We start from the raw sequence: 56,448 nt of genomic DNA on the forward strand, positions 1-56,448 counted from the left end.
ATACGGTGGAGGGTCCCTTTCGGGGCCCTTTTTCGTCTGGCCGGACCGTGGCCGTCGGCTGTCGCGAAGATGAACGACGGGCTCCGGGGGCGTTCAGGGGCCGGCCCTTAGGGTGTCTCCAACGTTTTGAAGGAGACGAGCCATGACCAAGACTTTCGCCAAGGCCGCCCCGAAGGCCCTCCTGGCCCTGACCGTGGCGGGCGCCATGGCGCTGCCGGCGGGTCAGGCCGCGGCCGCGTCCAAGACCGAAAGCGCCCTGCTCGGCGCCCTGATCGGCGGCGTCGCCGGCGCCGCCATCGGTAACGGCAAGGGTGAGGCGGTGGCGATCGGCGCCGTCGCCGGCGCGGCCCTCGGGGCCGCCGCGGGCAGCGACAACGACCGCCGCGACTACGGCCGGACCGGCTATTCGTACCGGACGAGCCAGCCCTACTATGGCCGCGACACCCGCTACCGGACCAACGACCGCGGCTACTACGGCGGCCACCAGCCGTACGGCTACAGCGCTGGCCGCTACAACGGCCACAGCAGCGGCTACTACTACGGCCGCTAGAGGCGGGAGAGGGCCCCTCGGGGCCCTCTTTCGAATCCTACGATTGTCATCCCGGTTTCGCCGCAGGCGAAGACCGGGACCCAACCCTCCGGTGCTCTGAGATGGTGCTCTGGCCTCGACTGTCGGGGCCGGTCTCCCACCGTCGATACGCCCGAAGGTTGGGTCCCGGTCTTCGCTTCGCGAAACCGGGATGACACGCGGGGATGACACCCGGTGTGGAACGGTGATGCCCGGAGCCGCAGGAGGGCTACGCTCACGGGGGCTCTACTCCGGCGGCTCGCGGCGGTGTTCGCGGTACCAGCAGAGCTGTTCGCTGGTGGCGAGCAGCTTGCCGTCGCGCCGCCAGTAGCTGGAGCGCTCGTCCGAGGCGCCCCCGGCGCCGACCCGGCCTTCGCACTCGACCAGGATGAAGTCGTGCCCGACCTCGGCGATCTCGGCGACGGTGGCGTGCAGGTAGACGGTGAGCGAGAGCGTGGTCGTCATCACCGTCGGGCCCAGCGCATAGAAGGCCCGCGGCGCCGAGTTGTCGGTGATCATGCCCAGCAGCGCCTTGTCGAGCGGCCCGCGGCGCGAGCGGACCCACGCCAGGGTGCGGGAATCACCGGTGGGCTCGGGCGGGAAGCTGTCGAGCGTGCGCCGCTCCAGCGCCTGGGCGCCGAAGTGCTGCGTGGCGCCGGCCATGACCGGGCAGGGCAGGCTGTCGGGATCGGGCGCGTCGGGCATGGCGGCGAAGGCGAAGGCCGGCGTCGGCGGCCGCCGGGCCATGGTGACCATCGCATGCACGCCGACCTCCTCGGATCCGGCCGGCCGCAACTCCACCTCCCAGACGCCGATCGAGCCGCCCTGGCGCAGCCGGCGCGTGCGGATGTCGAGCTCGCCGGCCGGCAGGGCGGCGGCGTAGGTGAGCGTGAGCGACAGCGCCTCGCCGACCGCCTCGGGCTCGGACTCGACCACCTTGATGCAGAGGCCGATGGCGTAGCCGCCCCAGAGGCCGCCGCCGGGGTTGCGCCACTCCGGCCCCGCCAGCGTCGTCCACCGGCCAGGGCCGAGGGCCGTGAGGGGCATCTGCAGGGTCTGGGTCGTCTCGGTCATGGACGGCTGTCTACAGGACGGCCGCTGCGTCACGGAAGAGAGCCGCGTGTTCCTCCACTTTGCGACGGACGAGGTCCCGGCGGGACCCTTTTTCGTTTCGCCCCCACGCTTCCGCCGCGCTCCGCGGGCGGCGAGCCCCGGCGGAGGTCTGCATCCAAGGCCAAGCTGGCCTCGTACTTGCAGGGAGAGTGCGAGTTCCGCAGGACGTTTCCCGAAACGCGAACCTATTTCGCCTGCGAATTGTTCGGCGTTGTGACGTACCCCCCGGCGTCCCAAGGTCAAGGTTGAAACCATGCGCCGCGGTCCCCCGCGCGGCCGGACAGGAGCAGTCTCATGCGGGGCTCTGGCCACGCGAGCACGAGTGGAAGCGACCGGCGCGCAGACTGCGCGGGCGGTCTTTTTGGTGTTTCCGGTTTGAAACATTCGCTCCGGGCCCAGCCGCGGCAAGGCGTCGCGCGGGGGTCGATCTTAACGACAGTTAGACAGCTTTGTGGCATCTCTGCCCTAGGCGACGGGTCCCGGGGGGCGGCGGCGTCCGGTTTTGGGCAACAGTCGGCAAGTGCGGTTCCGTGGCTGATTTCGATGCATCCGGTCGCCCCTGGGGGGACGAAATCGTGACGGCCGTGATGGAAACCGGACGCGGCCGCAAGCGCGCGGGCCTCGCGACCAGCCTTCTGGCGTGGCTGTGGCCCGACGCCAGGGAACAGCGCGACGAACGCGCTGGCCTGCTGGCCTGGAGCTCGCTGCTCGGCTGGCTGTGGCCCAGCGCGGTCCACGATGAGACCTACGGCCGTCCTCACGGGCTGATGGCCATCCTGTTCGGCTGGATGTGGCCGAACGTCGCCGACCGCGGCGTGCGTCGCTGGTGGCATTTCTCCTGGCTGTGGAGCTGGATGTGGCCCGGCAAGGTGCTGGGCCCCGACGGCGAGATCTGCCCGCTGGCCCCGTGGCACCCGGCGCTTCGGCCCGAAGTGTGTCCGGGCGAGACGTGGCACCACAAGCTACGCCGGCACGGTCCCGTCATGTTCATGATGTTCGGCGCGACCGCCCTGGCCTCGCCGACCCTGATGGAAGGCAACGGCATCCTCGACGGCGGCCGCCTGAACCTGTTCCGCGCCGACGGCCCGACGACTCCGGACCAGCCCACGGGCGGCGCCGATTCGAACGGCGACGGTTCCGGCGCCGAGCCGGCAGACGACGGCGGCGCCGGCGGCGCGACGTCGGGCGGCGGCGGTGCGGGCGGTGGCGCGGGTGGCGGCGATGGCGACGCCACGGGTGTCGACGGCAGCTCCGATGGCGGTGGCGATCCCGCCACGACGAACGACGATTCCGCGCCCACGGCTGGCGATCCGGCCCCGACGACCGGCGACGGCGGCACGACCCTGGTCGGCCCCGGCTTCGATCCCGGCGGCGATCTCGATCCGGGCGTGGACCTGGGCGGCAGCGGTGGTGGCGGTGGCGGTGGTGGCGGCGCCGGCGGTACGGGCGGCGGCAGCGGTGGTGGCGGCGGCGGCGGTGCGACCGGCGGCGGCACGGCTGGCGGCGGTACGGGCGACGGCGACACGACCGGCCCGACCCCGGGCGGCGGCGACCCCTTCAATCCGACGAACCCGGTTCCGCCCAGCGTGGATCCGCCCGGTCCGCTTCCGCCCACGGGCGGTCCGCCGGCCGAGCCCACCGTCCCCGGCGCGCCCGGCGGCGGCGGTGGCGGTACGAACAATCCGTTCGACCTGACGCCGCCCGGCAACAACGGCGGGAATACGGGCGGTGGCAACGGCGGCGGCGGCGAGGAAGGTCCTCCCCGCGGCGGCGATGACGGCAACCCGCCCGGCCAGACGACGCCGGTCAACCCCGGCCTCTCTGCAGCCGTTCCCGAGCCCGCGACCTGGGCGATGATGATCCTGGGCTTCGGCGCGGTGGGCTACGCCATCCGCCGGCGCCGGTTCGCCGCCTCGGTCCGCTAATAGCGTTCGTAGCCGTAGCGCGGCGGCGGATAGTAAGGCTGCGGCTGCACCGGATAGGCGGGCGCGGGAATCCAGCGGCGATCGTCCTCCTCGCGCCGCGCGGCTTCGTACGCGCGGCGGCGATCCTCCTCGTAGGCGCGCTGGCGCTCCTCGGCGTAGGCGCGTTCGCGGGCTTCGGCCTCGGCGCGGCGCTGACGCGCTGCGGTCTCCTCCACCTGGCGGCGCTGGGCCTCGGCGGCGGCGGTCTGGGCCTGGATCGCGGCCAGTTGGGCGTCGTTGAGCCGCTTCGCGCGTGCCTCGGCCTCGGCGCGGTCGCGGGCGGCCTGCTCGGCGGCGAGGCGCTCCCGCTGCCGCGTGGCGGTCTGCGCCCCGCAGACCTTCAGGTCGACCAGCCCTTGTTCCGAACCGGACAGCGACGCGGTCAGCGGCTCCTCGGTCAGCCAGGCGATGCCCAGCGCGCCGCCGCGGCGCATGGCGACCTCGGTCTCCTCCGAGAGCACCAGCTCACCCGCGCTGCCTTCGCCGCGCAGCATCAGGTTCGAGAACCGCTGCTTGTCGATGCGGATCGGCAGGAAGGCGCGGGTCGGCAGGGCGTCCTTGAAGAACCGCAGGCTCGTCACCTGGCCGTCCGAGACCAGGGCGACGGGCGTGCTGGCGCCTGAGCGCGCGATCAGGTCGAGGTCGACCCGACAGCCCGCGTCCGTGGGCGTGATCACCCAGGCCAGGGCCGGCGTGCGCAAGGGGGCCGCCTTGGCCGGCGCGGAGGAAGCTTGAGTGGGAAGGAGCGCAGCAACCACCGCGCCCCCGATGATCATCCTGATCACGCGAAGGCTCCAGATCGACTGACACGCGTGGGCCAGGATAGGGCCGTTGATCGCGCGCCGCCAGAGGCCGAACCGTCGCGGCTGAAAGGGCTGGCGGCCTAGTGTCCTGGTTCAGAAGTTTGCGCAGTTAAGGTTGATTGGCGTGAGTGGTGTTTCGGACACAGAATCGTTCGATGGAGGCGAGGATGTCGTCGGCGGACTTGGTCCATCGGAAGGGCTTGGGATCGGCATTGTGCTGATCGATGAAGGCGGCGATGTCGGCTTGCAGGTCGGCGACGTTTCGGTGGACGCCGCGGCGTATCTTCTTGTCGGTGAGCAGGGCGAAGAAGCGCTCGACCTGATTGAGCCAGGATGAACTGGTCGGGGTCAGATGGACATGCCAGCGGGGCCGCTTGGCCAGCCAGTCGCGGATCAGCTGGGTCTTGTGGGTGGCGTAGTTGTCCATGACCAGGTGGACATCGAGGTCCTCAGGCACGTTGGCCTCGATCTGGTCGAGGAAGCGGCGGAACTCGGTCGCTCGGTGGCGCGGGAAGCACTTGCCGATCACCTGGCCGGTGGCGACGTCGAGGGCGGCGAAGAGCGAGGTCGTGCCGTGGCGCTTGTAGTCGTGGGTGCGGCGCGCGGCCTGGCCGGGCCGCATGGGCAGCATCGGCTGGCTGCGGTCCAGCGCCTGGATCTGCGACTTCTCGTCGACGCAGAGCACGATGGCGTGCTCGGGCGGCGAGACGTAGAGGCCGACCACGTCGCGCACCTTGGCGACGAAGTCCGGATCGGTGGACAGCTTGAAGGTCTCCAGCCGGTGCGGCTGCAGGCCGAAGGCGCGCCAGATGCGCTGCACGCTGGAGATCGACACGCCGCTGGCCCTGGCCATGCTGCGCGAACTCCAGTGGGTGGCGTCCGGCGGCAGGCTCTCCAGCGTGCGCACGATCACCGCCTCGATCTGCGCATCCTCAAGCGTACGCGGCGTCCCGGAGCGCGGCTCGTCGCGCAAGCCCTCCAGCCGATGCTCGGCGAAACGCCGGCGCCACTTGCCGACCGTGTTCTCGCTAACCCCCAGGCGGGCGGCCACATCCTTGTTCTGCGCGCCTTCGGCGCAGCCCAGAACGATCCGCGCCCGCAGCGCCAGGGCCTGCGCCGTGGTCCGACGCGACGCCAGCGACGTCAGCTCTGCACGCTCCGCCTCGCTGACCTGAAGCGGCGACAAGTACCGACCACCCATCCCAGACACTCCAAAACCAGGAGAGTCTGACACGATTGAGTCCCCTTAGAGTCCAGTGAACTTCTGAGTCGGGACACTAGTTCCCCTTCAGCTTGCGGTCGAAGAAGTCCACCGCCTGCATCGCCCGGTGCATGCGGTTCTTCGGCGTCCAGCCGCCGCGGTGGCGCAGGCCCGGATAGACCATGGTCTCGAAGGGCGTGCCCGCGGCCTGCAGCGCGAACAGGATCCGCGTCGTGTGGTCGAAGGTGACGTTGTCGTCGGCCATGCCGTGCATCACCAGCAGCGAGCCCGGCTTGATCCGCGGCATGCGGGCCACGAGTTCGGTCGCCGCATAGCCCTTCGGGTTGTCCGCCGGCGCGCCCATGTAGCGCTCGGTGTAGTGGGTATCGTAGAGCGCCCAGTCGGTGACCGGCGCCCCGGCGACGCCGGCCTTGAAGGGGCTGTCCTTCGCCGTGAGCATGAGCAGCGTCATGTAGCCGCCGTAGGACCAGCCGGTGACCCCGATGTTCGCCGCGTCCACATAGGGCAGGGACTGCAGGTATTTCGCGCCGGCGATCTGGTCGTCCACCTCGAGCTGGCCCATGCGCCGGTCGATGGCGGTCTTGAAGGCGACGGAGCGGTTGGGCGTGCCGCGGTTGTCGAGCCGGAAGAGGATGTAGCCGGCGTCGAGCAGGATCTGGTCCTCGGGCGTGTGCCAGTTCTTCGCCACGCGCGCGCTGCCCGGCCCGCCGTAGACCTGCACGACGACGGGGTATTTCTTCGACGGGTCGAAGCCGGGCGGGGTGCGCAGCTCCCACCAGAGGTCCTGGCCGTCGGCCGCCTTGATGGTCCCGAACTCGGGGACGCGCAGGCGCTCGGCGTAGGGCCAGAACGGGTGCCCGGCCTTCAGCGCGTTCTCCTCGATCCAGCGCACGCGGCTGCCGTCCGCCTTGTAGAGCGCGGTCTGCGGCGGGGTCTTGGGGTCCTCGTAGGTCCCGGCGAAGGCGCCGCCCTTGTCGGCCACGGTGACGGTCCACGAGCCGCCGCCGGGCGTGAGCGCCCGGGGCTCGCCGGGCGCCTTGTACGAGACCGCATAGAGCCGGCTTTCCACCGGGTTGTCCTTGTGCGCAAGGAAGAGGACGCGGCCCGCGGCCTCGTCGACGCCGGCGACCTTCTCGACGGGCCAGTCGCCCTTCGTCACCTGCCGGATGAGTTTCCCGTCGGCGGCGTACAGGTAGAGGTGCAGGAAGCCCGAGCGCTCGGACGACCAGAGGAAGGTCCCGTCCTTCAGCGGCCTGAAGTCGTCGGAGAGGTCGACCCAGTGCGGGCTCTCCTCGGTGAGGATCGCCTTCGCGGCGCCGGTGGCCGGATCGACCGCCAGCAGGTCCAGGCGGCGCTGGTCGCGGCTCTGGCGCTGGACGTAGAGCGTCCTGCCGTCCTTCGCCCACGCCACGCGGGCCAGGTAGATGTCGGGGTCCGCGCCCAGGTCCACCTTGATGCGGCCGCTGCCGCCGAGCGGCTGGACGTAGAGCTCGACCCTGGCGTTCGGGCGGCCGGGGCGCGGGTAGCGCTGCGGGACGACGAGGGCGCCGGTGGCGTTCACCTCGGGGCGCGGGACGATGTCGACGCCGGTCTGGTCGACGAAGGCCACGGCGATCTTGCTGTCGTCGGGGCTCCACCAGTAGCCGGTGGAGCGGTCCATCTCCTCCTGGGCGATGAACTCGGCCGTGCCCCAGCTCTTCAGCTCCGTGCCGCCCTCGGTGAGCGCGCGCTCGGCCCCGCCGGCGGCCGGCACGACGTAGAGGTTGTCCTCGCGCACGAAGGAGACGAAACCGCCCTTCGGCGAGATCTTGGCGTCGATCTCGTCGGCCGCCGACCTGGTGAGTTGCCGCGCCTGCTTCGTCGCGACGTCGTAGACCCAGAGGTCGCCCTCGACCGGAGCCAGGATCAGCTTGCCCTGGCTGTCCCACGCATAGTCGACCACGCCGCGGGTGGCGACGCCGGCGCGCTCGCGCCGCGCCTTCTCGGCCTCGGAGAGCTCGCGGGCCTCGGGGGCCAGCGTCTTGCCGTCGAGCAGCATGCGCGGCTCGCCGCCGGCCACGTCGGCGATCCAGAGGTCGGTGACCAGCAGGTCGTCGGCGCGGGTCTTGATGTAGGTCACCGCCTTGCCGTCCGGCGACAGCTTCACGCCCCGGGCCCGGGGGCCGGAGAGGTCGGGGCTGTCGAAGACCCGTTGCGGAGGGAGGCGTTCGGCCATGGCAGGTGTCGCGGCGATCAGGGCCGCGAGCGCGGCGGCGAGGAGCTTCATGGCCGCGTTGAACAGGGAACGGGGGCGCTTGGCAATGCGGGGCCCCGGATGGCGCGCCTTGAATTGCCCGCCGGGCCATGCGACGTGCCCGCCATGAGCGAAGACACGCCTCCGACCCTGCCCGACCGCCTCAGCGTCGACCCGAACAGCCCCTATTACGACGAGGCCGTGCTCGCCCGGAACGTGGGCGTCCGCTTCAAGGGCCAGGACAAGACCAACGTCGAGGAATACTGCGTCAGCGAGGGCTGGGTCCGCCTGTCGGTGGGCAATTCCAAGGACCGCCACGGCAACCCGCTGACCATGAAGCTGCAGGGACCGGTCGAGCCCTATTTCCGCGAAGGCTAGGGCGCCAAGAGCGCCAAGGGCGACGCCAGCCTCTTCGTGACCTTGGTGGGCTTGGTGTCGAATTCGCGGCGCTGACGCCTATGCGTCCTCGTCGTCCTCGGGCGGGAGGGGCTCGACGCGGAGCGAGGTGAGGCGCGCGCCCTTGCGCGCGACCACGCTGAATCGGTGCCGGTGGAAGGTGTAGGTCTGGCCGACCTCCGGGATCGCCTGGGCCTCGTGGATCAGCAGGCCGGCGACCGTCACCGCCTCGTCGTCGGGCAGGTCCCAGTTCATGGCGCGGTTGAGGTCGCGGATGGTCACCGAGCCTTCGACCGTGACCGAGCCGTCGGGCATCGCCTTCACGCCGACGGCGGTGACGTCGTGCTCGTCCTCGATCTCGCCCACGATCTCCTCGAGGATGTCCTCGAGCGTGACGAGGCCCTGCAGCGCGCCGTACTCGTCGACGACGAGCGCGAAGTGGTTCTGCCGCTTCAGGAAGGCGGCGAGCTGGTCCTTCAGCGACGTGGTCTCGGGGATGAACCAGGGCTCGCGCAGGATGTCGGGGATGTCGATCTTCTCGATGTCGCCGTCGGACTCGACGAGGGCGTTCAGCAGGTCCTTCAGGTGCAGGACGCCCACGATGTCGTCGGGCTCGCCGCGATAGACGGGGACGCGCGTGTGGTTCGAATCCAGCGCCGCGCGCAGCATCTCGCGGGGCGGCAGGCCGCCGTCGATCGTCGCCATCGAGCGGCGGTGGATCATCACCTCCGAGACGTCCATCTCGCTGAGGTCGAGGACGCCGCCCAGCATGTAGCGGTCGCGGGTCTCCACCAGGCCTTCGGAGTGGTGGTATTCGACCGCGCCCCGGATCTCCTCGTGCGCCGCCAGGACGTCGGTCCCGGCGTCGAGGCGGATGCCGAACGGCCGGAGCGTCTGGCGCACGATCCACTGCGCGCCGTCGGCCAGCGGGCCGAAGAGGCGCACGGTCCAGTAGGTCGGGATCGAGAGCGTGCGGGCCACGTCGTCGGCGCGGGCGATGGCCAGCGTCTTGGGCAGGATCTCGGAGAAGACCACCACCAGCACGGTCATCACCGCCGTGGCGATCAGGGCGCCCCACGCGCCGGGGAACACGGCCGACAGCACGCTGGTGGTCAGGGCCGAGGCGCCGATGTTGATGACGTTGTTCCCGAGCAGGATGGCGCCGATCATCGTCTCCTGGTTGTTCAGGAGGCGGTTGATCCGGCGCGCGGCGCGGTCGCCCTCGCGTTCGAGCTGGTGCAGACGGCCGCGGCTGGCGGCGGTCATCGAGGTTTCCGAAGCCGACAGCAGCGCCGACAGGGTCAGCAGCACGATCAGCGAAGGCGCAAGGGTCGCGAGCAGCGCGACGAGCATCAGGGTCTGGTCCTCAAGCGGCCGCACCTTCCGCGACCAGGAATTGGCGCACCGCGCCGGAGTCCACGTCCCGGGCGACGAAGGCGTCGCCGAGGGCGCGGGCAAGGATGAACGTCAGGCGGCCGGCCTCGGCCTTCTTGTCCTGCGCCATGTGGGCGACGAGGCGGCCGGCGTCGAACGGGTGGCCCGCGACGTCGGCCAGCGCGGTCGGCAGGCCCGAGGCGGCGATGGCGCGGCCGGCGCGGCCGGCGTCCTGGCCGCTCGCCAGGCCCTGGCCGGCGGAGAAGCGGAAGGCCAGCGCCATGCCCACGCCGACCGCCTCGCCGTGCAGCAGGGCGTCGCCGTAGCCGGTCTCGGCCTCCAGGGCGTGGGCGAAGGTGTGGCCGAGGTTCAGCAGGGCGCGGCGGCCCTGTTCCTTCTCGTCCTCGGCGACGATCTCGGCCTTCATCTCGATGGACCGCGCCACGGCGTGGCCCAGCGCCGAGGGCTCGCGCGCCAGGACGGCCGCGCCGTTCGCCTCCAGCCACTCGAAGAAGGCGCGGTCGCCCAGCAGGCCGTACTTGATCACCTCGGCGTAGCCGGCGCGCATCTCACGCGCGTTCAGGGTGGCGAGCACCGAGAGGTCGGCCAGCACCAGGCGCGGCTGGTGGAAGGCGCCGACCAGGTTCTTGCCGCGGGGCGTGTCGATCGCCGTCTTGCCGCCGACCGAGGAGTCCACCTGGGCCAGGAGCGTCGTCGGGATCTGCACGAAGTCGATGCCGCGCTTGTAGACGGCGGCCGCGAAGCCGGCGAGGTCGCCCACGACGCCGCCGCCGAAGGCCGTGACGATGTCCCCGCGGTCGAGCTCCAGCGCCAGCAGCCGGTCGGTGACGTCGGCCAGGCCCGCGAAGCTCTTGGTCTGCTCGCCCGGGGCGACGATCACCGGCAGCGCCTCGATGCCGGCGGCGGCGAGGGCGGCGGTCAGGCGCGCCCCGTGCAGGCCCCAGACCGTCTCGTCGGAGACCACGGCGGTGCGGCCGCGCTTCTGGAACGGGGCGATCAGGCGGCCGGCCTGTTCGAGCAGGCCTTCGCCCACGAGCACGTCGTAGGCGCGGTCCCCCAGACCCACGGAGATGGTCCGGCTCATTCGGCAGGCTCGCCCAGGTGTGCGGAGAGCGCCTCGATCACCTGGCCCACGGTGATGTGATGGGCCGCGTCGCCGGTCTCGACCGTGACGTCGGCCTCGGAATAGGCGGGATAGCGGGCCTCGGCCTGGGCCTTCAGCACCTCCATCGGGTCCTTGCCGGTCAGGAGCGGGCGGGTGTCCTTGCGGCCGACCCGGCGCGCCAGGACCTCCAGGTCGGCCTTCAGCCAGACCGACACGGCGCGCGCCTTGATGAGCGCGCGGGTCTCTTCGTTCATGAAGGCGCCGCCGCCGGTGGCCATCACGTGGGGCGGGCCGTCGAGCAGGCGGGCGATCACGCGCCGCTCGCCGTCGCGGAAGGTGGGCTCGCCCAGGTCGGCGAAGATCTCGGAGATGGACCGCCCCGCGGCGGCCTCGACCTCCGAGTCGGCGTCACGGAAGGGCAGGCCCAGCGTGCTGGCGAGGCGGCGGCCCACGCTCGACTTGCCGACGCCCATGAGGCCCACAAGTGCGATGGTGCGATGTCGAAGCGGTTCGTAGCGGTCCATGGACGGCTGAGGCTTTACACGAGCCTGTGTGCTCGCGCCAATCGGGGGCCATGGGTATGCTGCTCCGCATGTTGCGTTTCGCCCTCTTCGCGAGCGTGCTCGCGCTCGCCGCGACGCCCGCCGCCGCTCAGGTGCAGGTCGTGCAACTGGCCGCGCCGGACGCCTTTTCGACGCCCGGACGTGACACCGGCCTGCCGGCGGAGCTCTGGGCCGGGACCCCGATCGAGACCGCGCGGATCGTCCTGCCGATGCTGGCCGCCAGGCCGCTGTCGCCCGCGGCGGCGAACCTCGCGCGGCGCATCCTGGCCACAGGCGCCAAGGGCCCGGACGGCTCGGCGAGCGACGAGGCGCTGGCCGGACAGCGGGCGAGCGCGCTGATCGCCCTGGGCGACGTGGCCGCCGCGACGCGCCTGATGGAGCGGGCGCCGGGCCTGGAGCGCAACGCCGAGCTGGCGCGGGCGGCCGCCGAGACCGCGCTGCTGGCGGGCGACAGCGCGAGGGCCTGCGGCATCGCCGACGGCCTCGGGACCAACCGCGGCGATATCTACTGGCTGCGCCTGCGCGCCTTCTGCCAGGCCGAGGCGGGGCAGGGGGCCCAGGCCCAGCTCACCTTCGATCTGGCGCAGGCCCAGGCCCGCGACGCGATCTACGGGCGGCTGATGATGGCGAAGCTGTCGGGCGCGGCGCCCGGGGTGGCCTCCGCGCGCAACGGCCTGGACCTGGCGCTGTCGCGCTCGCTCGATCTGGACCTGGCGGCGGCGAAGCCGGCGCCGGTGGTGGCCGCGGCGCTCTCGGGCGCCGAGCCCGCGACGCCGGCCTTCGACACCAGCCTCATCGACGCGGAGATCGGCGGCCTGGGCGCGGCGGTGCGCGACGGCATGCCGCCCGAGGCGGGCGTTTCGGCGCTGATCTCGGCGGCCGCCGAGGCGGCCGAGCCGAAGCCGCGGGCGCGGCTGCAGGCGGCGGCGCTCCTCCTGGCGGCGCTGGCCAACGATCTGCCGGGCCCGGACCGGGCGAAGATCGCGGGCTTCGCCGTGGCCGAGGGCAAGGCGCCGTCCGGCCGCAACGCGGCGCTGGACGCCGCGTCCGACACCCGCCGCATGGGCGAGGCGGCGCTGCTGGCGCTCTGGACCTGCGCCGACGCCGGCGCGGCGGGCCCGGCGCTGGGCGACCGGGTGCGGATCGTCCGCTCGCTGGGCCGCGCGGGCCTGCTCGACGACGCGCGCCTCTTCGTGCTGGAAGGGCTGGCGGGCCTGAAATGACCGCCAGGGGCGCCGCCCGCCTTCGAGGGGACGACTGGGTCGACGCCTTCCTCGAGATGATGGCCGTGGAGCGCGCGGCCGCCCGCAACACGCTCACCGCCTATGCCCGCGACCTCGCCGACGCGAGCGGCTTCCTGGCGGCGCGGGGCCGCGGCCCGGGTGACGCGTCCGCCGAGGACGTCGAGGCCTATTTCGCCGCGCTCGGCGCTCGGGGGCTGTCGCCCGCCACGGCGGCGCGGCGGCGCGCGGCGGTGCGGCAGTTCTACCGCTTCGTCCTGGGCGAGGGCTGGCGCGACGACGACCCCAGCCGTCGCGTCGAGGCGCCGAAGAAGGGGCGGCCGCTGCCGAAGGTGCTCTCGCGCGACGAGATGGACCGCCTGATCGCCGCCGCGGGGGCGCGCGACGGGGCGCAGGGCCTCCGCTTCGGCTGCATGGTGGAACTGGCCTACGCCTCCGGCCTGCGGATCTCGGAGCTGACCGCCTTGCCGCTGGCCGCGCTGGCTCGCGACCCGGCGTACCTGATCGTCAAGGGCAAGGGCGGCAAGGAACGGCTCGCGCCGCTGAACGAGAAGGCCCGCGCGGCCGTGAAGGCCTACATCGACGCCCGGCCGGGCTTCCTTCCGAAAGGCGGGAAGACGAACCCCTGGCTCTTCCCGTCACGGGGCAGGGCGGGACGGCTGACGCCCCGGCGGTTCGCCCAGGTGCTGGACGAGGCGGCCGCCGACGCCGGCATCGATCCCGACCGCGTCAGCCCGCACGTGCTGCGCCACGCCTTCGCCACCCACCTGCTGGAAGGCGGCGCGGACCTGCGGGTGGTGCAGAAGCTGCTGGGCCACGCCGACATCGCCACCACGCAGATCTACACCCACGTGGCGTCCGACCGCCTGCGCGAGGTGGTCCAGACCCGCCACCCCCTGGCGAAGAAGCGGTGAACGAAATCCCTCCCCTTCAGGGGAGGGACAGCTCGCCGGAGGCGAGCAGGGTGGGGAACCCCGGTCCAAGCTGAGCCTGAATGCGGCTTCCCCACCCGTCTGTCGCTTCGCTCCAGCCACCCTCCCCATGAAGGGGAGGGATGACCGGCGGGCCTCAACCCGTGATGCGGTAGCGGCCTTGGTCGTCCGGGCAGACGCGGACGTAGCGCAGGTCGCGGCCGTAGGCGTCGACGGGCGCGGCGGCCAGGCGGCAGCGCTGGCGGCTGTAGTAGTTGTAGTCGTAGGCGCTGGCGTAGCGGTTGCGGCCCTCGCGGTACGGCATGGTGTCGTCGTAGCTGAAGTACGGGCCGCGGCTGTCGCACTTGTAGTTGCGGTCGCTGGCGTTGCCGACCGCGCCGCCGATCACCGCGCCGGCCACGCCGCCCAGGACCGCGCCCTCGGTGCGGGCGCCGCGCGAGGCGACCTGGCTGCCCAGCACCGCGCCGGCCAGGGCGCCGATCAGGCCGCCGGCCACCGTATTGCCGCTCGACGTCGAGCAGGGGACGGCCGAGGCCGAGGCGTTGCGGCCGTAGTAGCCCGCGTAGGGCGGCGCCTCGTAGCGGGTCCAGGTCGCGGTGTCCCAGACGGGGCGCGGATAGAGCCGCCCGTAGGCGCCGGAGCCGTAGCGGCGGTCGTAGATCACCCGGGCGCGCTCCCACTCGGCCAGGCGGCGGTCGTAGTCGCGGCGTGCGGCGGCATAGTCCCGACGGGACTCGCGATAGGCGTCGCGGCTGGCCTCGTACTGGTTGCGCTGGTCCTGGTAGCGGTCGCGCTGGGCGTCATACTCGCGCTGCTGGCGCTGATATTCGTCGGTCGGCCGGTACTGCTGGGCCAGGACGGGCGTGGCGGCGGTGGCGAGCGCCAGCGACGACGCCATCGCGATCTTCACGGACTTGAGCATCATGACTCTCCAGGTCTCCCTCGACGGGGCGAAACGGCCGGCAGGCTTGAGCGTTCCGAGCCGCGGGAACGCGCCTTCGGGTTCGCCGCTTGTGAGCGGGACCGTTCACGCCTAATTTCCGCCGCTTCCGGAGGCCGTGGCCTTCCCAGTACGGACGCCCTGATGGCCGCGCACTACCTCGAGTTCGAGCGACCGATCGCCGATCTCGAAGCCAAGATCGAAGAGCTCTCCAAGGTGTCCGAGACCGCCGGCGGCGGCGTGGACGACGAGATCGAGGCCCTGCGCGCCCGCGCCCAGGAACTGCGGGTCGAGGCCTACTCCAACCTGGACGCCTGGCAGAAGACCCAGGTGGCGCGCCATCCTGACCGGCCGCACTTCGTGGACTATGCCGCGGCCCTGATCGACGAGTTCCAGGAGCTGCGCGGCGACCGCAAGTTCGCCGACGACCAGGCGATCCTGGGCGGCATCGGCCGTTTCCGAGGCCGTGCGGTGGTGGTGATGGGCCACGAGAAGGGCCGCGACACGGCCGGCCGCGTGAAGCACAACTTCGGCTACGCGCGCCCCGAGGGCTATCGCAAGGCGGTGCGCCTGTTCGAGCTGGCCGAGCGGTTCAACCTGCCGGTGATCAGCTTCGTGGACACGCCGGCCGCCTACCCGGGCATGGCGTCCGAGGAGCGCGGCGTCGCCGAGGCCATCGCGCGCTCGACCGAGAAGGCGCTGATGCTGGAGGCGCCGATGGTGGCGGTGGTCACCGGCGAGGGCGGCTCGGGCGGCGCGCTGGGCATCGCCTGCGGCTCCCGCGTCCTGATCCTGGAGCACGCGATCTATTCGGTGATCCCGCCCGAGGGCGCGAACTCCATCCTGTGGCGCGGCGCGCGCACGCCGGGCGAGGCGGCCAAGGCGATGAAGATCACCGCCCAGGACCTCATCAAGCTGAAGATCGTCGACCGCATCATCCCCGAGCCGCCCGGCGGGGCGCATGCCGATCCGGAAGCCGCGATGGCCGCCGTGGGCGCGGCGGTCGAGGAAGAGCTGAAGGCCCTGGAAGGCCTGTCGGCGGACGAACTCAAGACCGCCCGCGCCGAACGCTTCTACGCCATCGGCCGCAGCGGGCTTCAGTAGGCGCCCGAAGGGGAGCCGCGAAAGCCACGGAAGGGCGCCGCGCCCTTCGCACGGGCCTCCGCGCCAGCGGCGGCTCCGTCATTTTGAACCGCGGAATACGCGGAAGGACGCGGAAAGCGCAGGCCCCCTCTTCTTCCGCGCCATTCCGCGTATTCCGCGGTTTCTTGACTTGGTGAAGGCGCCGCTTCGCGGCCTCTCGGGGACCCTTCCGGTGCCGTAAAAGCAAAGAGCCGCCGGGTCGCCCCGGCGGCTCCTCGCTCTGCGGTCGTGCGCGCCCTAGAAGTTCAGGTTCGCGCCGATGAAGAAGTAACGGCCGCGGTTGTCGTACTGCGACGAACCCGTGCCCGTACCCGTGAAGGTTTCCGGCAGCGCCGGCGGGTAGCGGTCGAACAGGTTGATGACACCGGCCCGGAAGGTGATGTCGTCGTTGTACGCGTAGGTCGCGCGGATGTCGTGGCGGAAGTAGTCACCCGTCTTGTAGGGGGTGATCACGCCGGCCTGCTGCGCCTGGCTCGCGATCATGGAGCCGTAGTAGATCGTGCTCCAGGTGAACGAGAACTTGTCGTAGCTCCAGCGCGCCGTACCGTTGGCCTTCCACTCGGGCGTCGCGTTCGTGATGGTGTTCGCGAACTGCGTGTACGCCTGCAGCGGCAGACCCTGCAGCACGAACTTGTACATCCAGGTGGCGTCCAGGCGCAGGCCGATGTCGCCGAAGTCCTGGCCGAAGACGTCCTCGGTGTGGAAGCCGTACGAGATCGAGTAGTCGTAGCCTTCGACCTTGGTCGAGGCGACGTTCTGGTTGACCAGGATGGCCTGGATCACGCCGCCGACCACGGCGCCGCCGTTCGTGCCCGTCGGGTCGCGCTGGATCTGCGCGCAGAACGGGTTCGAAGCGAAGGGCTGGGTCAGGTCGTCGTAGCACAGCGTCGAGAACAGCGTGTTGATCGGGATCGTGCCCACGCCGTCGCGGATGTTGTACTTGAAGAAGTCCAGCGACATCTGCAGGCCCGGCACCCAGCGCGGGTTGAAGACCACGCCGTACTGGTAGGTGTGGGCGGTCTCGGCGCCGAGGTTCGGGTTGCCGCCTTGCAGCAGCGCGAGCGACGGGCGGCCCGTGCCGATGTTCGAGGTGAACGTGGCGGGGTTGTAGCCCGGGATCGCGGCGGCGCAGTTGACGCGGCGGGCGGCCTGCTGGGCCGCCGTCGCCGTGCGGAACGACGCGGCGTCGCAGGGGTCGATCGCGGCGGTGGTGAAGTTCCGGCCTTGCGGGGCGAACAGCTCGACGATGTTCGGCGCACGGACGGCGGTGCTTTCGGTCGCCCGGAAGCGCAGGTCCTTCACCGGCGCCCACTCGAGGTGCAGGCGGTACTGGTCGGTGCCGTGGATCGTCGAGTAGTCCGACGCACGGGCGGCCACTTCCACGCTCAGCTCTTCGGCGAACGGCAGATCCTTCAGGATCGGGATCCGGACCTCGCCGTAGATTTCCTTCACGTTGTAGGAGCCGCCGCGGGTGCCGATGGCGTTGAAGAACAGCGCGCCGGAGGCCGACAGCGGATCCTGCTCGAACAGGCTGGTTTCCTTGCGGTACTCCGCGCCGAACGCCACGCCGACCGGGCCGGCCGGCAGGTCGAACAGGTCGGTGGCGAAGTTCAGGGCCGCCGTCGTCTGCTTGACGGTCTGGTCCGAGGTCGCCACGCCGTTGGCCCACAGGATGGCTTCGCGGCTGGCGCCGTTCACCAGGTCCCAGGGGGCGCAGCCGGCGGCGCGGGCCGCGGCGTCGCGGCAGACGACCTGGCCGTTCAGCAGCACCGCATCCGTGGCCTGCTGGACGCGCAGGATGTTCGGCACGCCGTAGGAGATCGTGGTGCCGTCGAGGCGGGCGTACTGGGCGTAGCCGTCGACGAACACGTCGCGGCCGAAGGTCTGGAACTTGCCTTCGAAGCCGCCCGTGAGCCTCCACTGCTCGCGCTCGGTCTTCACGTCGCGGCCGCCGAACTCCTCCCAGAACTTGCCGACCTGGGCGGTCTGGGCCTGAGTGAGGGTCTTGCCGGCGGCGAGCCACTCGGCGCGCAGCGCAGCGGCGGTGGAGCCCGCGCCGTTCAGGTAGGCGTTGTCGCCGCGCAGGACGACGGGCATGGTGCCGCCGCCCGCCGCGCTCGAGAACGCCGGCTGGAAGATGCCGTAGCCGCCGGCGTTGACGTAGTTGCCTTCCAGGAACGCGTGCCAGGTGTCGGTGATCTTGTAGTCGACCACCGAGCGCAGGACGGCCCTGTTGCTCTTCGCCTGCAGCGTGTTGTAGGCGACGCCCGAGTAGAACAGCGCGTCGTCCTGGCAGCTCGGCTGCACGGTCGCGGTCGAGCAGGCGGCCGAGAGGCGAACGACGCTCGACGGGTTGCGGTAGTCGAGGGTCACGGCGCGGGCCGTGCCGAGCGCGCCGCCCAGAAGCTGGAACGTGGCGGTCGGGGCGGTGTTGGCCTTGCTCTGCAGGATGACCGACTGCGGCGCGACCGTGGTGTCGCGACGGATGCCGGGGTTCATCTCGTCCCGGTCACGCTGCATGATCTTGTCTTCGTTGGCGTATTCGCCACCGACCAGGATCGACAGCTTGTCGTCCATGAACTTCTTGCCGTAGATGAAGCCCAGGCGGCCGGTCTCGCCGTCCCCGTGCTCGGAGATGCCGCCCTGGATGTCGATCTCCAGGCCGTCCTGCTCCTTCTTCATGATGAAGTTCACGACGCCCGCGATGGCTTCCGAGCCGTACACGGCCGACTGGCCGCCCGGGATCGTGTCGATCCGGTCGATCATCAGCGACGGGATGGTGTTCAGGTCGACGGCCGGCGACGAGGCGTCGGAGAACGGCAGGCGGCGGCCGTCCATCAGCACCAGGGTGCGCGTCGGGCCGAGGCCGCGGATGTCGGCGCGGACCTGGCCGGCGAGGAACAGCGTGCTCGACGAGTTCTGGCCGTTGGTCGCCGGGTTGATCACCGGCTGCTCCAGCAGCAGGTCGCCGACCGAGATCTGGCCGGATTGCTTGATCACGTCCGAGGTGACGACCGACAGCGGCGACGGCGCCGAGAAGGTGTCGCGGCGGATACGCGAACCGGTGACGACGATCTCGCCCACGTCCACGCCTTCGTCGGCGGTCTGGGCTTGGGCGAAGGTCGGCGCAGCGAGCAGGCTGGCCGAGGCGGCTGACGCGAGCAGCGCGCTTCGAAGCATGGTGTTCATTTCGACTTTCATTCTGCGGTCCCCGGCCTGGGGTAGGTGTTCAGGGCGCGCCGGCCGGGGCCGGCGCCATGGCATCCTCCAGGCGCAAAGCCTCCGGACCGTCGGCGCGGAGCGACGACGAAGCAGAAAGCTCACACCTGCGAGGTGAGGGCGGAAGCTGTCATGCAGCCGATACGGGAGCAACGAAAAGCCGCCATAATCGCGACGAACGGTCCAGGAAGATTACGGTTTTCGCCGGATGTGCGCCATTGGCGCCACACATTGGCGACGTGAGGGCAAAGCTTTCCCCACGCTTAACGCAACAGCCGTAACACTTTTCGGTCACACGACCGCGGCAAGGGCCTCGGCGATCTCGTCCACGGCCGCCTCGGTCGTGGCCCAGGAGCACATGAAGCGCACCGAGCCGTCGAGGAAGCGGTAGACGAACCAGCCCTTCGCGTGGAGGGCGGCGAGGCGCGCGTCGTCCATCTCGACGAACACGCCGTTCGCCTCGACGGGATGCAGCACCTTGAAGGGCATCCGCGCGGCCAGGCGTTGCGCCATGGCGTTGGCGCGCCGCGCGTGGCGGACCAGCGCGCCGTCTTCGAGCATGCCGATGAAGGGCGCGGCGTAGAACCGTCCCTTGGAGGGCAACTGGCCGGCCTGCTTCAGCCGCGCATCGAACCGGCGGGCGAGGCCGCGGTCGAAGATGACCACCGCTTCGGTGGGCGGCATGCCGGCCTTCGTGCCGCCGACGACCAGGATGTCGACGCCCAGGCCCTGGATGGCCTTGAGGTCGAAGCCCGCCGCTGCCGCGTTCGCGAGCCGGGCGCCGTCGAGGTGGACGCCGTAGCCCCTGGCCTTGACCGGGCCCGTCAGCGCCGCGAGCTCGGCGGCCGTGTAGACCGTGCCGTACTCGGTGGCGTTGGTGAGCGAGAGCGCGGCGGCCGGCTGACGGTAGGAGACGTCGGGCGCGGCCAGGGGCGCCTCCAGGCTCTGGGGATCGATCTTGCCCGACGCGCCGGGGAGCGCAGCGAGGCCCAGGCCGTGGCCGAAGAAGCCCGGCGCGCCGGTCTCGTCGGTGCAGACGTGGGCGTGGCGGTGCGCCAGCACCGACTCGAACGGGCGGCACAGGGCGGCGAGGGCTATGGCGTTGGCCGCGGTGCCCGAGGCCACGAACCGCACCTCGGCGTCGGCGTCCAGCAGGGCGCGCACGAGGTCGGCGGCCCTGGCGCTGACGGCGTCGCCGCCATAGCCGGACGTGAAGCCGGTGTTGGCGGCGACGATCGCGTCCATCGCTTCCGGCGTGGCGGGGGCGGTGTTGTCGGACGCGAAATCGTAGCGGGCCATGGCCGGCTTTTGGCCCGCCGCTTGTGCTGCCGCAAGGGCGGGTGGTCTGATGGCGACGAGTCGGGTTGGGGGACGTGATGCTGAAGACGATTCTGGCGGCCTGTGCGGCCCTGGCCATGGCGGCGGGCGCGGCGGAGGCGAAGCCGCTGCCGGCCGGCGGGCTGACGGCCAAGGAGATCGCCGCCTGGATGAGCAGCAACGGCTACAAGGCCAAGGTCGAGACGCAGGACGGCGAGGCGTATGTCGACGCCGAGACCAACGGGCTCAACTTCAGCGTCGATCTCTACGACTGCGACAAGGGGCGCTGCCGCGCGGTCCAGTTCACCGTCAGCTTCGAGAAGAACAAGGACACGCCCTCGCTCCAGCAGATGAACGACTGGAACGCCACGAAGCGCTACCTGAAGGGCTACGTGAGCAGCAAGGGCGACGCGGTCTTCCAGTTCGACGTCAACGTCGACCCGGGCGGCACCTGGGAGGCGCTGGAGGACGATCTCGACGTCTTCGTGGGCTTCATGGGCGACGTCACCGCCTTCGTGAAGTGGTGACGGCTCAGCCGTGGTCCCGCGCCCAGGCGCGGACCTCGTCGACGAACAGGTCGGGCTCCTCCATCGCCGCGAAGTGGCCGCCGCGGGGCATGTCGGTCCAGCGCACGACGTTGTAGGCGCGCTCGGCGAAGCTGCGCGGCGGCGCGGCGTAGAGCGGCTCGCCCGGGAAGTTGGCGAAGGCGGTGGGCGTCTCCAGCCGTTCGCCGGGGCCGAAGGCCAGGCCGCCTTCCTCGATCAGGCCGCGATAGTACCAGGCGCCGGTCGTGAAGCTGCCGGTCATCACGTAGATCATGATGTTGGTGAGCAGCTTGTCCTTGCCGTAGGCCTCGTCGATCGTCTTCTTCGACAGGTCGGACCAGTCGTGGAACCGCTCGCAGATCCAGGCGGCCTGGCCCACGGGGTTGCCCGCGCCCAGCCAGGCGACCGACTGCGGCTTCGACATCTGCAGGCGCAGGTACGCGCCCATCATGCCGCCGGCGGCCTCCTGCTGCGCGGCCCAGGCGCGCTCCTCGTCGGTCCGCACGCCGTCGTGCGGGCGGAAGCCCAGCATGTTGAGGTGGATGGCGCGGGCCGACGCGCCGTGGTCGCGGCCGAGCCAGGACGTGACCATCGCCCCCCAGTCGCCGCCCTGGGCGAGGTAGGACTTGTAGCCCAGCACCTCGGTCATCAGCGTGTTGAAGAGCCGCGCGGTGGTGCGCTGGCCGATCGGCCGCGTGGGCTTCGACGAGAAGCCGAAGCCGGGCAGGGACGGGACCACCAGGTCGAAGGCGTCGGCCGCGCTTCCGCCGAAGCGCGAGGGGAAGGCCAGCTTCTCGATGGAGTCCCAGAACTCGTAGTGCGAGCCGGGCCAGCCGTGGGTGACGATCAGCGGCCGCCTGCCGCCCGCCTCGCCGACCACGTGCAGGAAGTGGAGGTCGAAGTCCTCGACGCGGGCGGTGTGCTGCGGGAAGCGGTTGAGGTCGGCCACGGCGGCGCGCCAGTCGTAGGCGCCGGTCCAATGTTCGCAGAGGCCCCTGAGCCACGCCCCGTCGCAGCCGTAGTTCCAGCCGTCGGGCGCGGCCGGTTCCGGCGGCCAGGGATAGGCGCGGACCCGGTCCAGCACCTCGCCGACCGCGGCCTCCGTCCAGACGACTTCGAAGGGTTTGATCTCGGCCATGCAGGAGTCCCCGTTGACGGCTCCCCTCCCCCTTGCGGGGAGAGGGCCTGGACGTGCTTCCGCCTGCGACCTGCCGCGCTTGCCGCTACGACCGTCAAGCGCCGGGGCGCAGACCCTTGCCGAGGGCCGTGCCGATGCGGTCGTGCAGGTTGCGCGCGGCGCCGGGCGGCAGCTTGCCGGCCATCTCCAGCACGATGACGCCGTGGGTGGCGGCCCAGAACATGGTCCCGATCTCCTCGGGGTCGCCCGCCATCTCGCCGGCGGCGACGAGGTCCTTCACCCAGGCGCTCATGGTGTCGTGGGCGCGGCGGCCGGCCTCGATGAGCTCGGGATGGTTCCCGTCCAGCGGCTGGTTCAGGTCGAACATCAGCTTGTAGGTGTGCGGGTTCTCGAAGGCGAAGTCGACGTAGGCGTCGCCGACGGCGGCGCCCTTGCCGCGCACGCTGGCGGCGCCCTCGCGGGCCTTCTCCAGCGCCTCGGCGAAGCGGTTGAAGCCGCTGGTGCGCACGGCGGCCAGGATGTCGTCCTTGTCCTGGAAGTAGCGGTAGGGCGTCATCGGCGAGACGCCCAGCTCGGCGGCGAGCTGGCGCATGGTCACCGCGTCGGGCCCCTGCTCGGCGAAAAGGCGCTCGGCGGCGGCGCACAGGCGCTCGCGGAAGTCGGCGACGTCGGTCTCGGTCAGTACGCGGGGCATGCGACTCGTCTTTCGCAAGAAAGCGCTTGCCAACCGCTAGCGCCTGGATCAAGAATTTACAACGTAAGAAATTCGGCCCAGCAGGGAGGTCGACCATGGATGGGAACGCTCGCATCAATCCGTATCTGGCTGGCAATTTCGCGCCGGTCCGCTCCGAGGACGACTTCGACCTCGCGGTGAAGGGCGAAATCCCCCGCGAACTGCGCGGCGCGCTCTTCCGCACCGGCCCCAACCCGCAGTTCGAGCCGCGCAATCCCGAGGGCTACCACTGGTTCACCGGCGACGGGATGATCCACGGCTTCTACGTCGAGGACGGCAAGGTCCGCTACCGCAACCGCTATGTCCGCACGCCCAAGTGGCGCCTGGAGAACGAGGCCGGCAAGGCGCTGTTCGGCGGCTTCAACCCGATGGCGGGCGACCCCTCGGTGTTCGGCAAGGACGGCGGCGTCGCCAACACCAACATCCTCTGGCACGCCGGCAGGCTGCTGGCGCTGGAGGAGGGCCACAAGCCCACGCAGATGGACGCCCGGACGCTGGAGACCCTCGGCTACGACGACGCCTACGTCGGCCGCACCACGGCGCACCCCAAGATCGACCCGGCGACCGGCGAGATGGTGTGGTTCGGCTACGGCGTGGGCGAGGCGCCGCTCTCGGCCGGCATGAGCTACGGCGTCACCGACGCGGCCGGCAAGGTCGTCCGCCGCGACGACTTCCAGGCCCCGTTCGCCTCGATGGTCCACGACTTCATGGTCACGGCGAACCACGCGCTGTTCCCGATCCTGCCGCTGACCGGCAGCCTGGAGCGGGCGATGAAGGGCCTGCCGGGCTTCGCCTGGGAGCCGGAGAAGGGCGCCTACGTGGGCGTGATGCGCCGCGACGCCGACGTTTCGACCATCCGCTGGTTCAACACCGAGGCCTGCTACGTCTTCCACCCGCTGAACAGTTGGGAGGAGGGCGACAGGATCTGTTGCGACGTCATGCGCTACGACGTGGCGCCGCTGTTCCCGAAGGCCGACGGCTCGCCGGGCGACCGGGCGGCGGCGCGGCTGGTCCGCTGGACGTTCGACCTGGCCGGAAGCTCCGACGCCATCAAGGAAGAGCCGCTGGACGACCTGGACGGCGAGTTCCCGCGCGTCGATCCGCGGGTCGAGACGCTGAAGCACCGCCATGGCTGGTACGCCGCCGACTCGAAGGGCGCCGCCAGCATCCGCATGGACGCGCTCGCCCACATCGACCTCACGACGGGCAAGCGGCAGGTCTACGAGCTGGGCGGCGGCGACATGCCGTCGGAGCCGGTGTTCGTGCCGCGCTCGGCCGATGCGCCGGAAGGCGACGGCTGGCTGACCGCGGTGGTCTACCGCGCGGGCGAGGACCGCTCGGACATGCTGGTCTTCGAGGCCCTCGACATCGCCAAGGGGCCGATCGCGGTCGCCGAGATGCCGCGCCGCGTGCCGTTCGGCTTCCACGGCAACTGGGCCAGCTTCTAGCGTCGTAGCCGCCGGTTCCCCCGGGATGGGGCGGCCGGCGGTTGCCAAGCGCCGCCGCGGCGTCCAATGCCTCCGCCGGAACGTGGGGAGGCGTCATGCGCAGGCTGATCATCGGGACCGCGGTCGCGGCGGCGCTGGCGGCGCAGGCCGGGGCGGCGCCCGACTTCAACGACCGGCAGGACTACGCCTTCGCCGAGCGCGGGTTCGTCGGCACGCGGGCGGACCCGAAGATCACGGCCGCCGACGGGCGGGTGGTCTGGGACCTGACGGCCTACGACTTCCTGAAAGGTCCGGCGCCGGCCGGCGTGAACCCGAGCCTGTGGCGCCAGTCCGGGCTGCTGGCGAAGCACGGCCTGTTCAAGGTGGCCGAGGGCGTGTGGCAGGTGCGCGGCTTCGACGCCGCCAACGCCACCTTCATCGCCGGCCGGACCGGCTGGATCGTCATCGACCCGCTGACCGCGACCGAGACCGCCAGGGCCGCCCTGGACCTCGCCAACGAGAAGCTGGGCGCGCGGCCCGTGGTGGCGCTGATCTACACCCACAGCCACGCCGACCACTTCGGCGGCGCGCGCGGCATGGTCGCCCAGGCCGACGTCGACGCCGGCAAGGTGCAGGTGATCGCGCCGGCCGGCTTCCTGGAGCACGCGGTCAGCGAGAACGTGATCGCCGGCCCCGCCATGGGCCGCCGCGCCAACTTCCAGTTCGGCATCACCCTGCCGAAGGGGCCGGACGGGCAGGTGAGCATCGGCATCGGCGCGGCGGTGGCGCCCGGGACCCAGAGCCTGGTCCCGCCGACGGTGGACATCGCCAGGAGCGGCCAGGCGCTCACGGTCGACGGCGTGAGGATCGAGTTCCAGTTGACGCCGGCCACCGAGGCGCCGGCCGAGATGAACCTCTACTTCCCGGACCTGAAGCTGCTGGACCTGGCCGAGAACGCCAACGCCACCCAGCACAACGTGCTGACGCCGCGCGGCGCGCTGGTGCGGGATGCGAAAGCCTGGGCCGACTACCTGTCGGAGTCGATCGCGCTCTACGCCGAGCGCACCGACACCCTGATGACCAGCCATGCCTGGCCGCGGTTCGGCCGCGCCGAGATCGGCGACTACCTGGAGAAGCACCGCGACGCCTACAAGTACCTGCACGACCAGTCGGTGCGGCTGATGAACGACGGCCTGCTGCCCGCCGAGATCGCCAACCGGCTCAAGCTGCCGCCGGCGCTGGACGACGAGTGGTACAACCGCGGCTACTACGGGACGCTCAGCTTCAATTCGCGGGCGGTCTATCAGCGCTACATGGGCTGGTACGACGCCAACCCCGTGCATCTGGCGCCGCTGGAGCCCGCGGACGAGTCGGCCCGCTACGTGGCGATGATGGGCGGGGCGGCCAGGGTGCTCGCCGCCGCGCAGGCGGCCTACGACAAGGGCGACGACCGCTGGGCCGGCGAGCTCCTGAACCGGATCGTGATGGCGGACGGTGCGAACACGGCGGCCCGCGAGTTGCTGGCGAAGGCCTACGAGCGGCAGGGGGCCGCCGCTGAGAGCGCGATCTGGCGCAACATGTACCTGACCGGCGCGTCGGAGCTTCGGAACGGCCCGCCGAAGGTCGCGGGCGGGGCCGGCGGCGGCGCGCTGGAGGTGGTGCGCAACACGCCGACGCCGATGCTGCTGGACCTCTTCTCGGTGCGCCTCGACCCGGCGAAGTCGAACGGCGCGGCGGTTTCAGTGGACCTCGTGTTCCCCGACCGCAAGGAGCGGTTCCGGATGGCGGTGAAGCACGACGTGCTGACCTACGAGGCCGATCCGAAGGGCGGCAAGGCGGATGCGACCTACGTCCTGCCGCGGCCGCAGTTCCTGACCGGCGCGCTGGCCGGCGCCGACCTCTCCGCGACGGCGACCGAGGGCGACAGTGCCGCGTTAGGCCGGCTCCTGGGCTGGCTCAGCCCGCCTCGCGCCGGCTTCCCCATCGTGACACGCTGAACGGGATGGACGGCGAGTACGACTACATCGTGGTGGGGGCCGGCTCGGCGGGCTGCGTCGTCGCCAACCGGCTGTCGGCGGACCCGGCCAACCGCGTGCTGCTGCTGGAGGCGGGCGGCAAGGACGACTGGATCTGGTTCCACATCCCCGTGGGCTACCTGTTCGCCATCGGCAACCCGCGCTCGGACTGGCTCTACGAGACCGAGCCCGAGCCGGGGCTGAACGGCCGGGCGCTGAAGTATCCGCGCGGCAAGGTGGTCGGCGGCTCGTCGGCCATCAACGCCATGATCTCGATGCGCGGGCAGGCGGCCGACTACGACCACTGGCGGCAACTGGGCCTGACCGGCTGGGGCTGGGACGACGTCAGGGCCGCGTTCCGGCGGCTCGACGACCACTTCCTGGGCGAGACCGAGCACCATGGCGCGGGCGGCGAGTGGCGGGTGGAGCGGCCCCGGGTGCGCTGGGCGGTGCTGGACGCCGTCGCCCGCGCCGCCGTCGAGATGGGCGTGCCGGCGAGCGCGGACTTCAACACCGGCGACAACGAGGGCGTCGGCCTCTTCCACGTGAACCAGCGCCGCGGCCTGCGCTGGTCGGCGGCGACGGGGTTCCTGAAGCCCGCGCTGTCGCGGCCGAACCTGCGCCTGGAGACCGGCGTCACGGTCGAGCGGGTGCTGTTCGAGGCGCGGCGCGCGACGGGCGTCGCGTTCCGGCGCGGCGGCCAGCGGGTGGAGGCGAAGGCGCGGGGCGAGGTGATCCTCTGCGCGGGCTCGATCGGCTCGACGCAGATCCTGCAGCTTTCGGGCGTGGGCCCGGGCGAATGGCTGGGCGAACTGGGCGTGCCGGTGGTGGCCGACCGGGCGGGCGTGGGGCGCAACCTGCAGGACCACCTGCAGCAGCGGGCGATCTACAGGGTCAGCGGCGTGCCGACCCTGAACGCGCGCTACCACAACCTCCTGACCCGCGGCCTGATGGGGCTGGAGTACGCGCTGCTGCGCACCGGGCCGCTGACCATGGCGCCGTCGCAGCTCGGCATCTTCACGCGCTCGTCGCCCGAGCATGAGCGGGCCAACATCCAGTTCCACGTGCAGCCGCTGTCGCTGGACCGCTTCGGCGAGCCGCTGCACCGCTTCCCGGCGGTGACGGTGGCGGCCTGCAACCTGCGCCCGACCTCGCGCGGGACCGTGCGCCTGCGCTCGGCCGACCCGGCCGACGCGCCGCGGATCGCGCCCAACTACCTCGCCACGCCCGAAGACCGCCGCGTGGCGGCCGACGCCATCCGGGTGACGCGCCGCCTGATGGCCCAGCCGGCCCTGGCGGCCTTCCGTCCCGACGAATACCTGCCCGGCCCCGCGGTCGGCGACGACGAGGCCTCGCTGGCGCAGGCGGCCGGCGACATCGGCACCACCATCTTCCACCCGGTCGGGACGGCGAAGATGGGCCTCGAGTCCGACCCTCAGGCGGTGGTGGACGCGCGCCTGCGGGTGATGGGCGTCGACGCCCTGCGCGTCATCGACGCCTCGGTGATGCCGACCATCACCTCCGGCAACACCAACACCCCCACCATCATGATCGCCGACCGCGGCGCCCGCTTCGCGCTGGAGGATCGGCAAGGCTAGGCGCGATCCTCCGCTCCCCCCTGAACGTCATGGCCGGCCTTGTGCCGGCTACCCATACACGCCGGCCTACGGAAACGATCCGCCGCGGCGCCGTCGCAAGCTTGTCCGAGCGCAGAGTTCATGGATGGCCGGCACAAGGCCGGCCATGACGTTCAGGGGGAGTCGCTCAGCCGCCCGCCAGCGCCTGCCGCACCAGGGGGAGCTGGTCGTTGCCGAAGTAGATGCGCGTCCCGTCCACGAACATGGTGGGCGAGCCGAAGCCGCCGCGGTCGATGACGGCCTGGGTGTTGTCGCGCAGGCGCTGCTTGACGTCGTCGTCGCCTGCGCGGGCGGCCAGCGCCGCGCCGTCGAGGCCGCAGGCGTCGGCGACGTCGACCAGGACGGCGGGGTCGTCGAGGTTCCGCTGCTCGGCGAAGTAGGCGTGGAAGGCGGCCTCGGCGAAGCGGGCGAGCGTGGCCTGGTCGTCCTCCAGCGCGCAGCAGACGCGCATGGCGTGGACCGAGCGGACGGGATGGTGGGCCGAGGGGAAGTTCATCGGCACGCCGGCCAGGCGCGCCCAGTCCCTGAGCCAGGTCCAGGTGTGGCGCATGCGCGGCGAGTCGGGGGTCTCGCGCCCGGCGTAGACGGCCGGGTTCACCGCGTTGAAGACGCCGCCCACCAGGAACGGCCTCCACCTCACCGTCGCGCCGGTCTCGGCCAGGATCGGCCGCACGTTGTGGAACGCCAGCCGCGTCCACGGCGACGAGAGGTCGAAGAAGAATTCAAGGTGCGCCATCCGGCCATCTTACCTCCCCCGCGCAGCGGCGGGAGGGGGACCGTTCGCCGAAGAGCGAATGGTGGAGGGGGCGAGCCTCAGGCGCGGCGGGCGGATGGCGGGTTTGGACTCAGGGGAGGCCGCTCGCCCCCTCCACCACCCGCTCTACGGCCTGCGGCCTCGGCGGGCGGTCCCCCTCCCGCCATCGCTGCCGCGACGGGGGAGGTGAAGCGCCGTCAGACCAGCGCGCCGTGGCAGTGCTTGAACTTCTTGCCCGAGCCGCAGGGGCAGGGCGAGTTGCGGCCCGTGTCTTCCCAGCCGTCGGGCAGGGCCGAGACGGGCAGCGCCTGGCGCTGTTCGGCCGAGACGCCGTCGGGCACGTAGCCGCGCTCGGCCTCGTTCTCGCCGGTCAGCGGGTCGAGATGCACCTCGAACGTCGGCTGCGCGCTCGGCGGGGGCGGCGGCTCCTCGAACTGGAACTCCACCGTCATCAGCCAGCGGGTCACGTTCTGGCGCAGGTCCACCAAGAGCTTCTCGAACAGCGAGAAGGCCTCGGTCTTGAACTCGTTCAGCGGGTCGCGCTGGCCGTAGCCGCGCAGGCCGATCACCGTGCGCAGGTGGTCGATGTGCATCAGGTGCTCGCGCCACTGCAGGTCGATGGTCTGCAGCAGGAAGCTCTTCTCGATGTTGCGCATGTGGTCGCCGACCATGGTGTTGCGCTCGGCGGCGCGGGCGTCGGCGGCCTTCTGGATACGGGCCTCGATCTCCTCGTTGGCGATGCCTTCCTCGGCGGCCCATTCGGTGATCGGGAGTTGCAGGCCCAGGAACGACTGCACATGGGCGTCGAGGCCTTCGACATCCCACTGCTCGGCATAGGCCTTGGGCGGCAGGTGGCGGGTGACGAGGTCGTTGATCGTGTCGGCCCGGAACTCGCCGATGATCTCCTGGAGGTCGGCGGCTTCCATGAACTCCTGGCGCTGCTCGAAGACGGCCTTGCGCTGGTCGTTGATGACGTCGTCGTACTTCAGCAGGTTCTTGCGGATCTCGTAGTTGCGCTGCTCGACGCGCTTCTGGGCGGTGGCGATGGCGCTGTTCAGCCACTTGTGGGTGATGGCCTCGCCTTCCTGCACGCCGAAGGTCCGCATGATGGTGTCGAGGCGCTCGCCGGCGAAGATGCGCAGCAGGTCGTCCTCGCACGACAGGAAGAACTTCGAGTGGCCCGGGTCGCCCTGGCGGCCCGTCCGGCCGCGGAGCTGGTTGTCGATCCGGCGGCTCTCGTGGCGCTCGGTGCCCAGGACGAAGAGGCCGCCGGCGTCGAGCGCCTGCTGCTTCAGGTCCTTGATGTCGGCCTCGATCTCGGCCTTGTGCGCCAGCGACTGCTCTGGCGTCACCTCCACGCCTGCGTCGCGCTGGTCCTCGCGCCACTTGGCGAGCCGCATATCGACGTTGCCGCCGAGCTGGATGTCGGTGCCGCGGCCGGCCATGTTGGTGGCGATGGTCACCGCGCCGGGGACGCCCGCGTCGGCCACGATGCCGGCTTCCTGCTCGTGGAAGCGGGCGTTCAGCACGTTGTGCGGGATGCCGCGGACGGTCTTGCCGTCCTTCTCGAAGCTGTGCGCCTTCAGGAGCTCGCTGAGCTGCTCGGACTTCTCGATGGTGACGGTGCCCACCAGGATCGGCTGGCCGCGGGTGTGGCACTCGACGATCTGCTGGATGATCGCCTGGTTCTTCTCGGCGGCGGTGCGGTAGACCTCGTCGTCGTCGTCGATCCGGGCCACGGGCCGGTTCGTCGGGATCTCGGCGACGTCCATCTTGTAGATGTCGATGAACTCCTGGGCCTCGGTGGCGGCCGTGCCGGTCATGCCCGAGAGCTTGGCGTAGAGGCGGAAGTAGTTCTGGATCGTCACCGAGGCCAGGGTCTGGTTCTCGGGCTGGACGACGGCGCCTTCCTTGGCCTCGATGGCCTGGTGCAGGCCTTCCGAGAGGCGGCGGCCGTGCATCATGCGGCCGGTGAACTCGTCGATCAGGATCACCTCGCCGGCGCGGACGATGTAGTCCTTGTCGCGCACGTAGATGACGTTGGCGCGCAGCGCCTGGTTGATGTGGTGGACGACCGAGATGTTCGCCGGGTCGTAGAGGCCGGCCGAATCCTCGGCCAGGTGGCCGGCCGCGGCCACCATCTCCTCGACCTTTTCCGAGCCGTGCTCGGTCAGCATCACCTGACGCTGCTTCTCGTCGTACTCGTAGGTCTCCTTGTCGACGATCAGGTCCTTCACCAGCAGGTCGATGGTCCGGTAGAATTCGGACTTGTCGTCGGTCGGGCCCGAGATGATCAGCGGCGTGCGCGCCTCGTCGATCAGGATCGAGTCCACTTCGTCGACGATCGCGAAGTTGTGGCCGCGCTGGACCATCTCGCCGGCGTCGTAGACCAGGTTGTCGCGCAGGTAGTCGAAGCCGAACTCGTTGTTCGTGCCGTAGGTGATGTCGCTGCGGTAGGCCTCCTGCCGCTGGCCCTGGCTGAGGCCGTGGACGATCACGCCGACGGTGAGCCCCAGGAAGCGGTAGACCTGCCCCATCCACTCCGAGTCGCGCTGGGCGAGGTAGTCGTTGACGGTGATGACGTGGACGCCCTTGCCGGCGAGCGCGTTCAGGTACACGGGGCCGGTGGCGACCAGGGTCTTGCCTTCGCCCGTCCGCATCTCGGCGATGCCGCCCTGGTGCAGGATCATGCCGCCCACGAGCTGGACGTCGTAGTGCCGCTGGCCCAGGACGCGCTTGGCGGCCTCGCGCACGACGGCGAAGGCCTCTTCCAGCAACTGGTCCAGGGTCTCGCCCTTGGCGAGGCGGTCGCGGAACTCGGCGGTCTTGGCGCGCAGTTGCTCGTCCGAGAGCGCCTGCATCTGCGGCTCGAGCGCGCCGATCTTCACCGCGCGCGCCTGGAAGTTCTTGACCTTGCGGTCGTTGGAGGAGCCGAAGAACCGTTGGAAGATGCTCAAAGGGAGTGTCCGTGAGGCGGCGATGGGCCCTTCGCCCGCCTTCAAAAAGTGCGCACTTTCGGGGCGTGGCTGACTTAAGGACTGCCCCTCGCCAAGTCAACGCAGCGCCCCTGCGGCGCGAGGTCCGGGCGGCTCAGGTCCGCGAGGGGCGAACCAGGACCTTGCCGCCGGTGCTCTTCCGGCTGAAGGCGCGGATGACGTCGGGGTCCAGCATCTCGCGCAGCGGGACCTCGGCGGCGTAGGCGCTCCTGAACGTGGTCGTCAGTTCGGCGGCGATGCGGTCGCGCAGCGCCTGCACGCGCTGCGGCCCGGCCTTGCCGATGAAGCCGGTGAGGATCCAGCCGCCGACGCCCCAGGCCATGCCGTAGCTGCGGGCGAGCGCCGTGGGGCCGGTGTCGAGGCCGCCGTAGATGTAGACCTGCTTGTGCGTCGAGGAGCCGTAGCGGCTGTAGGCGCCGCCCTTGGCGGCCTGGGCCTGCTCCATCGCCGAGAGGATCTGGCTGGTCAGCGGCCCGCCGCCCACGGCGTCGAAGGCGAGGGTGGCGTCGGTGGCGGCGACGGCGGCCACCAGGTCGGCCATGAACGCCGGGCCGCTGAAGTCGACCACGTGCTCGGCGCCGAGGTCGCGCAGCGTGCGGGCCTGCTGGGGGCTGCGGACGACGTTGACCAGGCCCACGCCGTCGTCGCGGCAGATCCGGACCAGCATCTGCCCCAGGTTGGAGGCGGCGGCGGTGTGGACCAGCGCGGTGTGGCCCTCCATCCGCAGGGTCTCGACCATGCCGAGCGCGGTCATCGGGTTCGCGAACGCCGCGGCGCCGTCGGCGGGGTCGGTCCCGTCCGGCAGCGGCAGGGCCATGGCGGCCGGCAGCGTGCGGTGCTGGACGTACATGCCGCCGCCGAACACCGAGACGGTGCGGCCGATCAGGGCCTGGGCCGCGGGGTCGGACCCGGCGGCCACGACGACGCCCGCGCCCTCCACGCCGGTCGGCATCGACTGGCCGACGCGGCCCCTCACGCCGGGCAGGAGCGCCGGCGGGATCGCGGCGGTGGTGACGCCGTCCTTGGCGCTGAGCGTCGAGAGGTCGGCGGGGCCCAGCAGGACGCCGAGGTCGCCGGGGTTCACCGGCGCGGCCTCCATCCGGACCACGACCTCGCCGTCGCCGGGCGCCCGGACGGGGGCCTCGATCAGGGATAGCTCCAGCACGCCGTCGGCGCGGACCAGCGAGCGCAGCTCGAGGCCGGTGGCGGGGACGGGCGCGCTCACGGGTCGGTCGGGTGCGGCGCGCGGGTGTAGGGGTCGTTCGGGCCGCCGATCCGCTCCAGGATCAGGTGGCCGTAGTCGGGCCGGGTCCAGTGCATATGGCCCTTGTCGTCCAGCCAGCGGCGGACCTCGCGGTCGGTCCCCTTGGGCCGCAGGAAGAAGACCTGGTTCTCGTAGGACGCGACCGCGAAGATCGGGCTTTTGAAGTCGCGGACCGAGACGTCGTGGACGGCGTTCTCGTCGGAGCCGTCGGCGCGGGCGTCCGCGACCGTGCCGCCGCCCATGTCGACGATGCGGTCGCCGCACTGTTCGATGCGCTCGGCGTAGGTGGAGAAGCGCGACGAGGCGTCGGGCTTCGCGCCGTTGTGCTCCAGCACCTTCCAGATGCCGCGCAGATCGGGGGCGCCGGGCGCCAGGGGCTCGGTGCAGTCCTTGAGCACCGGCGGCGGGAAGGTGCGGCCGTAGCCGCGCGGGCCGGGCGGCGTGTGCGACACCGGGATGTCGGACGCCATGACCGCCTTCTTCGCCTGGGCGGCCGCCGGCTGGGCCGCCGCCAGCGCCAGGAGGCTCGTCGCAAGGACCCACCCCGACCGCATTCGAGCCTCCCGAAGCTTTTCAGAACGGAAGCATAATTCCGGTTCCTGTACAACGGCGTTTCGGCGGCTTGACGGAAGGACCCGGCCTACCGGGCGCTCGCGGACGCGTCCGTTACCTCCCCCGCGTAGCGGCGGGAGGGGGACCGCGCGCCGAGCGTAGCGAAGAGCGCGTGGTGGAGGGGGCGAGCCGCGCGCACAAAGCAAAAAGGGGCGTCCGCAGGCTCGGCGCCTGTGGCTCGCCCCCTCCACCATCGGCTCTTCGGCCGATGGTCCCCCTCCCGCCGTCGCTGCCGCGACGGGGGAGGTAAGGACACTCGGCTCAGAACACCTCGAACAGGCCCGCGCCGCCCATGCCGCCGCCGATGCACATGGAGACGACGACGTTCTTGGCGCCGCGGCGCTTGCCTTCCTGCAGCACGTGGCCCGCGAGGCGCGCGCCGGTCATGCCGAAGGGGTGGCCGATGGCGATGGAGCCGCCGTTGACGTTGTACTTCTCGGGGTCGATGCCGAGCTTGTCGCGGCTGTAGAGGCACTGGCTGGCGAAGGCCTCGTTCAGCTCCCACAGGTCGATGTCGTCGACCTTCAGGCCGTGGCGCTCCAGCAGGCGCGGGATCGCGAAGACCGGGCCGATGCCCATCTCGTCGGGCTCGCAGCCGGCGACGGCCCAGCCCTTGAAGACGCCCAGCGGGGTCAGGCCGCGGCGCTCGGCCTCCTTGGCTTCCATGATCACCACGGCGGCGGCGCCGTCGCTGAGCTGCGACGCGTTACCGGCGGTGATGAAGTTGCCCGGGCCCTTCACCGGCTCCAGCTTGGCGAGGCCCTCGGCCGAGGTGTCGGGGCGGTTGCACTCGTCGCGGTCGACCACGTAGTCGACGATCGATTCCGCCTTGGTGGCCTTGTCGATGACCTTCATCTTCGTCTTCATCGGGACGATCTCGTCGGCGAACTTGTTCGCCTGCTGGGCGGCGGCCATGCGGCGCTGGCTCTCCAGCGAGTAGGCGTCCTGATATTCGCGGCTCAGGTTGTAGCGCTTGGCCACGATGTCGGCCGTGTCGATCATCGCCATGAAGATGTCGGGCGCGACCTTCAGCAACTCGGGGTCCATGTTGTCCTTGCCGACGCCCATGTTCGGCATCGAGATCGACTCGACGCCGCCGGCGACCACGGCGTTGGCGCCGTCGTTGCGGACGTAGTTCGCCGCGATGGCGATGGTCTGCAGGCCCGACGAGCAGAAGCGGTTCACGGTCACGCCCGAGGTGGTGATCGGCAGGCCGCCGAGCAGGCCCGCCTGGCGGGCGACGTTGCCGCCGCCGTGGGCGACGTTGCCCATGACCACGTCCTCGATGGCGGCCGGGTCGATCCCCGACTTCGCCACCGCGTGCTTCACGGCGTGGGCGGCCATGGAGACGGTGGGGGTCATGTTGAACCCGCCCCGGCCGGATTTGGCCAGGCCTGTGCGGGCATAGGAAACGACGACAGCTTCACGCATGGATTTGGGTCCTCCCAACGATCGGATTTTTGAGACCCCGGTCGGCCCTCCGGAGCGGTCGGGCGCAACCTTTGCATCCTCGGCGGGAAATGGCTAGGGAGCGGCGGCCGCACGTGGGTTTTCCACAGGCATGGACCGGAGGCCGGATGGCGCGTGCAAGGGCTTGTCGCAGCATCGGTATCGCCGTGGCGCTGGCCCTGGCGACGGCGGCGTGCAGCCGAGACGGCGGCGACAGCGCCCCGCCCGAGCGCGGCGACCGCGCGGTGGCCAAGGTCGACGGCCGGACCATCTGGACCTCGGACGTGAAGCGCGAGGCGGTCGCGCAGGGGCTGATCGGCGAGGGTGAGCCGCTGGACCCCTCGTCGGACCTGTTCCGCCAGATGATGGACGAGGTGGTCGACCAGAAGCTGCTGGCCGCCGAGGCGACCCGGCGCAAGCTGGACAAGGACCCGCTGGCCCAGCGCCGGCTCGACGCGGCCCGCGACCGCGTGCTGGGCGACATGCTGGTGGAGCGGACGGTGTCGGACGCCGTCACCGAATCGAACATCCGCGGGCTCTATGAGGAGCAGCAGAAGCTCGCGCGCCGCTCGGAGGAGATCCGGGCGCGGCAGATCGTGGTGGCGACGGTGGCCGACGCCGAACAGGTCCGGAAGCTGCTCGGGACGGGCGCCTCGTTCGAGGCGCTGGCGATGGAGCGCTCGCGCGACGCGGCCACCCGCTTCAACGGCGGCGACCTCGGCTACTTCACCACCGACATCATGCCCGAGGCCTACGAGGCGGCGCTGAAGGGCGCGAAGAAGGGCCAGCTCGTGGGGCCGATCCCGGTCGAGGCCGGCTTCGCCCTGGTGCGGATCGAGGACGTGCGCGAGGAGCAGCCGATCCCGCTGGAGGCGGCGCGGCCGCAGATCGTGCGCTTCCTCACCTACGACCGGATCCGCGACCTGCTGGAGAAGCTGCGCGCCAAGGCCAAGGTCGAGGCCTTGATCAAGCCCGAAGCCGGGGCCAAGAAGCCGGTCCCGCCCGCCGACGCCCCGAAGGCGCCGCCCGCCGCACAACCCCAGACGCCCGACGCCAAGGGAGCCCGCTCATGAGCCGTAAGCCCAAGCCCGCGGCGGCCCCCAGGCGCGCCGCCAAGGCCGCCCCCAAGCCCGTGGAAGTGGTGGGCCAGACGCTGGAGCGCGCCTTCGACCCGCTGGCGAGCGCGATCAAGCGCGCGGCGCTGCGCCGGGCCGACAAGCTGGCCCACGCGTTCGACACGCCGAAGGCCGCCGACGCGCCGAAGGCCGCCAAGGCCGCCATGCCGGTCTCGCCGCTGGCCGTGCCGTTCCCGAAGGTGAAGCCGATCCGCGGCGTGGTCATGGCGACCGGCCGGGCCGGCTTCTACAAGCACGAGCGCGAGGACCTGCTGGTGATGAGCTTCCCCGAAGGGGCGAGCTGCGCCGGGGTGTTCACGCGCCACGGCGTGGGCTCGGCGCCGGTCGACTGGTGCAAGCGCCACCTGGAGGCGACGAAGGGCGAGGGCGTGAAGGCGCTGGTGGTCAACGCCGGCTGCGCCAACTCCTTCACCGGCCGCCCCGGCGCGGACGCGGTCCGCCGCGTCGCCGCGGGCGTGGCCAAGCGCTTCGACTGCCGCCAGCGCGACGTGATGGCCGCCTCGACGGGCGTGATCGGCGTGCTGCTGGATGACGCCAGGATCGTGGCCCGCCTGCCCGACCTGGAAGGCCGGCTCGCCGACGACGGCTGGGGCGGCGCGGCGCGCGCCATCATGACCACCGACACCTTCCCGAAGGGCGCCTACGCCGAGGCGAAGATCGACGGCGTCACGGTCCGCATCGCCGGCATCTGCAAGGGCTCGGGCATGATCGCGCCCGACATGGCGACCATGCTGGCCTTCGTGGTCACCGACGCGGCGATCTCGCCGCGGGCGCTGCAGGCGCTGGTCAGCCTCTATACGCGCAACACCTTCAACGCGGTCACGGTGGACGGCGACCGCTCGACCAACGACACGCTGCTGCTGTTCGCCACCGGGGCCTCGGGCGCGCCGAAGATCGGCCGCGCCGGCGAGCATCGCCTGGCCGACTTCCGCGACAAGCTGGAGGCCGTGCTGCTGGACCTGGCGCACCAGCTCGTCCGCGACGGCGAGGGCGCCACCAAGTTCATCAAGATCACCGTGACCGGCGCGCAGAGCGCGGCCTCGGCCCGCAGGATCGCCCGCTCGGTCGCCGACAGCCCGCTGGTGAAGACCGCCTTCGCCGGCGAGGACGCCAACTGGGGCCGCATCGTCATGGCGGTGGGCAAGGCCGACGAGCCGGTCGACCGCGACAGGATGAGCGTGAGGTTCGGCCCGCACTGGGCGGCCCAGGACGGCCTCATCGCCAAGAGCTACGACGAGGCGAAGATGAGCGCCTACATGAAGAACCAGGAGCTCGAGGTGTCGGTCGACGTCGGCGTCGGCCGCGCCAGCTCCACCGTCTGGACCTGCGATCTCACCAAGCGGTACGTCGAGATCAACGGCGACTACCGGAGCTGAAGCGCCGCCCCGCGAAGCGTCCTGACGTATCCCATCCGGGAGGTGACGGCGGGCCCGGCCGGGGGCTTCCCTGGGGGCGAAATCGGTCACTGGGGTTCAGGGGGTTCATATGTCGAAAGTTGCATCGGCCGCCGGGGCGCCGCCCCGGCGAACGGCCTTCGTGCGCGCGCTGGCGTCCGCGGCCTGCGCCGCCGCGGCGCTCGCCGCCTCCCCGGCGCTGGCGGCGCAATACATCCTCACCGACCTCGGCGACCTGCCGGGCGGCAGCGACTACAGCCTCGCCACCGGGATCAACGCCGCCGGCCAGGTGGTGGGCACCAGCGTCGCCGCCACGGGCAACCGCGCCTTCCTGTGGTCCGAGGGCGTGATGACCGACCTGGGCGACCTGCCGGGCGGGAGCGACCTCAGCTATGCCTACGGGATCAACAACGCCGGCCAGGTGGTGGGCCAGAGCGGCGCCGCCACGGGATACCGCGCCTTTCTGTGGTCCGGTGGCGCGATGACCGATCTCGGCGACCTGCCGGGCGGGGGCGACTACAGCATCGCCAACGGGATCAACAATGCCGGCCAGGTGGTGGGCTACAGTGAGGCCGCCACGGGTACGCGCGCCTTTCTGTGGTCCGGCGGCGTGATGACCGACCTCGGCGACCTGCCGGGCGGGAGCGACTTCAGCTATGCCTACGGGATCAACGACGCTGGCCAGGTGGTGGGCTACAGCGCGGCCGCCACGGGCCTCCACGCCTTTCTGTGGTCCGGTGGCGCGATGACCGATCTCGGCGACCTGCCGGGCGGGAACGACGTCAGCTTCGCCTACGGGATCAACGAGGCCGGCCAGGTGGTGGGCGGCAGCGGCGCCGCCACGGGATACCGCGCCGTCCTGTGGTCCGGAGGCGTGATGACCGACCTCGGCGACCTGCCGGGCGGGAGCAACTTCAGCTACGCCTACGGGATCAACAACGCCGGCCAGGTGGTGGGCCAGAGCGGCGCCGCCACGGGCAACAGCGCCTTCCTGTGGACGGCGGATGGTGGGATGCAGGACCTGAACGACCTGATCGACCCCCTCGTCGGCTGGGTCCTCCGGGAGGCGCGCGCCATCAACGCCTCGGGCCAGATCGTCGGCTACGGCGTCAATGCCGCCGGCGCGACGCACGCCTTCCTGCTGACGCGGTTCACCGACAGCGCTACCGTCCCCGAACCCGCTACATGGGCCATGCTGATCGCGGGCTTCGGCGCCGTGGGGACGGCCCTGCGCCGCCGCCGAAGGGCGCCCGCCGCCTGAGGCCGTCCTTCACCGCGCCAGTTGCTGCATACGACGGAGAGGCGGCGGACCTGCGATCCTCTCCACGTATCTCCGCGATTCCATAGGACGCCCGCGGCGCGCAAGGCGCATGCGGAGACACAAGGCTCAGGTCCTGCCCCTAATCCTGCCAGCGGCTGCCGAGCGTGCGCAGGATATGGATCGCGAGCTGGGCCTGGGAGGCGACGGCGCACTTGGCGAAGATGGACTTGAGCTGGCCGCGCAGCGTGCCGACGCTCACGTCCCGGAGGTCGGCCAGGTCGCGGACGGCCATGCCCGAGGCGATGTGGAGGGCGATCTCGGCTTCGGCCTGGGAGAGGCCGTGCAGGCGTTGCAGCAGGAGGCCCGCCGTGCGGCGGCTGCCGACCCGGGGCTTCAGCGCCATCAGGGCCACGGCCGTGCGGTGCGTCGGGCGGCGGCGATGGGGCAGCGGCGTCACCTCGGCGAGGAGGGCGCCCTCCGCCGCTTCGAGGACGACGGTCTCTCCGGCGCTGCGGGGCGGATCGGCGAGCACGGCCTCCAGCGCCGTACGCAGGCCGGCCTCGCTGCGCGGGTCGGCGGCGGCCAGGACGCCGTGGCGCAGGCACAGGTGACGGCCCGAGGACAGGGCGCGATGCGCCTGGGCCGAGACCGCGACGGGCCGGCCCGAGCGATCGATGAGGAGGGCGGGGAAGTCGGCGACGTCGAGGGCGCCCACGGCCAGGGCCGCGCCATGGTCCTCGAGGCGGAACCGGGTCCGGAGCGCCGACGACCAGCCCCTTGCAAGTCTCCCCAGGGCCGCGACGTCGTCGTCCGAAAGGCGTCCGGCGCGCCGGTCGTGTAGCACGGCCAGGAGAAACCGCGCCTCGTCGGGCACGGGCGCGAAATTCACGAGCCCCGCATGAGAAGCCTCCACGCGATCGAGGAACTCCAGGCAATCCGCGTAGCGGCGGCGTCCCTCGTCGCTGATGATATCCTCGTCCTGGGTGATGGCCATCGACGGCCGGAGCAGGGCTCGAGCCCTGGGATTCCAATCGGGCGCCCCGGTCATCCGGGCCTCGAACTCGGCGATCACGTCGGGGGAGATGTTGTGCCACCACTCCCACAGGATCTCGGTCCTGGGCGAGAAGGCGATGAGCTGCGCCCCCCAGGCCCCGGTCGCCTCCGCCGTCAGGCCGAGGGCGTCGCTCCAGCCCTCGGGCTCGGCGAAGGGGGCGTCGAGCAGCGACCTCGTCGCGCGTTCGAGCAAGCTGGTCATGTGAGGCGACCGTTCCTCCCGGCCCCGGTCCCGCCGGCCCGGAACCTCACCGCACTCCATATGGAAGATGCGCGTTTCGGCGCGTCGAGCAACCGTATTCGCCCGGTACCTGAACCTGGGGGTCCATGTTCATGCGCAGGTTGACGATTCGCGCGGCGACCGTCTCCGTGGTAGCGCTGGGGCAGCGGCGTTCTGGAGCAGCGCCGCCCTGCGCCGGCGGCCGGCGATCGCCTGAGCGCCCGGAGCCGGAGGGACCGCCGGGCTTGAGGGGGCGGCGGGTAGCGACTAAATTCGTTCCCTGGCAGGAACGAATTTCATGCGAACCCAGTTCACCCCCCGCGAGATCGCCGAGCTCTCCGGCGCGCCGAAGAGCGCGGTGGAGAAGGCCATCGAGGAGAAGGTCTTCACGGCCAAGCGGGTCCGGCGGGGACGCCGCGAGCGCCGCGTGCTGCCCGCGCATGCGGTGGCCTACGTGCGGATCGTGCGGAGCGTGAAGTACCGCATGGACCCGGCGATGAAGCGCCGGCTGGCGGCGGCGCTGTCGCGCCTGGGCCGCCACGAGCTCAGGACGTGGCGCTTCGAGCTGGAGCCGGCGGTCGAGATGGACGTGGGTCGGCTGGTCGGCGACGCCATGGACCGGGCCGCCGCCTACGGTGCGGCGCGCGAGCGGCTGATCGTCGAGGACGAGGACGTCCTCGGCGGCACGCCCGTGATCCGGGGCACGCGGATCAGCGTGTATTCGATCCTGGGCCGGATCGCGGACGGCGACACGGTGGCCGACATACTGTCCGACTATCCGGAACTGACCGCCGAGGCCGTGGAGGCCGCGGCGATCTTCGCGCGCAGCCATCCTCTGGTCGGACGGCCCGCCGGGCGGCCCTGGTCGACGGCGGCGTGAGGCTGTTCATCGACGAATGCCTGTCGCCCGTCCTGGCGAAGCGCCTGAACGACTCCGGCCGCCACGACGCGCTGCATCCCCGCGACTATGGGCGTTTGGGAGAGCCGGACCACGTGGTGCTGCAACGCTGCCTGGATGAAAGCCGCACGATCGTCACCCAGAACGCCCGCGACTTCCGCAGGCTGGTCGGCGCGACGGACCTCCATCCGGGCCTCGTCATCCTGCCCGCGGTCGGGCGGGAAGCGTCGTGGGGCCTCCTGTGCAAGGCGATCGCCGCCGTCGAGGTCGAAGGGACTGCGGATCAGGTGATGATCAATCGCGTGGTGGAGGTGACCGTCGCGGGCGAGGTCGGCTTCCATGACCTCCCGAATGTGTAGGGACACACACTCTTTTCCCGGCCGCGCCGTGCTCTGGATGGCTCCGGGACGGGAAAGGGTGTGTGTCCCTACTTCAGCCACGGCGCCGCGCGGTCGGGCGGGGCGCCGAGGCGGTGGTTGGTGAAGCGCCTGTCGAAGACGGGGCCGTAGAAGGGGTCGGCGTCGAGGACGGGGCCCCAGCGGTCGCGCATCACGGCCACCTCGCGGGCGAAGCGGGCGGCGGCCTCGGGGGCGAGGTCGGAGCCGCGGCTGGCGCTCTCGTGGTGGTCGAGCGCGGCGTAGGGCGTCCAGACGATGTCGTAGCCCTTTGCGCGGACCTTGAGGCAGAGGTCGACGTCGTTGAAGGCGACGGCCAGGCCGGCCTCGTCCATGCCGCCGACCTCGTCCCACACGGCCTTGCGGATCATGAGGCACGCGGCGGTGACGGCCGAGACGTTGCGCGGCAGCACGAGATGGCCCTGGGCGCCCAGGTGGTCGCCCGCGGCCCCGGCGTAGAGGTGGCCCGCGACGCGGTCAGGCCCGCCGCCCGTGCCGAGCACCACGCCCGCGTGCTGCAGCGCGCCGTCCGGATAGTAGAGCTTGGCGCCCACAGCGCCGACGTTCGGCCGGACGGCCTGGGCGACCAGTTCGCCCAGCCAGCCGGGCTCGCGGACGCCGATGTCGTTGTTGAGCAGCAGCAGCACCTCGCCCTTCGCCTCGCGGGCGGCGAGGTTGTTGAGCGCCGCGAAGTTGAAGGGGCCCGGCGCGGCCAGGATGCGGACGCGCGGGTCGGCCGCCACGCGCTCGAAGAGGGCGAGCGTCGCCGGCTCTTCGCTGCCGTTGTCGACGATCAGGAGTTCGAGCGGCGCGTAGTCCGTCGCGGCCAGCACGCCGTCGGCGCAGCGGGTGAGGAGTTCGGCGCGGTCGCGGGTGGGGACGATGACGCTGACCAGGGGGCGCGGCTCGGGCAGGGCGCGGCGGACGCGCAGCCACCCTTGCCGGCCGGGGACGCGCGCGACGGTCGCCGCCTGGGCGGTGCGGTCGAGGTGCTCCTGCACCGCGCGGCGGGAGGCCTCGGCGCACTGGTCGGCGCGGGCGCGGGAGTACGAGCCCTGCCGGCCCTGCCAGCGCCAGTGGTAGAGCACCCAGGGGATGTGGCGGATGCGGCCGGTGCGCTCGGATGCGCGCAGCAGCAGGTCGTGGTCCTGGGCGCCGTCGAAGGCCTCGCGCACGCCGCCGAGGGCCTCGACCAGCGACCGGCGCATGACGGTCAGGTGGTTCACGGCGTTGACGCTCAGCATCAGCTCGCCGTTCCAGTCGGTCTTGTGGGCGGGTTGCGAGCGGACGCCGCGCGCGTCGATCTTGTCCTCGTCGGAGAAGACGATGTCGGCGTCGGGATGAGCGTCGAGTTCGGCCGCGACCTCGTAGAGCGCGCGTTCGCTGAGCAGGTCGTCGTGGTCGAGGAAGGCCACGAACGCGCCGGTGGCCAGCGCCAGGGCGGAGTTGGTCGCCGCCGCGATGCCGCCGTTGGCCTCGCGGCGCACGATCCTGATGCGCGGCTCGGCGGCGGCGTGGGCCTGCAGCGCGGCCCAGACGGCTTCGCCGGGCGTGCCGTCGTCGGCGATGCAGAGCTCCCAGTAGGGGTAGAGCTGGGCGCGGACCGAGGCGATGGCCTCGTCCAGGAGCCGCAGGTCCGAGCGCCAGCACGTCATCACGACGGAGATCAGCGGTCGCTGCGCCAGCCGGTCGATGTGCGCGCGGATCGCGGCGCGGTCGTCATCGGTGAGCGTGTCGTACCTGTCGATCCAGGCGCGGTACTGGGCGTCCGTCTGCGCCTCGGGGCCGACGACGCTGCGCACGAAGCGCTCGCCCCAGCGCGTCCTGGTCATCGCGACCGCGAGCGCATGCACCGCCGCGTGGACCGGCGGCCAGCGGCGGACGACGCGGAGCGCGGCGGCGGTCGTGCTGCGGAGGCTGGGCATCGTCTCGCGAGTTACCGGCCTTCGCGCTCATCCGCCAGATGCATGAACTCGCGGCCCTCTCTCCTTGCGGGAGAAGAGCCTGCCCCGGACCTGATCCGGGGCATCAGCCGCAGGCTGACGGACAAGGGGTCGCGCCGGGCGGGCGAGCACCCTGCGCGCCGAAGGCGCCTTCATTTGGAACCACGGACCACACGAACCACACGGACGGATTCCGGGGCGCAGCAGCCGCGTCGGTGTGGTCCGTGTGGTCCGTGGTTGAATCCAAGCGGCGCTGACGCGCCAACGCGGCTGGAAGGGGACTAGCGGTTCGACCAGACGCCGGTCGAGCCGCCGGAGGAGCGGCCGCCGCCGCCGTGGCCGCCGCTGCGGCCTGCGCCGCCGCCCCGGCCGCGGTTGCCGCCGCGGTTCGGGCCCTTGAAGGCGGGCTTGTCGCCAGCCGCGCGGACCGGCGCGCCTTCATGACGGTGGCCGCCGCCGCCGCCGTTCCCGTGGTTGCGGTTGCGCTTCGGCTTCCCGCCGCGGTTCGCGTTGGCGCTGCGGGTGTCGGCGCGTTCCGGCCGGCCGCCCGGATCGGGCATGGCCGCGGTGGCGGCGCCCAGGTGGCGGTCGTTGCGGCGGTCGAAGCTGGGGATGCGCTGGCGGGTCACCTTCTCGATGTCCTTCAGCAGGCTCCGCTCGTCGTCGGCGCAGAAGGCCACGGCCGAGCCGTCGGCGCCGGCGCGGGCCGTGCGGCCGATCCGGTGGACGTAGGCTTCCGGCACGTTCGGCAGCTCGAACTGCACGACGTGGCTGACCGCGTCGATGTCGATGCCGCGCGCCGCGATGTCGGTGGCGACCAGGGCGCGGACCTCGCCGGCCTTGAACGCCGCCAGCGCCCGCTCGCGCTGGCCCTGGCTCTTGTCGCCGTGGATCGAGACGGCTTCCACGCCGGCCTGCTCCAGCCCGCGCGCCACGCGGTCGGCGCCGCGCTTGGTGCGGGTGAAGACGATCACGCGCTTGAAGCCGCCGTCGTCGAACAGTTCGGCCAGCAGGGCGCGCTTGCGCTGCTGCTCGACGAAGAGGACGCGCTGGTTGATCCGCTCGACGGTGGTGGCCTGCGGGGTCACCGCGACCTTCACCGGGTTCGGGTTCAGGATCTCGCCCGAGAGCTTCTCGATCTCGCCGGGCATGGTGGCCGAGAAGAACAGGTTCTGACGCTGGCGCGGCAGGAACTTCACGATCTTCCGGATCGGCACGATGAAGCCCATGTCGAGCATCTGGTCGGCCTCGTCCAGCACGAAGGTCTCGACGCCCTCCAGCGTCATGGTCTTCTCGCCGAGATGGTCGAGCAGGCGGCCGGGGGTGGCCACCAGCACGTCGACGCCGCCGGCCAGCGCGCGCATCTGGCCGCCGTACTTCACGCCGCCGAAGACGACGGCGACGGTGACGCCCATGTGCTTGCCGTAGGCCTTGAAGCTCTCGCCGATCTGGGTGGCGAGCTCGCGGGTCGGGGCCAGCACCAGGACGCGGGCGCTGCGGCGCGGGGCCGGCTTCCGGTTTTCGGCGAGGCGGTGGAGGATCGGCAGGGCGAAGGCCGCGGTCTTGCCGGTGCCGGTCTGGGCGATGCCCAGGATGTCCTTGCCCGCCAGCACGCCCGGGATCGCCTGGGCCTGGATCGGGGTCGGGTTGACGTAGCCTTCGTCGGCCAGCGCCTTGAGCAGCGGCTTGGCCAGGCCAAGGTCGGTGAATTGAGTCAAAGTCGTTCTTTCGCGTAGGCGGAAACGCGGCCGCCGGGTCCTTCCCGGGGTCGCGTCAGCGCCGGTCTTTGGGGAAGCGCCCCGCGTGATGGGCGCGTCGGGTGAGAAAGCCTCACGGCGCTCGACAGGCTGAGCCTCGATTCCGAGGCCCCACGCGGCTGGAGCGCAGATAGCGTCCGGGAGGGACGCGAGCTGCAAATCGGGGTTTTGGGTGGCAAAGTCAACTGACGGCCGGGGTTTATGGCCCGGCCGTGGCCTTTTGGCCGCAGGGCTGACGGGATGTGCGCTCGGGGAAGGGATGCGTCCGATGAGGGGTCTGGCGGGAGTGATCGCGGCGCTGGCGCTGGGTGCGGCCGCAGTCGCGCAGGCGGCCCCGTCTGCGGCCGACAAGACGGCGATCGCCGCCTACGAAGCCAGGCTGGGCCCGAATGACAGCCCGCTCGCCGCGCGGATGGCCGAGCTGCACGTGCCGGGCGTCAGCATCGCCTTCATCGAAGGCGGCCGCGTGAAATGGGCCAGGGCCTATGGCGTCGCGACGGCCGGCGGGCCGAAGGCCACGCCCGCGACGCTGTTCCAGGCGGCCTCCATGAGCAAGGCGGTGGCGGCGGCCACGGCGCTGCGCCTCGCCGACCGGGGCAGGCTGGACCTCGACCAGGACGTGAACGCCCGATTGCGGGCGTGGAAGGTCCCCGAAAGTCCGTTCACGGCGGAGGCGAAGGTCACCATGCGCGGCCTGCTCAGCCATACGGCGGGGCTCACCGTCGGCGGCTTTCCCGGCTATGCCGCCGGCAAGCCGGTCCCGAGCACCGTGCAGGTCCTGGACGGAGCGCCGCCGGCCAATACGCCGGCCGTGCGCTCGTGGGAGGCGCCGGGCCGCTATGCCTATTCCGGCGGCGGCTACACCGTGGCGCAGTTGTTGATCGCGGAGGTGGGCGGCGAGCCCTATCCGGACCTCGCCGAGCGGCTGGTGCTGCGGCCGGCGGGGATGACGGCTTCGACGATGGCGCAGCCGCTGCCCGAGCGGCTGATCCCGAAGGCCGCCAGCGGCCACGACGCCAGGGGCCAGGTGATCCCGGGCGCGCGCAACACCTATCCGGAATATGCCGCCGCCGGGCTCTGGACGACGCCGTCCGACTACGGCCGGTTCCTGATCACGGTGCAGGAGTCCTGGGCCGGGCGCCGCGGCGCCCTGCTGAGCGCTGCGAGCGCGAAGGCCATGGTGACGCCGGTGGACGCCTCGGCCGGCTACGGGCTCGGACTGCTGACCGGCCGCCGCGGCGGCCATCCCTACGTCACGCACGGCGGCAGCAACGAGGGCTTCCGCTGCGATTCCCTGGCGTTCCTCGACGGGTCGCGGCAGGGCGTGGTGGTGATGACCAACGGCGACAACGGCTCGCGCCTGGCGGGCGAGATCCTCGCCGCGCTGGGCCGGGCCTACGGCTGGGGGCCGCCCGATCCCGACAACAAGGCCTCGACCCGCCGCGCGCCGTTCATCGCGCCGCGGTGAGCGGTCCGGGCCTGCGGGACCGCAGGGCGGCGGGGATCCGCCTCCACGGCTTTCCTCCGCAGCAGGGTGAAGCTAGGACATCGGCATGACGAAGCCGATGGTCCTGGTCGCCGCCGCGGCCCTGGTCGACGTGGACGGCCGGGTGCTCCTGTGCCAGCGGCCCGAGGGCAAGCAACTGGCCGGCCTGTGGGAGTTTCCCGGCGGCAAGGTCGAGCCCGGCGAGACGCCCGAGGCCTGCCTGATCCGCGAACTGGACGAGGAGCTCGGGATCACCGTGACCAGGGCGTGCCTCGCGCCGTTCGTGTTCGCGAGCCACGAGTACGAGGGCTTCCACCTCTTGATGCCGCTCTACCTGGTGCGGCGCTGGGAGGGGACGGTGCGGGCGGTCGAGCACAAGGCGCTGGCCTGGGTGCGCCCCAACGACATGGACGCCTATCCGATGCCTCCGGCCGACCCGCCGCTGGTGGCGTGGCTCCGGGACCTGATCTGATGCGGGCGCTTCTGGTCGCCCGGTCCGCCTGGATAATCCCCTGAACGTCATGGCCGGGACAAGCCCGGCCATGACGTTCAGAAGGGGGAGTGGGCTAAAGCCCCGCCCGCCGCGTCTGACGCGTCGCCTCCACCACGCACCGGCCGGGGTCGGCCATGGCGTGGACGCCCAGGCAGTAGATGTCCTCGTAGTGCGTGCCGGCGGCGGCGAGGCACTGGTGGTAGTTGAGCTTGGCGAGGCGCAGGCACTGGCCGCTCTTCGGCTCCTGCATCAGCGCGCGCGCCGCGCCGTCCTGGCCCAGCACGGTGAGCGCCGCCACCGCGACGCCGCGGGCCACCACCGGGCTCGCGCCGCCGCGCCGGCCGCCCTCGGCGATGGCGGCGGAGAGGCGGGCGCGGTCGGCGGGCTCGGCGCGGTAGCCGGCGGCCTGCTTCACGGCCGCCAGCCGCTGGGCGGCGTTGGGCACGCGGGCGCGCGACCAGGCCTGGTGCTGGACGCTGTAGGAGGCCTTGCGCACCCGCTGGCCGGCGTCGGCCAGCGCTTCGCCGCGGCGGGCCAGCGCGGCGTTGGCGCGGGCGGCGGCGGCGTTCGCGCCGGGCAGGCCGAGTGCGGCGTTCGGGTCGGCGGCGATGCGCCGCGCGGCGCCGCGGTCGGCGCGGACGGCGGCCACGAAGCCGGGCTCCTGCATCGCCGCCAGCGCGGCGTAGGCGATCATGCCGGCCTCGAGCTGCCGGGGCTCGTAGCCCGCGCCGGTGAGCAACCGCTGGCCGATCTCGGTCGGGTTGGCGAACGCCGGATCGATGGCGGCGGCGCGCCGCGTGTAGGCCTCGAAGGCGCTGGCCTGGCCCGCGAGGCCGACGGCCACGTCGCCGGACGACGGCCGCTGCGCCTGGCGCTGCGGTGGGGCCGAACGCGTGGCGCAGCCGGCGAGCGTGAGGGCGATGAGCGCAGCCGAGAGGCCGTGGAACAAGCTTGGGCGCACGTCGAATACTCCCCCGACGAACCGCCCCCCGATGACGCGGGCCTGGCCGCGAACGGCCCGGCCTGCGCCGTGGCCGACTGTCGCGGCGGGAGGGTTAGCGGAGTGTTACCGGGGCGGCGCCCAGCCGGTGATCGTGAGGATCTCGAAGGTCGCCGGGATGCGGCCGTCGGGGGTCCCGAAGCGCTCGGCGTAGAGGTCGAAGGCGCGGGCCAGCAGGCGGCGGGTCAGCGGCCTGGGGTGGCGTTCGGCGAGCACGCCGGTCTCGCCCATCTGGCGCAGGTCCGCGAGCAGCTTCAGCGGGTGCTCGTAGGTCGCCGTCACCGTGTCGATGTCGGCCACCGGCTGCTGGAAGCCGGCGCGCTGGAGCAGGCCGGCGGCGTCGCGGGCGTCGGCGAAGGGCGAGACGCGGCTGCCCGCGCCGCCCAGGATCTCGGCCTCGGCGGCGACCAGCGATTGGCGCAGCTCCGTCAGCGTCACGCCGCCCAGGAACGCGCCGATGAAGAGGCCGTCCGGCTTCAGCGCGCGCCGGGCCTGGATGAGCGCGCCCACCACGTCGTTGGTCCAGTGCAGGCCCAGCGTCGAGACGATCAGGTCGAGGCTCTCGTCGGCGAACGGCAGGCGCTCGTCGTCGGCGACGAGGCGCAGGCCGGGGCGGCCCGCCAGCATGCGGTGCGAGAGGTCGGCCTCGATCAGCGCCCCGACCTTGCCGGGCGCCTCGTCCGCCAGCGCCTCGGCGAAGGCGCCGGCGCGCGCCGAGAGGTCGACGGCCAGCGGGAAGGTGCGCATGATGGGCGCCAGGCGCCCGGCCACGTCGACGGCGGCCCGCCGCTGGAGGAAATCGGCGTTCGCGAAGCCCGGGGCCGCGCGGTCCAGGCGCTTGCGGTGCAGGTTTCGGTCGAACAGTTTGGGCGGGGTGGCCATTTGGAGCCGGAAAGAGACGATTTCGTCGAGACTTGGAAGCCCCGCGTGCAGGCGGCGTGGCGCGGCGCGCTCGACATGCTGTTCCCGCCGCAGGCGCTGGACGGCGGCCCGCGGCCGCTGGCGGGCGGCTTCACCGCCGACCGCTGGAGCCGCATCCGCTTCCTCGACGGCCCCGTCTGCGACGGTTGCGGCGCGCCTTTCGACTTCGACCCCGGCGCCCGGTGCGCGGCGTGCGTGGCGAAGCCGCGGGCGTTCGATGCGGCGCGGGCGGCCTGCCTCTACGACGAGAGCTCGCGCGACCCGATCCTGCAACTGAAGCACGCCGACCGGCTGGACCTCGCGCCCATGTTCGCCCGCTGGCTCAGCCGCACGGCGCGCGACCTGATCGAGGAGGCGGATGCGATCGCGCCGGTGCCGCTGCACCCGATGCGGCTGATCGCGCGGCGGCACAACCAGGCGGCCGAGATCGCCCGGCCGCTCGCCAGGCTGACGGGGACGCCCTACCTGCCCGACGCGCTGGTGCGTCGCCGCCGCACCGACACCCAGGCCGGCAAGTCGGGCTCGGGGCGGCGTCGCAACGTGGCCGCGGCGTTCGAGGTGCCCGCGTCGCGGCGCAAGCTGGTGGACGGCCTGCGCATCCTTCTGGTCGACGACGTGTTGACCACGGGCGCGACGGCCGAAGGCTGCGCGCGGGCGCTGAAGGCCGCCGGGGCCGCCCGCGTCGATCTGGCGGTGGTGGCGCGGGTCCAGGCGCGGGGACTCACTATATGAAGTGTCAACGACGACCCATGTGAGCGAGATGACCCAGGTCACCATCTACACCAAGCCCTACTGCCCCTACTGCATCCGGGCGGTGGATCTGCTCGAGCAGAAGGGCGTGGACTTCACCGAGATCGAGGCGGCGTTCGACCCCGACAAGCGCCAGGAGATGATCGCGCGCGCGGGCGGCCGGGCGACGTTCCCGCAGATCTTCATCGGCGACCGGCACATCGGCGGCTGCGACGACATGATGGCCCTGGAACGCGCCGGCAAGCTCGACCCGCTGCTGAACGCGGCCTGAGGCCGGGGCGGGCGGTCCCGCGCCGCTTCAGGGCGCCACCCGGACGCGGCCGACCGTGGTCTTGCCGTCGCGCGTCTGGAGTTCGTACTCCACCACGTTCGCCGAGATCGCGCCGCCGGCCTGTTCCGGCTGCACGTCCACGATCTGCAACAGGGCGTCGGCGACGAGGTTGGGATACGGGCCCGCCCGGTCCATCACGGCCTGGGCGTCGGCCTTGGGCACGCGCCAGATCTGGGCGACCTGGCCGTTGGCGAAGCCGACCTTGACCTCTTCGCCCAGCGCCTTGAAGCCGTAGCTGGAACTGGGCGCGAAGGCGGCGACCCGGAACTCGCCATAGGTGGGGTCGTACGGCAGGCCGTCCAGGTTCGTGCTCAGGCGCAGGCGGCCGACGTTGGCGACCGACCGGGCGGCGGCCTCGAGCTCGGCGCGGACCTCGGCGCGGCGCGCGGCGCGGTCCTGGGGCTGCGCGTACCTCACCCGCCCGTCGTCCTCGGTCCACTTGTCCAGCGGCGCGGGCACGCCGGAGAGCGAGTGGTAGAGCATCACCATCTGCAGCTCCGAGGGGTTCACCAGCTCGCCGGTCCGCTTGGCGAGGTCGGCGCGAACCGGCGGGGCGGCGGCGGGCGCCGTCGCGGTCCCTGCCGGCGCCGCGGCGACCGAGACGCCGGCGGGCGGCCCGGCGGCCGTCGAGGGCCTGTCGCCGCGGCCGCAGGCGGCGAGCGGCAGAAGCGCGATCAGCGCCCAGTGTCTCAAGGTCGCCCCCATCACAGTTTCGGCGCGTCGGCGTTCTGGTTGGCGCGCTGCACCTCCTTGGCGCGGCGCTGGGCATCGGCTGCGGCGAGCGCCTTCTCGGTGGCCTCGATGGCGGCGTAGCCCTTGGCCTGATCGGCGATCCCCAGCTCCAGCGAGCGGGCGAGGTCGGGGTTCGTCTTCAGGGGCACGATCCGCGCGGCGACGGTCAGGCCGCAGTCCGGGTTGAGCGAGAAGCCGTTGGACGTGGCGCGGACCCGCCCGAGGCAATTGCCGGTCAGGGGAGAGTCCCGGTCGAGCGGGCGGCCCATGGCGTCGTGCAGCCAGTAGATCTCGCCGTTCTGGTCGAGGGTCGGCGGCCCGTACTTGTCGGTGAGCGCCTTGCGGACGGTCTCCAGCGGCGGATTGCGCCCCTCCTCGAACCATTGCTCGCGCCAGACGCCGACGACCCGATCCTGGTCCGGCGGCCCGATGGTGGAGACATAGAAGAGCTGCTGGCCCGGCTTGAGGGCGTCGACCACGCGGTTCGCGCCGCGCGCCGCGGCGTCGTCATGCATCTTCTTCAGGATCTCCTGGCTGGTCATCTCGGGCTCGCGCGGCTTGGCGTCGAAGCCCTGTCGAAGGCGCTGGCCGTAGCTCTCGATGTCGAAGCCCGTCGTCGTCGGCTTCACGTCCAGGCTCTTGTCCTCGCATTGGACCAGGTTCGCCGCCTCGTCGTAGGTGAGGCCCGGCCGCACGCCCACCACGTCGTCCACCGGCGCCCCGGCCGGCCGGGCGGCGGTCTGCAGCCGCGCCGGGCAGTGGACGCGCGGCGCCTTTTCGCCCGCGGTCGAGGCGGTCGTCGAGGCCGCCGGGCCGCCGCCGCCCTCCGTCTTCTTCTGGCAGCCGCTCAGCAGTACGCCGAGCGCCAGCGCCGTGGTCGCCCAGAGCCTTGTCCGCATCATTGTCCGTAACTCCCCAACGCGCCCGCCGCGAAACAGGCGCGGCGGTTCTCGAAGGCTAGGGAGGGGCGGCGCGGGCCGTCCTCACGCAGGTCTCAAGAAGTTCTCAAGGCGGAGATTCAGCGGCCGAGCTCGGCCTTCAGCCGCCGGGCGATGCGGGCGAGGTAGGGGTCGGCCGCCGGCTTCTCGAACGCGGCCCCCACGGCGGCGAGGGCGGCCAGCGCCGCCGGCCGGTCGCCGCGCGCCAACGCGATCCGCGCCTTCGCGAGGTCGGATGGCGGACGATCTCTGGGCCGACGATCCCGACACCCGGATGTCGTCGTCCTACGCGCCGTTCGGCAAGATCACGCCGGTCGAAGGCGGCTTCCGCGTCAGCGGGCGATGGTCGTGGTCCAGCGGTTCCAACCACTGCTCCTGGGTGATCCTGGGCGGTGTGGCGCCGCGCGCTTCGGCCGACGGCCCGCCGGACGTGCGCGCCTTCGTGATCCCGCGCGCCGACTACGAGGTGGTCGACGTCTGGCATGTGCTGGGTCTGAAGGGCACCGGCAGCAACGACATCGTGGTCCAGGACGCCTTCGTTCCGGAGCACCGGACGCACCAGTTCGCGCACTCTTTCATGATGGCCGACACCGGCCGGGCGACCTTCACGTCCAGGAACTACCGCTACCCCTTCGGCGTGATCTTCGCCTACAGCCTCTCGGTCGTGACGCTCGGCATGGCGGACGGCGCGCTGGAGGCCTTCCGGGAGGACATGCGCCAGCGCCTGGGCGCCTATGATGGCGCCAAGGCGATGGAAGAGCCGTTCGTACGCCATCGCCTGGCCGAGGCGGAGGCGATCATCCGCGGCCTGCACGCCCGGCTCGAGGCGAACTTCGCCGAGATGGACGACTACATCGATCGGGGCGAGGCGTTTCCACTGCCCCTGCGGGTCCGCAACAAGTGGGACGCCCAGTGGATCGCCAAGGAAGCCCAGAAGGCGGTGGAACTGCTGTTCAAGGCCAGCGGGGCGAGGGGCATCAAGCTCGACAGCCCGATGCAGCGCTACTTCCGCGACGTCCACGCCGCCTCGAACCACGCCTTCCTGAACGCCGACAAGGGCTCGCTCAACGCAGGGCTCGTCGAACTGGGCGGCATGACCACCGACTTCACGCTTTAGGCCACGACGGCCGCTTCGCCGACGTCCGCGGGGCCGACCCCCGGTCGGCGGCCCTCAGTCACCAGGACCCTCGCCTCCATGACCCAGAACGCTATCACCAGCCACTTCGTCGAGTTCGACGGGCTGAAGGTCCACTACAACGAGATCGGCCAGGGACCGGCGCTGATCTTCGTGCATGGCGGTGGGCCGGGTTCGTCGGGCCTGAGCAACTTCTCGCGCAACATGGAGGCGTTCGCCGACCGCTACCGGGTGATCGCCATCGACCTTCCGGGCTACGGCCAGTCGACCAAGCTGAAGATCGCCGAGCCGCTGTGGGGCTACTACGCCAAGGTGCTGGCCGGCTTCATCGATGCGCTGGGGCTGGGCAAGGCGCACCTCGTCGGCAACTCGCTGGGCGGCGCCTCGGCGCTCAAGACCGCCCTCGACTTCCCAGGGAAGGTCGATCGTCTGGTGCTGATGGGGCCGGGCGGCGGCTACTCGCTGTTCGAGAAGACCCCGAGCGACGGGATCAAGTCGCTGGTCACTTTCTACATGCCGCCGGGCCCCTCCATCGAGCGCCTGCGGGAGTTCCTCCAATATCTGGTCTACGACCCCTCGTCAGTGTCGGACGAGGTGCTGCAGGAGCGGCTTGAGAGGGCGACCGATCCCGAGACGGCCGAGTTCATGCCGCTGCGCCTCGGACCGAACATGGCGCCGATGACCGACCTGTGGCGCGAGCGGCTCGACGCCCTGCCGCACGAGACCCTGATCATCTGGGGCCGCGAGGATCGGGTGAACCCGATGGACCAGGGCCTGATCCTGATGCGCCAGATCCCCAAGGCGCGGTTCCTCGTGATGCCCCAGTGCGGCCACTGGGCCCAATGGGAGAAGGCCACGGAGTTCAACCGCCTGGTCGCCGGGTTCCTTGAGGGATGAGCGGCGTGACCCTCGAAAGTCTCGCGGCCGACCTCTTCGCCGCCCGCGCCACGCGCACGCCGATCGGGCCGATCCGCCTGGCGGATCCGTCCCTCGACATCGACGGCGCCTATGCGATCCAGAAGGCCAATATCGACCGGCTGCTGGCCGGCGGCGCGTGGCGCGTGGGCCGCAAGATCGGCCTGACCTCGCTGGCGGTCCAGAAGCAGCTCGGCGTCGACCAGCCGGACTTCGGCGTCCTGCTCGACGGCATGGTCCGGACCGCCGACCGGCCGCTCGACCTGGCCGAGCTGATCGCGCCGCGGATCGAAGGCGAGATCGTCTTCCGGATCGGCCGCGATATCACCGAGCCCGGGCTGCCGACCGAAGCCCTCGCCGGCCACGTCGAGGCCGTGGCGGCGGGCTTCGAGATCGTCGACAGCGCCATCGCCGGCTGGGACATCAGCATCATCGACACCATCGCCGACAACGCCTCCTGCGGCGTCTTCGTCATCGGCCCCTGGCAGCCCTACGCCACGGGCCGCGACCTGAAGAGCCCAGCCATGACGCTGACGCGCGACGGCGAGGTCGTCTCGACGGGCAGCGGCGCCGCCAGCCTCGGTGACCCGCTCCAGGCATTGGCCTGGCTGGCGGAGACGGCGATCCGTATGGGCGATCCGTTGCGGGCCAGCGAGTTAGTGCTGGGCGGAGCGCTGGGACCGATGATCCCGTTGACCGCCGGCGACTACGACCTGGCCATCGACGGCTTCCCACCGCTGAGGGTGCGGGCTGCATGAAGACCCCGGTCGCCATCATCGGGTCGGGCAATATCGGCACGGACCTCATGATCAAGATCATGCGGCTCTCCGAGACGCTGGAGGTCACCGCCATGGTCGGCGTCGATCCAGCGTCGGACGGGCTTGCCCGGGCAGTCCGGCTCGGCGTGGCGACCACCAATGACGGCCTCGACGGCCTGCTGGCGATGCCCGCCTTCAAGGATATCCGCATCGTCTTCGACGCCACCTCCGCCGGCGCGCACCGGTGCCACGACGAAGTGCTGTGCGCCCACGGCAAGCGCGTGGTCGATCTGACTCCCGCCGCGTTGGGCCCCTACGTCATCCCGCCGGTGAACGGCGCCGACCACCTCGATGCGCCCAACGTCAACATGGTGACCTGTGGCGGCCAGGCGACGATCCCGATCGTCGCGGCTGTGAACCGGATCAGTCCGGTGATCTATGGCGAGATCGTCGCGTCGATCGCCAGCAAGTCCGCCGGGCCGGGCACGCGCGCCAACATCGACGAGTTCACCGAGACGACGTCCAAGGCGATCGAAGTCGTCGGCGGCGCGCGGCGCGGCAAGGCGGTCATCGTGCTGAACCCGGCAGAGCCGCCGCTGATGATGCGCGACACGGTCTATTGCCTGTGCGGGGACGCCCACCCGGAAGCGGTCCGGGCCTCGGTGGAGGCCATGGTCGAGGAGGTTCGGGCCTACGTGCCGGGCTACCGGCTCAAGCAGCCCGTCCAGTTCGAGCGGATCAGCCACAACGAGACGCTCTTCATCCCCGAGATGGGCGAGGCGTTCTCCGGCCTGAAGGTGAGCGTGTTTCTCGAAGTCGAGGGCGCCGCCCACTACCTCCCGGCCTACGCCGGCAACCTCGACATCATGACGTCCGCGGCGCTTCGCACCGCCGAGCGGATCGCCGTGCGCGAGCGGGATGGGGCCGCCGCATGACCGCCACGCCCAAGCGCCTCTATGTCCAGGACGTCACCCTGCGGGACGGCATGCACGCCATCCGTCACCGCTATTCGCTGGACCATGTCCGCGCGATCGCGAGGGCGCTCGACGCGGCCGGCGTCGACGCGATCGAGATCGCCCATGGCGACGGCCTGTCCGGCTCGACCTTCAACTACGGATTCGGCGCCCACACCGACTGGGACTGGATCGCGGCCGTCGCCGAGGTGGTCACGAGCGCCAGGCTGACGACGCTGCTGCTGCCCGGCATCGGCGCCGTTCACGACCTCAAGCGCGCCCATGAGCTAGGGGTCCGGTCGGTCCGCGTCGCCACGCACTGCACCGAGGCTGACGTCTCGAAGCAGCACATCGAGGCCGCCCGCGGCCTGGGCATGGACGTCGCGGGCTTCCTGATGATGAGCCACATGAGCGACCCCGAGACCCTGGCGGGACAGGCGCTCCTGATGGAGAGCTACGGCGCGCACTGCGTCTACGTCACTGACAGCGGCGGCGCGATGACCATGGACGACGTCGCCGCGCGGCTGCAGGCCTACGACCGGGTGCTGAGGCCTGAGACCGAGCGCGGCATTCATGCCCACCACAATCTCAGCCTCGGCGTGGCCAACTCCATCGCTGCCGTCCAGAACGGCGCCGTCCGGGTGGACGCCTCCCTGACCGGCATGGGCGCCGGCGCCGGCAATGCGCCGCTGGAGGTCTTCATCGCGACGGCCAACATCTATGGCTGGGCGCACGGCGCGAACCTGTTTGCGCTGATGGACGCCGCCGAGGATCTCGTGCGGCCGCTGCAGGATCGTCCGGTGCGGGTGGATCGCGAGACGCTCAGCCTCGGCTATGCCGGCGTCTATTCGAGCTTCCTGCGCCACGCTGAGAAGGCGGCTAATGACCACGACCTCGATGTGCGTTCGATCCTGCTCGAGCTCGGCCGCCGCCGCATGGTCGGCGGCCAGGAAGACATGATCGTCGATGTCGCCCTCGACCTTCGGGCGCAGCGAGACGCCAAGGCGGAACAGCAATGACCAGGACCTATTCGACCACCATCGTCGTGGCGGGCTCCGGCCCCGTGGGCACGTCCCTCGCCATCGAGGCGGGCCTGCGGGGCGTGGACGTCATCGTCGTCGAGCCCCGCGCCGCCGACGAGCCGCCCAGCGCAAAGTGCAACACCGTCGCGGCCCGGACGATGGAGACGTTCCGCCGCTTCGGCATCGCGGAAAAGGTGCGGGCCGCCGGCCTGCCGGACGACTATCCGACCGAC

Annotated in this window: 50 protein-coding genes (1 of these 50 cut by a window edge); 25 read left to right on the forward strand and 25 right to left on the reverse strand. The window is 71.5% G+C overall.

What is annotated here, in order from left to right; translation table 11 throughout:
• The first annotated feature begins 142 nt into the window (after positions 1–142).
• Positions 143–550 carry a glycine zipper 2TM domain-containing protein gene (locus tag KF737_RS12050; RefSeq protein WP_296454764.1) on the forward strand — a complete coding sequence of 136 codons (408 nt, stop codon included), beginning with the start codon at positions 143–145 and terminating at the stop codon, positions 548–550.
• Between the two features lie 264 nt (positions 551–814).
• Here the strand turns inward: KF737_RS12050 and KF737_RS12055 are convergent, their stop codons facing one another.
• Entirely contained in the window at positions 815–1,642 is an 828-nt protein-coding gene (locus KF737_RS12055; RefSeq protein WP_296454766.1) for a thioesterase family protein, read from the reverse strand.
• 569 nt (positions 1,643–2,211) lie between these two features.
• Here KF737_RS12055 and KF737_RS12060 point away from each other — a divergent pair.
• Positions 2,212–3,606: a PEPxxWA-CTERM sorting domain-containing protein gene (locus KF737_RS12060; RefSeq protein WP_296454768.1), complete on the forward strand. Its 1,395-nt coding sequence runs from the start codon at positions 2,212–2,214 to the stop codon at positions 3,604–3,606.
• Here the strand turns inward: KF737_RS12060 and KF737_RS12065 are convergent.
• From KF737_RS12065 to KF737_RS12075, 3 genes are all read right to left on the reverse strand, one after another.
• Entirely contained in the window at positions 3,603–4,346 is a 744-nt protein-coding gene (locus KF737_RS12065; RefSeq protein ID WP_296454770.1) for a hypothetical protein, read from the reverse strand. The genes KF737_RS12060 and KF737_RS12065 overlap by 4 nt on opposite strands.
• 211 nt (positions 4,347–4,557) lie before the next feature.
• Positions 4,558–5,649, reverse strand: coding sequence for an IS630 family transposase (locus KF737_RS12070; RefSeq protein ID WP_296454772.1), 1,092 nt, complete (start codon positions 5,647–5,649; stop codon positions 4,558–4,560).
• 76 nt (positions 5,650–5,725) lie between these two features.
• Complete coding sequence (locus KF737_RS12075; protein ID WP_296454774.1) at positions 5,726–7,936, reverse strand: S9 family peptidase; 2,211 nt, start codon at positions 7,934–7,936, stop codon at positions 5,726–5,728.
• Positions 7,937–8,029: 93 nt separating this feature from the next.
• Here KF737_RS12075 and KF737_RS12080 point away from each other — a divergent pair, with 93 nt between their 5' ends.
• Positions 8,030–8,281 (forward strand): DUF3297 family protein, encoded by a 252-nt coding sequence (locus KF737_RS12080; protein ID WP_296454776.1) that lies wholly within the window; start codon positions 8,030–8,032, stop codon positions 8,279–8,281.
• Positions 8,282–8,359: 78 nt separating this feature from the next.
• Here KF737_RS12080 and KF737_RS12085 read toward each other — a convergent pair whose 3' ends face one another.
• Genes KF737_RS12085 through KF737_RS12095 form a run of 3 tightly spaced genes read right to left on the reverse strand, consistent with a single transcriptional unit; the run spans position 8,360 to position 11,365 of the window.
• Entirely contained in the window at positions 8,360–9,652 is a 1,293-nt protein-coding gene (locus KF737_RS12085; protein WP_296454778.1) for an HlyC/CorC family transporter, read from the reverse strand.
• 13 nt (positions 9,653–9,665) lie between these two features.
• Entirely contained in the window at positions 9,666–10,778 is a 1,113-nt protein-coding gene (gene aroB / locus KF737_RS12090) for a 3-dehydroquinate synthase (protein ID WP_296454780.1), read from the reverse strand.
• The gene (locus KF737_RS12095; protein WP_296454866.1) at positions 10,775–11,365 is read right to left on the reverse strand and encodes a shikimate kinase; all 591 of its coding nucleotides are present in this window, start codon (positions 11,363–11,365) and stop codon (positions 10,775–10,777) included. Before KF737_RS12095 ends, aroB begins: the two co-directional genes overlap by 4 nt.
• Positions 11,366–11,391: 26 nt before the next feature.
• On the opposite strand from KF737_RS12095, the gene KF737_RS12100 reads away from it, so the two are divergent.
• Together KF737_RS12100 and KF737_RS12105 are read left to right on the forward strand one after the other, a co-directional pair.
• Positions 11,392–12,585: a hypothetical protein gene (locus KF737_RS12100; protein WP_296454782.1), complete on the forward strand. Its 1,194-nt coding sequence runs from the start codon at positions 11,392–11,394 to the stop codon at positions 12,583–12,585.
• Positions 12,582–13,517 carry a site-specific tyrosine recombinase XerD gene (locus KF737_RS12105; RefSeq protein ID WP_296454784.1) on the forward strand — a complete coding sequence of 312 codons (936 nt, stop codon included), beginning with the start codon at positions 12,582–12,584 and terminating at the stop codon, positions 13,515–13,517. Before KF737_RS12100 ends, KF737_RS12105 begins: the two co-directional genes overlap by 4 nt.
• A 154-nt stretch (positions 13,518–13,671) precedes the next feature.
• Here KF737_RS12105 and KF737_RS12110 read toward each other — a convergent pair whose 3' ends face one another.
• The gene (locus KF737_RS12110) at positions 13,672–14,460 is read right to left on the reverse strand and encodes a glycine zipper 2TM domain-containing protein (RefSeq protein ID WP_296454787.1); all 789 of its coding nucleotides are present in this window, start codon (positions 14,458–14,460) and stop codon (positions 13,672–13,674) included.
• Between the two features lie 159 nt (positions 14,461–14,619).
• Here KF737_RS12110 and KF737_RS12115 point away from each other — a divergent pair, with 159 nt between their 5' ends.
• Entirely contained in the window at positions 14,620–15,579 is a 960-nt protein-coding gene (locus tag KF737_RS12115) for an acetyl-CoA carboxylase carboxyltransferase subunit alpha (protein ID WP_296454788.1), read from the forward strand.
• A gap of 276 nt (positions 15,580–15,855) precedes the next feature.
• Here the strand turns inward: KF737_RS12115 and KF737_RS12120 are convergent, their stop codons facing one another.
• Both KF737_RS12120 and KF737_RS12125 read right to left on the reverse strand, forming a co-directional pair.
• Entirely contained in the window at positions 15,856–18,819 is a 2,964-nt protein-coding gene (locus KF737_RS12120) for a TonB-dependent siderophore receptor (RefSeq protein WP_296454790.1), read from the reverse strand.
• 309 nt (positions 18,820–19,128) lie between these two features.
• Positions 19,129–20,136 carry a beta-eliminating lyase-related protein gene (locus tag KF737_RS12125; protein ID WP_296454792.1) on the reverse strand — a complete coding sequence of 336 codons (1,008 nt, stop codon included), beginning with the start codon at positions 20,134–20,136 and terminating at the stop codon, positions 19,129–19,131.
• 77 nt (positions 20,137–20,213) lie between these two features.
• Here KF737_RS12125 and KF737_RS12130 point away from each other — a divergent pair, with 77 nt between their 5' ends.
• The gene (locus KF737_RS12130; RefSeq protein ID WP_296454795.1) at positions 20,214–20,681 is read left to right on the forward strand and encodes a YbjN domain-containing protein; all 468 of its coding nucleotides are present in this window, start codon (positions 20,214–20,216) and stop codon (positions 20,679–20,681) included.
• A gap of 4 nt (positions 20,682–20,685) precedes the next feature.
• On the opposite strand, the gene KF737_RS12135 is transcribed toward KF737_RS12130, so the two are convergent.
• Both KF737_RS12135 and KF737_RS12140 read right to left on the reverse strand, forming a co-directional pair.
• On the reverse strand, positions 20,686–21,837 hold the full coding sequence (locus KF737_RS12135) for an epoxide hydrolase family protein (protein WP_296454797.1): 1,152 nt from the start codon (positions 21,835–21,837) through the stop codon (positions 20,686–20,688).
• Between the two features lie 94 nt (positions 21,838–21,931).
• Complete coding sequence (locus KF737_RS12140) at positions 21,932–22,531, reverse strand: TetR/AcrR family transcriptional regulator (protein WP_296454799.1); 600 nt, start codon at positions 22,529–22,531, stop codon at positions 21,932–21,934.
• Between the two features lie 95 nt (positions 22,532–22,626).
• On the opposite strand from KF737_RS12140, the gene KF737_RS12145 reads away from it, so the two are divergent.
• The 3 genes from KF737_RS12145 to KF737_RS12155 all read left to right on the forward strand — a co-directional run bounded on the left by KF737_RS12145 (position 22,627) and on the right by KF737_RS12155 (position 27,610).
• On the forward strand, positions 22,627–24,018 hold the full coding sequence (locus tag KF737_RS12145; RefSeq protein WP_296454801.1) for a carotenoid oxygenase family protein: 1,392 nt from the start codon (positions 22,627–22,629) through the stop codon (positions 24,016–24,018).
• Between the two features lie 95 nt (positions 24,019–24,113).
• The gene (locus KF737_RS12150) at positions 24,114–25,994 is read left to right on the forward strand and encodes an alkyl sulfatase dimerization domain-containing protein (protein WP_296454803.1); all 1,881 of its coding nucleotides are present in this window, start codon (positions 24,114–24,116) and stop codon (positions 25,992–25,994) included.
• Between the two features lie 5 nt (positions 25,995–25,999).
• Positions 26,000–27,610 (forward strand): GMC family oxidoreductase, encoded by a 1,611-nt coding sequence (locus KF737_RS12155; RefSeq protein ID WP_296454805.1) that lies wholly within the window; start codon positions 26,000–26,002, stop codon positions 27,608–27,610.
• Positions 27,611–27,776: 166 nt separating this feature from the next.
• Here KF737_RS12155 and KF737_RS12160 read toward each other — a convergent pair whose 3' ends face one another.
• The 5 genes from KF737_RS12160 to KF737_RS12180 form a co-directional block, all read right to left on the reverse strand.
• Positions 27,777–28,385 (reverse strand): 2-hydroxychromene-2-carboxylate isomerase, encoded by a 609-nt coding sequence (locus KF737_RS12160; RefSeq protein ID WP_296454807.1) that lies wholly within the window; start codon positions 28,383–28,385, stop codon positions 27,777–27,779.
• Positions 28,386–28,600: 215 nt separating this feature from the next.
• Positions 28,601–31,360: a preprotein translocase subunit SecA gene (gene secA, locus KF737_RS12165; protein ID WP_296454808.1), complete on the reverse strand. Its 2,760-nt coding sequence runs from the start codon at positions 31,358–31,360 to the stop codon at positions 28,601–28,603.
• 133 nt (positions 31,361–31,493) lie between these two features.
• Entirely contained in the window at positions 31,494–32,624 is a 1,131-nt protein-coding gene (locus KF737_RS12170) for an NADH oxidase (protein ID WP_296454810.1), read from the reverse strand.
• Entirely contained in the window at positions 32,621–33,217 is a 597-nt protein-coding gene (locus KF737_RS12175; RefSeq protein ID WP_296454812.1) for a hypothetical protein, read from the reverse strand. Before KF737_RS12175 ends, KF737_RS12170 begins: the two co-directional genes overlap by 4 nt.
• Before the next feature lie 319 nt (positions 33,218–33,536).
• The gene (locus tag KF737_RS12180; RefSeq protein ID WP_296454814.1) at positions 33,537–34,706 is read right to left on the reverse strand and encodes an acetyl-CoA C-acyltransferase; all 1,170 of its coding nucleotides are present in this window, start codon (positions 34,704–34,706) and stop codon (positions 33,537–33,539) included.
• A 146-nt stretch (positions 34,707–34,852) separates the two neighbouring features.
• Here KF737_RS12180 and KF737_RS12185 point away from each other — a divergent pair, with 146 nt between their 5' ends.
• The 3 genes from KF737_RS12185 to KF737_RS12195 all read left to right on the forward strand — a co-directional run bounded on the left by KF737_RS12185 (position 34,853) and on the right by KF737_RS12195 (position 38,515).
• Complete coding sequence (locus tag KF737_RS12185) at positions 34,853–35,797, forward strand: peptidyl-prolyl cis-trans isomerase (protein ID WP_296454816.1); 945 nt, start codon at positions 34,853–34,855, stop codon at positions 35,795–35,797.
• Positions 35,794–37,236: a bifunctional glutamate N-acetyltransferase/amino-acid acetyltransferase ArgJ gene (argJ, locus tag KF737_RS12190; protein ID WP_296454818.1), complete on the forward strand. Its 1,443-nt coding sequence runs from the start codon at positions 35,794–35,796 to the stop codon at positions 37,234–37,236. Before KF737_RS12185 ends, argJ begins: the two co-directional genes overlap by 4 nt.
• A gap of 109 nt (positions 37,237–37,345) precedes the next feature.
• Positions 37,346–38,515 (forward strand): PEPxxWA-CTERM sorting domain-containing protein, encoded by a 1,170-nt coding sequence (locus KF737_RS12195; protein WP_296454819.1) that lies wholly within the window; start codon positions 37,346–37,348, stop codon positions 38,513–38,515.
• Between the two features lie 139 nt (positions 38,516–38,654).
• Here KF737_RS12195 and KF737_RS12200 read toward each other — a convergent pair whose 3' ends face one another.
• On the reverse strand, positions 38,655–39,770 hold the full coding sequence (locus KF737_RS12200) for a hypothetical protein (protein ID WP_296454821.1): 1,116 nt from the start codon (positions 39,768–39,770) through the stop codon (positions 38,655–38,657).
• Between the two features lie 316 nt (positions 39,771–40,086).
• Between KF737_RS12200 and KF737_RS12205 the strand changes: the two genes are divergently transcribed.
• On the forward strand, positions 40,087–40,668 hold the full coding sequence (locus KF737_RS12205; RefSeq protein WP_296454822.1) for a DUF433 domain-containing protein: 582 nt from the start codon (positions 40,087–40,089) through the stop codon (positions 40,666–40,668).
• Complete coding sequence (locus KF737_RS12210) at positions 40,665–41,045, forward strand: DUF5615 family PIN-like protein (protein WP_296454824.1); 381 nt, start codon at positions 40,665–40,667, stop codon at positions 41,043–41,045. The genes KF737_RS12205 and KF737_RS12210 overlap by 4 nt, the downstream gene beginning before the upstream one ends.
• Before the next feature lie 68 nt (positions 41,046–41,113).
• Here the strand turns inward: KF737_RS12210 and KF737_RS12215 are convergent, their stop codons facing one another.
• Both KF737_RS12215 and KF737_RS12220 read right to left on the reverse strand, forming a co-directional pair.
• Positions 41,114–43,006 carry a glycosyltransferase family 2 protein gene (locus KF737_RS12215; RefSeq protein ID WP_296454825.1) on the reverse strand — a complete coding sequence of 631 codons (1,893 nt, stop codon included), beginning with the start codon at positions 43,004–43,006 and terminating at the stop codon, positions 41,114–41,116.
• A 299-nt stretch (positions 43,007–43,305) separates the two neighbouring features.
• Positions 43,306–44,742: a DEAD/DEAH box helicase gene (locus KF737_RS12220; protein ID WP_296454827.1), complete on the reverse strand. Its 1,437-nt coding sequence runs from the start codon at positions 44,740–44,742 to the stop codon at positions 43,306–43,308.
• A 307-nt stretch (positions 44,743–45,049) separates the two neighbouring features.
• Here KF737_RS12220 and KF737_RS12225 point away from each other — a divergent pair, with 307 nt between their 5' ends.
• Positions 45,050–46,249 carry a serine hydrolase gene (locus KF737_RS12225; protein WP_296454829.1) on the forward strand — a complete coding sequence of 400 codons (1,200 nt, stop codon included), beginning with the start codon at positions 45,050–45,052 and terminating at the stop codon, positions 46,247–46,249.
• Between the two features lie 85 nt (positions 46,250–46,334).
• The gene (locus KF737_RS12230) at positions 46,335–46,739 is read left to right on the forward strand and encodes a (deoxy)nucleoside triphosphate pyrophosphohydrolase (protein ID WP_296454831.1); all 405 of its coding nucleotides are present in this window, start codon (positions 46,335–46,337) and stop codon (positions 46,737–46,739) included.
• Between the two features lie 94 nt (positions 46,740–46,833).
• On the opposite strand, the gene KF737_RS12235 is transcribed toward KF737_RS12230, so the two are convergent.
• Both KF737_RS12235 and KF737_RS12240 read right to left on the reverse strand, forming a co-directional pair.
• Positions 46,834–47,721 (reverse strand): hypothetical protein, encoded by an 888-nt coding sequence (locus KF737_RS12235; protein ID WP_296454833.1) that lies wholly within the window; start codon positions 47,719–47,721, stop codon positions 46,834–46,836.
• A 105-nt stretch (positions 47,722–47,826) separates the two neighbouring features.
• A complete protein-coding gene (locus KF737_RS12240) occupies positions 47,827–48,642 on the reverse strand; it encodes a methyltransferase domain-containing protein (protein ID WP_296454835.1) in 816 nt (271 codons plus the stop codon).
• Positions 48,643–48,717: 75 nt separating this feature from the next.
• On the opposite strand from KF737_RS12240, the gene KF737_RS12245 reads away from it, so the two are divergent.
• Together KF737_RS12245 and grxC are read left to right on the forward strand one after the other, a co-directional pair.
• Positions 48,718–49,413, forward strand: a complete 696-nt coding sequence (locus KF737_RS12245) for a ComF family protein (RefSeq protein ID WP_296454868.1) — start codon at positions 48,718–48,720, stop codon at positions 49,411–49,413.
• Positions 49,414–49,441: 28 nt separating this feature from the next.
• Positions 49,442–49,702, forward strand: coding sequence for a glutaredoxin 3 (grxC, locus tag KF737_RS12250; protein ID WP_296454837.1), 261 nt, complete (start codon positions 49,442–49,444; stop codon positions 49,700–49,702).
• A 27-nt stretch (positions 49,703–49,729) separates the two neighbouring features.
• On the opposite strand, the gene KF737_RS12255 is transcribed toward grxC, so the two are convergent.
• The 3 genes from KF737_RS12255 to KF737_RS12265 all read right to left on the reverse strand — a co-directional run bounded on the left by KF737_RS12255 (position 49,730) and on the right by KF737_RS12265 (position 51,641).
• Positions 49,730–50,455: a hypothetical protein gene (locus KF737_RS12255; RefSeq protein WP_296454840.1), complete on the reverse strand. Its 726-nt coding sequence runs from the start codon at positions 50,453–50,455 to the stop codon at positions 49,730–49,732.
• 11 nt (positions 50,456–50,466) lie between these two features.
• On the reverse strand, positions 50,467–51,396 hold the full coding sequence (locus KF737_RS12260; RefSeq protein ID WP_296454841.1) for a hypothetical protein: 930 nt from the start codon (positions 51,394–51,396) through the stop codon (positions 50,467–50,469).
• A 116-nt stretch (positions 51,397–51,512) separates the two neighbouring features.
• Positions 51,513–51,641, reverse strand: a complete 129-nt coding sequence (locus KF737_RS12265; protein WP_296454843.1) for a hypothetical protein — start codon at positions 51,639–51,641, stop codon at positions 51,513–51,515.
• Between the two features lie 26 nt (positions 51,642–51,667).
• Between KF737_RS12265 and KF737_RS12270 the strand changes: the two genes are divergently transcribed.
• The 6 genes from KF737_RS12270 to KF737_RS12295 form a co-directional block, all read left to right on the forward strand.
• The gene (locus tag KF737_RS12270) at positions 51,668–52,549 is read left to right on the forward strand and encodes an acyl-CoA dehydrogenase family protein (RefSeq protein WP_296454846.1); all 882 of its coding nucleotides are present in this window, start codon (positions 51,668–51,670) and stop codon (positions 52,547–52,549) included.
• Positions 52,550–52,627: 78 nt separating this feature from the next.
• Complete coding sequence (locus tag KF737_RS12275; protein ID WP_296454848.1) at positions 52,628–53,464, forward strand: alpha/beta fold hydrolase; 837 nt, start codon at positions 52,628–52,630, stop codon at positions 53,462–53,464.
• Positions 53,465–53,469: 5 nt separating this feature from the next.
• Positions 53,470–54,240 carry a fumarylacetoacetate hydrolase family protein gene (locus KF737_RS12280; protein ID WP_296454850.1) on the forward strand — a complete coding sequence of 257 codons (771 nt, stop codon included), beginning with the start codon at positions 53,470–53,472 and terminating at the stop codon, positions 54,238–54,240.
• Positions 54,237–55,175 (forward strand): acetaldehyde dehydrogenase (acetylating), encoded by a 939-nt coding sequence (locus KF737_RS12285; protein WP_296454853.1) that lies wholly within the window; start codon positions 54,237–54,239, stop codon positions 55,173–55,175. The genes KF737_RS12280 and KF737_RS12285 overlap by 4 nt, the downstream gene beginning before the upstream one ends.
• The gene (gene dmpG, locus KF737_RS12290) at positions 55,172–56,212 is read left to right on the forward strand and encodes a 4-hydroxy-2-oxovalerate aldolase (protein ID WP_296454855.1); all 1,041 of its coding nucleotides are present in this window, start codon (positions 55,172–55,174) and stop codon (positions 56,210–56,212) included. The genes KF737_RS12285 and dmpG overlap by 4 nt, the downstream gene beginning before the upstream one ends.
• Positions 56,209–56,448 carry the 5' portion of an FAD-dependent monooxygenase gene (locus KF737_RS12295; protein WP_296454856.1) on the forward strand. 2,367 nt of this gene lie beyond the right edge of the window, so 240 of the gene's 2,607 nt are visible here — the first part of the coding sequence; it begins with the start codon at positions 56,209–56,211; its stop codon lies beyond the right edge, outside the window. Before dmpG ends, KF737_RS12295 begins: the two co-directional genes overlap by 4 nt.

Source organism: Phenylobacterium sp. (genome assembly GCF_019636135.1).
Lineage (GTDB): Bacteria > Pseudomonadota > Alphaproteobacteria > Caulobacterales > Caulobacteraceae > Phenylobacterium.

Coding starts and splice junctions, on each gene's coding strand:
- KF737_RS12085 (WP_296454778.1), bottom strand. CDS start 9,652: ATGCTCGTCGCGCTGCTCGCGACCCTTGCGCCTTCGCTGATCGTGCTG.
- KF737_RS12205 (WP_296454822.1), top strand. CDS start 40,087: ATGCGAACCCAGTTCACCCCCCGCGAGATCGCCGAGCTCTCCGGCGCG.
- KF737_RS12215 (WP_296454825.1), bottom strand. CDS start 43,006: ATGCCCAGCCTCCGCAGCACGACCGCCGCCGCGCTCCGCGTCGTCCGC.
- KF737_RS12240 (WP_296454835.1), bottom strand. CDS start 48,642: ATGGCCACCCCGCCCAAACTGTTCGACCGAAACCTGCACCGCAAGCGC.
- KF737_RS12225 (WP_296454829.1), top strand. CDS start 45,050: ATGAGGGGTCTGGCGGGAGTGATCGCGGCGCTGGCGCTGGGTGCGGCC.
- argJ (WP_296454818.1), top strand. CDS start 35,794: ATGAGCCGTAAGCCCAAGCCCGCGGCGGCCCCCAGGCGCGCCGCCAAG.
- KF737_RS12195 (WP_296454819.1), top strand. CDS start 37,346: ATGTCGAAAGTTGCATCGGCCGCCGGGGCGCCGCCCCGGCGAACGGCC.
- KF737_RS12155 (WP_296454805.1), top strand. CDS start 26,000: ATGGACGGCGAGTACGACTACATCGTGGTGGGGGCCGGCTCGGCGGGC.
- KF737_RS12270 (WP_296454846.1), top strand. CDS start 51,668: ATGGCGGACGATCTCTGGGCCGACGATCCCGACACCCGGATGTCGTCG.
- KF737_RS12180 (WP_296454814.1), bottom strand. CDS start 34,706: ATGCGTGAAGCTGTCGTCGTTTCCTATGCCCGCACAGGCCTGGCCAAA.
- KF737_RS12245 (WP_296454868.1), top strand. CDS start 48,718: ATGCTGTTCCCGCCGCAGGCGCTGGACGGCGGCCCGCGGCCGCTGGCG.
- KF737_RS12230 (WP_296454831.1), top strand. CDS start 46,335: ATGACGAAGCCGATGGTCCTGGTCGCCGCCGCGGCCCTGGTCGACGTG.
- KF737_RS12070 (WP_296454772.1), bottom strand. CDS start 5,649: ATGGGTGGTCGGTACTTGTCGCCGCTTCAGGTCAGCGAGGCGGAGCGT.
- KF737_RS12275 (WP_296454848.1), top strand. CDS start 52,628: ATGACCCAGAACGCTATCACCAGCCACTTCGTCGAGTTCGACGGGCTG.
- KF737_RS12140 (WP_296454799.1), bottom strand. CDS start 22,531: ATGCCCCGCGTACTGACCGAGACCGACGTCGCCGACTTCCGCGAGCGC.
- KF737_RS12145 (WP_296454801.1), top strand. CDS start 22,627: ATGGATGGGAACGCTCGCATCAATCCGTATCTGGCTGGCAATTTCGCG.
- grxC (WP_296454837.1), top strand. CDS start 49,442: ATGACCCAGGTCACCATCTACACCAAGCCCTACTGCCCCTACTGCATC.
- KF737_RS12055 (WP_296454766.1), bottom strand. CDS start 1,642: ATGACCGAGACGACCCAGACCCTGCAGATGCCCCTCACGGCCCTCGGC.
- KF737_RS12050 (WP_296454764.1), top strand. CDS start 143: ATGACCAAGACTTTCGCCAAGGCCGCCCCGAAGGCCCTCCTGGCCCTG.
- KF737_RS12120 (WP_296454790.1), bottom strand. CDS start 18,819: ATGAAAGTCGAAATGAACACCATGCTTCGAAGCGCGCTGCTCGCGTCA.
- KF737_RS12110 (WP_296454787.1), bottom strand. CDS start 14,460: ATGATGCTCAAGTCCGTGAAGATCGCGATGGCGTCGTCGCTGGCGCTC.
- KF737_RS12285 (WP_296454853.1), top strand. CDS start 54,237: ATGAAGACCCCGGTCGCCATCATCGGGTCGGGCAATATCGGCACGGAC.
- KF737_RS12185 (WP_296454816.1), top strand. CDS start 34,853: ATGGCGCGTGCAAGGGCTTGTCGCAGCATCGGTATCGCCGTGGCGCTG.
- dmpG (WP_296454855.1), top strand. CDS start 55,172: ATGACCGCCACGCCCAAGCGCCTCTATGTCCAGGACGTCACCCTGCGG.
- KF737_RS12130 (WP_296454795.1), top strand. CDS start 20,214: ATGCTGAAGACGATTCTGGCGGCCTGTGCGGCCCTGGCCATGGCGGCG.
- KF737_RS12115 (WP_296454788.1), top strand. CDS start 14,620: ATGGCCGCGCACTACCTCGAGTTCGAGCGACCGATCGCCGATCTCGAA.
- KF737_RS12100 (WP_296454782.1), top strand. CDS start 11,392: ATGTTGCGTTTCGCCCTCTTCGCGAGCGTGCTCGCGCTCGCCGCGACG.
- KF737_RS12105 (WP_296454784.1), top strand. CDS start 12,582: ATGACCGCCAGGGGCGCCGCCCGCCTTCGAGGGGACGACTGGGTCGAC.
- KF737_RS12150 (WP_296454803.1), top strand. CDS start 24,114: ATGCGCAGGCTGATCATCGGGACCGCGGTCGCGGCGGCGCTGGCGGCG.
- KF737_RS12260 (WP_296454841.1), bottom strand. CDS start 51,396: ATGATGCGGACAAGGCTCTGGGCGACCACGGCGCTGGCGCTCGGCGTA.
- KF737_RS12080 (WP_296454776.1), top strand. CDS start 8,030: ATGAGCGAAGACACGCCTCCGACCCTGCCCGACCGCCTCAGCGTCGAC.
- KF737_RS12175 (WP_296454812.1), bottom strand. CDS start 33,217: ATGCGGTCGGGGTGGGTCCTTGCGACGAGCCTCCTGGCGCTGGCGGCG.
- KF737_RS12075 (WP_296454774.1), bottom strand. CDS start 7,936: ATGAAGCTCCTCGCCGCCGCGCTCGCGGCCCTGATCGCCGCGACACCT.
- KF737_RS12125 (WP_296454792.1), bottom strand. CDS start 20,136: ATGGCCCGCTACGATTTCGCGTCCGACAACACCGCCCCCGCCACGCCG.
- KF737_RS12160 (WP_296454807.1), bottom strand. CDS start 28,385: ATGGCGCACCTTGAATTCTTCTTCGACCTCTCGTCGCCGTGGACGCGG.
- KF737_RS12135 (WP_296454797.1), bottom strand. CDS start 21,837: ATGGCCGAGATCAAACCCTTCGAAGTCGTCTGGACGGAGGCCGCGGTC.
- KF737_RS12200 (WP_296454821.1), bottom strand. CDS start 39,770: ATGACCAGCTTGCTCGAACGCGCGACGAGGTCGCTGCTCGACGCCCCC.
- aroB (WP_296454780.1), bottom strand. CDS start 10,778: ATGAGCCGGACCATCTCCGTGGGTCTGGGGGACCGCGCCTACGACGTG.